A 53,064-nucleotide genomic window follows, 5' to 3' on the forward strand; every position below is an offset into this window, starting at 1 on the left:
ATTCTTTATACTTTCTGTTACATCCGACAACTTACGCTGTTCCCAAGTTATTAAATTATTATATATTATAAAATACTTACGCTGATGAAGGGTGATAAGGTGGTCAAGAGACTCCAAATAGTCTCCTATTTTTCTCTGTTCTTCTATTGATGTATACGGAATTTCAATAGTCTTCATTCCAGCAATATCTATACTTCTTCCATCTCTTATCCCATATACATGTGGTACTAATTTATGCTTTATAAATTCATGAGAACGAAAGTATGGATAATAGAATCTTGAATCTGCTACATCACTATGAAATGTATGATATGCAGGGCTTATAATGCCATCTAACAATGATTTTTCAAGTCCTCCTTCAAAGGAACGAAGATGCACTATGAAGTCATCTTTCCGCACCATTTTATAATTAGACAAATTAGATTCATCATACATTAAATTCCGGTCAGATTCTTCTCTTTTAACTGTTCCTCCACCCTGAATAATAGTAAGAGCCGGCAGCTCCGTATGGTTCTTTTCAGAGTATTCTTTAAACACTTCTCCTAACTTACGCTGTTCCCAAGTATTACATATAAAAAAAAGAGAATATAATGGTGTAATTTAATAAAAAACAAAATGAAAAAGATTCTATTTTATAGTTCGATAAAGTAAAAAATAACGGAATCGAGTCCTGAAAAAGGGACAGTGAATATGAGAAAATAAAAGCATAAAAGGAAAAAGAAAAAAATTGCAGCTATAAAGGAGGCAAATTATGGGATTTTGGAACGGAAAAGCGGATGGACCTTTAGATAAGATGTTTGACTTTAACAGAGACGGAAAATTAAATGCTTGGGAAAGAGCAATGGAACTGGGGCTATTAATGGATGATGAAGATGACTACCAGGATGAGGATGATGAATTTGATGAGGATATGGATAGTGAATTTGATGATGACGACGATGAAGAAGATGATGAAAGTGAAGAGCTGATGGAAGAAGATTGGGATTCGGATTACGATGAAAGTGATGAGTGGTAGAAGTAATTATAAAAATAAATTGACATAACGTTATATATATATAATAAGATTGAGTTAATAATTTCTACTAATATGTAGATTAAGGACGACCACATATACCACATTTGGTTTGAATGATTTATAATTTCTACTAAAATATGGTAGATAGAACCTTGTAGTTTCGAATAAATATAAAAATTGGTTGCAAAAGTAACTGCTAGTTTGCAAAAGTAGTAGCATGGAAAAACTAGCAGTTTAAATTGCAATTAAATTTCAATACTTTTCTGCCATAAGTCCCATTTATAGGACAATCTATTTGCTAGAATGAGAGTAAAGGAACCAAGGTAAAAAAAATTAAGATTTAGTTCTTAAGGAACGGAAAGGTGGTACTTATGGGATTATTCGGAGACAAAGATGCAATTGTTGGAGCAGCTTTAGGAGCAGGCAATGCTTTTAACAAAAATAAGAAAACAAACAGAGCAGCAATATACGGAAGTGCAATGGGAGAATGTATTGGCTCGGGAAAGAAATGGACAGTGGAAGATTCTATAAAGTTAGAAGGAACAATAAGAGCATTGGATAGAAGAAAAAACAGATAAAAATAAATAAACATATCTTAAAGAGAATAATAGAAGCGAGGAGGTATAGTGATGAGAAATTGGATGGATTTAAATGGTGATGGTGAAATAGATGGTACAGAAATGATGTTTGCACAAGAGATGATTTGTTCCAGCAGGGAAGAACATGAGGCATTATTTGGAGATGCTGGAGACTTTGAAGATGACGCAAATGATGATTTTAAGACTGATGCCATGCTGGCAGGACTTGATGCTGATGAGTTAGAGTTTATGGATTCTGATGAAAGAGCAGAGGCATTGGAAGAAGCTGGGTTAGAAGCAGACGATTATGATTTTGACTAGAATTAACTTTGTCCTAGAGTGAATAACAAGGAAAAAACAACTACAACAAAACAGGGAAAATTCCCCAGCAAGAATGTAAATTCACACATTTCTAGCGGCACATCTTAACTTTTACATTCTAAACTACATTGGGTTATGAGGTTTTATTATGATTGGAACAAACAGTTTTTTTTACATAATGGACTACAGTGGTAATTATTATCGAACAAATAAATCGGACCAGCTTGTCGTTGCATCAGGACGGGAAGAGGCAGAGATATTTACTTTGAAAGATGCTAATTCAAGAACCTCAGTAGGAAGGAAATCTCATTTTTATTTAATTTCACCGGTAGAAGAGACAGAAGAAGCAACCTCAAATGAACAAATGAATTTAGTAGAAGAGATAACAGATGTAACTCCGAATGAACAAATGAATTCAGCGGAAGATACAGCAGAACCAACTCTCTTACATGAATCTGCAGACCAGATAGCAGATGAAACAGATTACATAGAGGATAGTAAATATAACGTGACAGAGGGCTATAAAGTATACAAGGATTTAAGAAATCTTAAGCAGCTGCAGAAGCAGAAAGAACACGAGCTGGATTTACTTTACAATATGACAATGTACATTGATTGTCAGAACATGGCAGATATTTGTAAGGAAAATTTAGAAGAAATGGAAAAAATAGATTTAACTGAAACAATGAAAATTTCAGCATAGAAGCCAATTAGTTACTTATGAAAAACTCAATTTCAGGAGGTACCGTTATGAAGAAAATGAACAAGTATATGAAAACAACTATAATAACTGTTATTATCCTTGCATTATTCACTATTGCTCAAAGAGATAAAATTATAGGATATTTTGAACCAAAATGTATTGAAGAAGGATGTACCGAAAAGGTAGTTGAAGGAACAAATTATTGCAGATGGCATTTGATTAGTGATGACAATGATTATAGTGATACATATCACTCAGGAACAGTCACAACCACAACTAGTGCGTATTCAGATAACACAGATGGATCCCATAGTAACAATGATTACAACAATTACAACAACTACAACAACTACAATAGTGATGACAATGAGTATGACGATGATTCAGACTATACTCAGGAAACTACCAGCGACAACAAGGTTTACAAATACCATAAACGTATACAATATGATTCAAGTGAAGATGCCTATGATGATGGCTATGATGATATTTATGATGATGGAGACTATGATTACGACCGATATGACAATGATGAGGATTATGCTGAAGGTGTAGATGATGCCATGGCGGAAATCGATTGGTAAAAATATACAAATCAGGCAAGTCCAAGATTATTTCAAACAAAGCTGGTAAGAAGAAAATTTCTATTAAGTTTAAGAAAGTAACTGGAGCAAAAGTGTACGGCTCATATTCAGCTAAAGTAAAAAAGTTAAATAAGAACTTAAATGAATAAAAACTTAAGTTGATAAAAAGTTAAATAAAAACTCTACGGGAGATTTGAAAAAATTTCCTGTAGAGTTTTTTGTGTAATGGAAAATTGTTTATTATATAAAAATGTTCCACAACAATGCACTTTCGCACAAAAGAAATTTATAAAGTTCAATTACTAAATGAAGGTTATTGAAGAATTATCTGAGTACATACTATTTCTTGAAATTATCTTCTTAAAGTATATAATAGATGAAGGAAATTATAAAAAAGTAAAAGATATAAATAAATTATAAAAAAGCAAAATATAAAATTACACTTTTATAAAAAAGAAAGTATGATATTTAAAGCATAAAAACAAAGTACAATAACAAATAAAAATAAAGTATAAAAATATTAAAACTGAGGTGATTACAAAATGATAAAGGCAAAACAAATATCAGAATCCATTGAGTTAGGAGCATTGCTCGCAATTTCAGGTGGTATGATGGATGCTTACTCATATATTGAAAGAGGAGAAGTCTTTGCAAATGCCCAAACAGGAAATATGCTTCTGTTTGGTGTAAACCTTTCTGTGGGAAATTTTCATAAGGCAATATATTATTTCTGCCCAATTTTAGCTTTTACAATAGGCATAATGTTGGCTGACGTTGTAAGAATGAAAACAACAAGGAAACTTCATTGGAGACAGTGGTCGGTATTGTATGAGGCAATAATTTTAATAGGGGTATCATTTGTACCATTATCATTAAATCTTTTAGCAAACAGTTTAACATCCCTTGCCTGCGGAATACAGGTTGAAAGCTTCAGAAAAATTCATGGTAAAGGCATCGCCACAACAATGTGTATCGGTAATTTAAGAAGCGCTACCCAGAATATGTGCGACTTCACCAAGTCAAAAGACAGACAAAAATTGCTAAATGGAATTTTATATTTTGGAATTATAGGCTGCTTTATAGTAGGCGCAATAATTAGTAACGGCTTTATTGAGATTCTTGGCAAGAGGGCAATCCTTGTAAGTGCCATATTATTAATTTTAGCATTTCTTGTTATGTTTATAGATAGGGAAGAAAGTCTACTTAAAAAAAACAAAATAAAGTAAATACAAAAAACTAAATGCAAAATTTATTAAAGATTCGCTAATACAAAAATTAAATGTAAGATTAAAAAATTAACTAGTAGAAAAAGTTTATGGAGTTTAGTATCATAAAAAATAAAGACGCGACAAAAGGAGAAGAAATGAGTAACAAAAGAGAAAAGAAAAAATGGTCTACTAAAAAGAAAGTGGTTGCAACCCTTGTAAGCATAGTGGCACTTTTTCTGATAATTGTTTTAGGCTACGTGGCATATGTTTTCGGAACTTACCACAGAATACCGGACAAGCAGAAATTATCAATTAACAAACCAGCGTCATCTCAGAATGCAAATAGTAGTGAGACCGGTGAAAGCAAAAATGTCAAAACGTTAGACACAAGCAAACTGACAAAAAATAAAGAATACAAAATAGGAACATATAATGTTGGATTTGGAGCTTACACTCCAACTTACAGTTTCTTTATGGATGGCGGAAAATATTCAAGATGTTTTAGCAAACAGTCAGGCATTGACGCAATTAACGGTGCGGCAGATTATGCTATGGAAGAAAAGCCTGATTTTATGATTTTTCAGGAAGTAGACAGAAAATCTACCAGAAGCTATCACGTTAATCAGGAAAATTTAATAACAGAAAAATTCGCAAATTATTACGAAGACTTTGCCGTAAATTACGATTCAGCATATTTATTTTATCCATTTAATGAACCTATCGGAAAGTCATATTCAGGAATTGCCTTTTACTCAAAATATTTGATTACATCAGCAGTAAGAAGAAGCTTTCCAATTTCAACTTCTTTTTCAAAAATATTGGATTTGGACAGATGCTATAGTGTAAGCCGTATTCCTGCAGACGGTGGAAAGGAACTTGTAGTGTACAGTGTTCATATGTCTGCTTACGGAAATAGCGACGAAATCCGAGAAGGTCAGACTTCAATGCTTTTTAACGATATGAAGGAAGAACGCCAAAAAGGCAATTACGTTATATGTGGTGGCGACTTTAATCACAACTTAAAACTGGACGAAAACGATAATGCAGAACACGAAGGCTGGGCATATCCATTTCCACGAAGTAAAATGCCAAAGGAATTAAGCTTTGCAATGGACCAACTGTCAAAAGGCAAATACGATAGCCTTGCACCATCCAACAGAAATACGGATATGGAATACATCAAAGGAAAGACTTTTACATGTATATTAGACGGGTTCATCATATCCGACAACGTTCAAATGACAGATTACACAATCAAAGACAATGGCTTCAAATACTCAGACCACCAGCCCGTATTTATGAGCTTTAAATTAAAATAAAAAGAAAGATAAAACAGACAGAATACAAGTAAGTAAACACAGTAACAGAAGAGATGAACAAACTATGCATAAACAAGAGAAGCTAAATAAACAAATTATACATAGTAATAATCAAAAAATAAATAAGATAAAATAAGGAAACAAGACAGAGCAAAAAACATTGCCCCGCCTTGTTTTCTTTTATTTAATAAGAAACGTTTCACTATGGATGCACTATGGTACAAGAAGAAAATAGTTGAAAAACAAGTTGACTTATGACACCCTGTCATATACAATACCATATGACAACATATCATACAACAAACATTATACTCCCCATGCGAATATGCAATTCCAAGGCGAACATATACATATTAAGACATTATACTCCCCATACGAATTTGTATATCCCAGTGAGAAAATATATGTATTAAAGAAAGTGCTCTGAAGCCGTCGGTTAATAAAGGCAGCAAAGTCGGCTTTATATAACCGCTACGAGCTGAAGGCAGCGGGAGCGTGCTTTCGTAATACATATATTTTCCCACTGGGAATAACCCAATTTTATGTGGATGCATACTTTTAATGTACATTTCCCACCGGAATAACCCAATTTTATGTGAATGCATATTTTTAATGTACATTTTCCACTGGGGATAACTCAATTTTATAGGAGCAGAAAGGAAAACACATGACTAAGTTTTTTGTAAAAAAACCATACTTCGTTCTAGTGGCCGTAATCATAATCCTAATCATAGGTGGCGTAAGCCTCGGCAACATGAACACAGACTTGATGCCCAACATGGAAGTACCATATCTTATGGTCATTACTACAGAACCCGGTGCATCACCAAACAAGGTAGAAAGTGATATAACAGAACCAATGGAAAGTACATTGGGAACTGTTAGTGGCGTTGAAAAAGTAATTAGCAACTCAGCAAACAACTACAGCATGATTATGCTTCAGTTTGCAGATGGAACAGATATGGACTCAACATTAGTAAGAGTTTCCCAAAAAATCGAGACAATTAATTTGCCTGATGGCTGTGGCAAACCTAACTTAATGGAAGTAAGCATGGATATGATGGCAACTATGTATGCAGGTATTGACTACAAAGGAAAAGACATCAAGGAGTTGTCTGATTTTACAACCAATACTTTACAACCTTACCTTGAAAGACAGGAGGGCGTTGCAAGTATAACACCAATGGGACTTACAACAGACTCCATAGAGGTAAAATTAAATCAGAATAAAATTGACAAGATTAACGATAAGATTCTTGGAAAAACAAATGACAAACTAACTGATGCAGGCAAAGAAATTGAAAAAGCAGAAAAGCAAATCAAAGATGGAGAAAGTCAGTTAGCTACTCAGAAGAACAAGTTAAACAGCACACAGAAAAGTACAAATAAACAGTTGGCTGATGCACAGGTAAAACTATCACAGGCACAGGCAACCAAAGTGGCATACCAGGCAAATCTTAATAGTTTAAAAGCAAGCAAAAGCGCATTAGAAGCTGAAAAGAAAGCATACACTGACGCAAAATTAGAAGATGCCTACACTAAGATAGATACAATGTTTGCAACTTTTAATACTCAATTAGAACAGCCGGCAAAAATGGCAGGAATCACTATTCCGAAAAATCTTGAAGATGCTGTAAACAACAAGTCAGAATTTAATAAGTTTATAAAATGGCTTGCAAATTTAGGCTACAAGAATCAGGTTAAAGACCTTTCATATAAGCAGATAAAACAGGTTTACAATGTAGTAAAAGTCAGACTTCCTCAAATAGACACAGAACTTGCTAATTTAAAAACTGAAATAACAGCCATGAAAATGGCAATTAAGCAAATAGATAAGCAAATGCAAGGCATGGATAAGAAACAGTCCACAGCTATTTCAGGTGGCTATTCTGCAGCAGCAGGATTTGGCGCCGGTCAGGCAAAGATTTCCTCAGCAGAAACTGAATTAAAAAACGCAAAGGAAAAATTACAGGAATCAAAAGACAAGTTAAATGATTCCAGAGAAGCTGCTATTGAGAATTCAAACATTGATGCCTTACTTAGCATTGACACATTATCACAGTTAATCACTGCGCAAAACTTCTCAATGCCTGCAGGTTACATTGACGACAAATCAGACAACCAGTGGCTTGTAGATGTTGGTGATAACTATGAGAACAAAAAACAGTTAAAATCAATGGTTCTTACAAAAGTTGCAGGCATTGGAGAAATTAAATTATCTGATGTTGCAGACATAACTGTTGTTGACAATTCAGGCGAGAGTTATTCAAAAATCAACGGCAGAGCAGCAGTTCTTCTTGCAATTTATAAGTCAAGTACAGCTAACACAAGTGAAGTGGCAGGAAATATTAAATCAGCTTTTAAGACAATGGAAGGCAAATACAAAGGCTTATCATGTACATCTTTAATGGACCAAAGTGAGTATATAAGCGTTATCGTAAACACAGTTTTACAAAGCATGTTATTAGGAGCAATCCTTGCAATTATAGTCCTTGCTTTATTCTTAAAAGATGTTAAGCCAACGGTAATAGTTGCCTTTAGTATTCCGTTTAGTGTTGTCTGCGCAATTATTGTAATGTATTTTACAGGAATAACATTGAACGTAATGTCACTTGCAGGACTTTGCATAGGTATTGGTATGTTGGTAGATAACTCCATTGTTGTAATGGAAAATGTTTACCGATTAAGAAACAGAGGTCTGTCAGCCCCAAGAGCGGCAGTTCAGGGAGCAAAGCAGGTTGCAGCCCCAATTGTATCTTCTACACTTACAACAATTTGTGTATTCTTGCCAATGATTTATGTAAAAGGAACTGTGGGTCAGTTATTAATGCCTTTTGCATTTACAATGACATACGCATTAGTAGCCTCATTAATTGTAGCTTTAACTGTAGTTCCAACAATTAGTGCCACAGTTTTAAAGAAAACCAAAAAACAAAACCACAAGTGGTTTGATAAATTCCAGAATGCTTATGGTAGACTTTTGGATAAGTGTTTAAACCACAAGTTAATACCTTTAGCATTAGCAATTATTTTATTAGCAATCTGTGTTGTCCAAGTATTTAACACAGGGCTTGTAATGATGGATGATATGGAAAGCAATCAGATTTCCGTAAGTTTATCTTTAGACAAAGATGTAGACAAGAACACTGCATACAAGACAGCTAATGAAGTAACCAACGCAATTCTTAAAGTTAAGGGAATTAATAAAGTTGGGGCAATGGATGGAAATGCCACTGCAACTTCAGGCTTAACAGGTGGTAGCACTGACAACTACAGTAATTTTACATTCCAGATTATTACTGACGATGACATAACATCAACCAGTCAGTTTAGAAAAATAATCAAGAAAATAGAAAACAACACAAAGAACATAAAATGTGAGAATTTAACTGTTTCTTCATCAGCCATGGGAAGTATGTCACAGATGATGAATCAGGGAATCGAAGTTCGTATTTATGGTGATGACCAGCAGAAGTTATTAAAGACAAGTAATCAGATAATGAAGTTAATAACATCTGTAAAAGGAACTGAAAATGTTGATAACGGTGTAACAGCTCAGGATAAGCAGTTACATTTGAAAATAAATAAAAACAAGGCAGCAGATGACGGCTTGACAGTAGCTCAGATTTATCAGCAGCTGGCAGAAAAAATCACAACAGAAAAAACTTCAATTACAATTACCCAGGGGGGAAAAGATTATGAGGTAAATGTTGTAAATGAAAACAATAAACCTAACTACGAAAATATTTTAAAAACAACAATTAAGTCAACAACAAAAGACAGTGAAGGCAATGATGTTATTAACAAATATAAACTTTCACGTTACGCAACAGTAGTTGAACAGGAGGCATTAAACACAATAAAACGTGAAAACCAGAGAACTTATATTTCAGTAACTGCTGATGTAAAAGACGGCTATAATGCCACATTACTTTCAAGAAAGATACAAAGCAAACTTGATAATTACAAGGCACCAACCGGTTATACAGTGGAAATTCAGGGTGAGTCAGAACAGGTAATGGAAATGGTTAAACAGTTATTGTTAGCTATTTTATTAGGATTCATTTTAGTATACCTTGTAATGGTTGCCCAGTTCCAAAGCCTGCTTTCACCATTCATTATTATATTTACAGTGCCATTAGCATTTACAGGAGGTATGATTGGTTTAATGATTTTCGGAAAACAGATTTCCGCAATGGCATTAATGGGCTTTATGATATTAATGGGTACAGTTGTAAACAACGGTATTGTGTTTGTTGATTATGCAAATCAGTTAAGAATACAGGGAGTAGACAAGAGAACAGCGTTAATTGCAACAGGCAAAACACGTATGCGCCCAATTCTTATGACTGCAATTACAACAATTCTTTCAATGAGTGTTATGGTATTTTCACAGGATGCAGGTAATGCAATGCAAAAGAGCATGGCAATTGTTGTAAGTTTCGGTTTGCTTTATGCAACAATTATGACATTGTTTATTGTTCCGATTTTATATGACTTGTTGTATAGAAAACAGCCTAAAACAGTTGATTTAGGAGATGAAAATCTGGACGATGTACCTGATGAGGCAGCGGAGTTAATTGAGGAAATGACGCAGCAGTCAGGCAATGGAGATAAATCACAGGAGGAAGAGTAAATGCCTAAAGATACATTTTTTAGGCTTCCTGATGATAAGAGAAATCGTATATTAAAGGGAGCAAAGAAAGAATTTTATAATTGTACTTTTAGCGAAGCATCAATTAATAGAATTATCAAGGACGCAGAAATACCACGAGGCAGTTTTTATCAGTATTTCGAAGACAAAAAAGATTTATATTTGTACGTTATTGAAGAAAATATAAAAAGTGTAATTTCTAATTTTGGAAATAAACTTGAACAGTCTGGGGGAGATATTTTTCTATGCGTAGATAATTTTATTAGTGAGCTTCTTGATGAAACAACGAAAAAAGCAAAGCAAATCAAAATGATTTTTTCTGAAAGCTGGGTGTTCGAGGCGGTCTGGACAAGGTCACTTGAGAAATGCAAAGGCGGCCAGGAAGACCTTCATGGGGACATGATTTCAAGAATTGACAAAACAAAACTTCTAGTTGAAAGTGATGAAGAATTTGAATATGTAATGGAAATCATAGGAGCCATAATCAAGGATACTTTAGACAAAATGTATTTGCATAGGAACTTGGTAAATGAAGACACGCTCAAAAAATCCTTTCATGGAAAAATTGAAAGTTTAAGAAAACATTATTGCATAGTGGCAAATAAACAGTAGAAAAAATGCATATATTGTTATACAATAAACCTTGAGTGTAAAAACAGAAAGGATAGAGACATGTTTTATTTTATTGAAATATTAAAGGTAATTTTCCTTGGAATTGTTGAGGGTATTACGGAGTGGCTTCCAATTAGTAGCACAGGTCATATGCTATTAGTTGATGAATTCATCAAGTTAAATGTAAGCGATAATTTCAAAGAAATGTTTATGTTTGTAATTCAGCTTGGAGCAATTCTTGCTGTAGTTGTTTTATTTTGGAACAAAATGTGGCCATTTAAGAGTGCTAACAAAAGTGACGGAATTAACCCAAAAGGTTCAATTCTTAGAAAAGATGTCTGGTCAATGTGGTTTAAGGTAGTAGTTGCCTGTATACCAGGGGCAGTTGTGACAATTGCTTTTGACGATTTTATTGAAGCACATCTTCACACACCTGTTGTAATTGCAATTACATTAATTTTCTATGGTGTGGCATTTATTATTATTGAAAGATGGAACAAAACAAGAAGACCGAAGATTAGAAGCTTGTCAGATATTACATACAAGACAGCGTTCATTATTGGTTTATTCCAGATTTTATCAATTATACCGGGTACATCAAGATCAGGCTCCACAATCATAGGTGCTTTATTAATTGGTGTATCAAGAGTGGCTGCGGCAGAATTTACATTCTTCCTGGCGGTGCCTGTAATGTTTGGAATGAGTGCCTTAAAAATGATAAAATTAGGTTTTGCAATGTCAGGCTATGAGGCATTTGTTTTAATCTTGGGTATGGTGGTAGCTTTTGTAGTATCACTTCTTGTTATAAAATTCTTAATGGGCTATATTAAGAAACATGACTTCCAGGTATTTGGCTGGTATAGAATTATACTTGGTATTTTAGTTTTATTATATTTCTTTTAATATAAACAAAGCAATATATTTGATGAATAATTAGGTTTTTAACAATCAAAAATCAATATCATAAAAAGTAGATTAATATGTAATTACATGATTAAGGACATATTAATCTACTTTTTTTTATAACAATAAGATGGGCTTATAAAGTGAGCTATGTTAATAAATAGAAAAAAATGTTAAGATTTGTTAAAAATTTTCTTAATATTTATGGCTTAGTGAATAATTCAGGTTTTATTATGATATACTGTAGCCATGTAGAAATAAGCTTAAAAGTATAATAAGTATAAAATAAAAGAAGGAAAAGAATTACAAAAATAAAATTAATAAGTTTGCAAAAGAAAAATAATATTGTGTCACGTAAGATTATTTTAGAAAAATAGGAGACAATATTAGGAAAGAGGCGTGTATGACTAGTAACAAAAAGAAAGAAACAGCAGATATGGAAAACAAGATTAGCAACCCAAATGTTAAAGAACTTGAGCAAACAAGAACCAAGAAGGATGACGAAAGAGCAAAAAGAAAACGAAGAGCAGTAAGTATTATTGGCTTGTTAATTTTCCTTGCCTTGTCAGCAGCAATAGCAATACCATTTATTAAATTCTTTAGTGAAGCAGAACTTTTTAGAGAATGGGTTAAGAGTTTTGGTATGTGGAGCTGGCTTGTGTGCATTGGGGCAATGGCACTTCAGATTATTATTGCAATTATCCCCGGCGGTGCAATGGAAATCGGAGCAGGATACGCCTTTGGCGTAGTTGAGGCAACAATACTTTGTACAATAGGTTCAATTATTGGTTGTGCAATTGTATTTTGGCTTGCAAGAAAGTTTGGTGTTAAATTCATAGAAGCATTTTTTCCAATTGAAAAGATTCAGAATTTAAAATTTTTACATGACGAAAGGAAAAGAGATATATTATCATTTATCATTTTTCTGATTCCCGGAATGCCAAAGGATTTAATATCTTATTTTATGGGAGTAACTGATATTAAACTTTCAAGATGGCTTGTTATTTCCACAATAGCAAGAATTCCGGCAATTATTGTATCAGCAATGGGTGGTCAGGCGTTAGGTAAGGGACAGTACATTGTGGCGATTATTGTACTATTGGTAATTTTAGGAATAAGTGCCATAGGTGGATTTGCATATAAAGTTATATGTAATAAAAACAATAAATAACAAGTTGCATAAAATTATAGTGCTTAACATTATTTTAACTTGTAATATTCTGTCTTCATTGTTATATTAGGAGAGATGAAAAATATATTTTAGTGTAGAAATTTGGAATTTCTATTTATTTTACGACTGAGAAGTAAGTTATACTAATAGTAATGGGAAAGGAGAGGTAAATATATTCAATATATTTACATGACAGAACATGAGAAAGACTAAAATTGTATGTACAATGGGACCATCAACAGACAGTGATGAAATTTTGGAAGGGTTAATTAAAAGTGGAATGAATGTTGCAAGATGCAATTTTTCACATGGTTCACATGAAGAGCACAAAGGAAGAATGGACAGAATTAAGAGACTAAGAGAGAAGTGCGACAGACCAATTGCAATTCTTTTAGATACAAAAGGTCCTGAAATTAGAACAGGCAATTTTGAAAACGACGTTGTAAACGTTGTAACAGGACAGACTTTTACATTAGTTGCAGATAAAAATATTTTAGGAAATAACGAAAGAGTAGGTATTACTTATCCTGATTTATATAAGGATGTTAAAGAAGGAACAGTTATCTTAATTGATGATGGTTTAGTAAAAATGGAAGTTGTGAAGATTGACGGAACAGACATTGTCTGCGAAGTAAAGAACGACGGAAAAATTGCTAACCACAAAGGTGTAAATGTTCCTGATGTACACATTAACATGGAATATATGAGTGAGCAGGATAAGAGCGATATTATTTTTGGTATTAGTCAGGATATTGACTTTGTTGCAGCATCATTTGTAAGAACAGCTGATGATGTTAAGGAAGTTAGAAAAGTTCTTGACGACAATGGTGGAGAAAAAGTCAACATCATTGCAAAAATAGAAAACAGTGAAGGAATTATTAATATTGACTCAATTATAGATGAAGCTGATGCTATTATGGTAGCACGTGGTGACATGGGTGTTGAATTACCTGAGGAAGAAGTTCCAATTATTCAGAAGATGATTATTAAGAAAGTTTATGAAGCAGGTAAGCAGGTTATTACAGCAACACAGATGCTTGATTCAATGATGAACAACCCAAGACCAACAAGAGCAGAAACAACAGACGTTGCCAATGCTATTTATGATGGTACAAGTGCCATTATGTTATCAGGAGAAACAGCAGCAGGTAAATATCCAATTGAAGCAGTTCAGACAATGTCAAGAATTGCTGAGAGAACAGAAATGGATATTAACTATAAGAGAAGATTTTTAGAACATCATAGAAAGAGCAGAACAGATATTACAGAAGCTGTTTGTCATGCTACATGTATGACAGCGTACGATTTGGAATCAAACTGTATTCTAACAGTTACTAAATCAGGACGTTCTGCAAGAATGATTTCAAGATTCAGACCTGACTGTATGATAGTTGCAGGCAGCACTGAAGAAAAAGTTGTAAGACAGCTTAATATGTCATGGGGAGTTACTCCTGTTTTAATTAAGGAGAAGGAACACGTTCTTGAGCTTTTTGATTACGCAGTGGAAGTTGCAAAGAAAAAAGGCTTAGTTAAGAAAGATGATGTAGTAGTAATTACATCTGGTGTACCCCTTGGAAAATCAGGTACAACTAACATGATTAAGGTTCACACAGTTGATTAATATGCAATGAAATTGTTAAATTGGGGTAAAATCGGTTGACATTTTGTTGCAACAAATGATAGAGTAATTATTGAGGGCTTATGGTTCTGCCATAAGCCTTTACTTTTGCGAGTGAAGGTTTTTTCACTTTGCAATTTAAGGAATTTTTAATACAAATAATAGTATTGTTTTAAAGAAATTATTTACAATATATATTGTTTAGAGATTTGATATTTTTTAAGGAAGGAGAACAGAATGGATAATTGTGACAGTAGTGGGCGAAGTTTTACTGATAAATACAATATAGACGATACTGATGCATATCATCCGTTTCGTTCTTAGTGTTTATAGATAACTTCCCTCATATACGCAATTGTATTTATTAAAAATAGGTGAGAGTCCTAGAATTTAATTAAATGGAGGTATATGAAGGTGGAAGAAAAATTCGAAGAAGAATTAGAAAATAACGAAGAATCTAATGAAAAATTAGATCAGGAAGAGTATGAAATTCCTGAAAAAGCAAACTACGAAGAAGAACTTATTAAAATTATTAGAAGTGACGATCCAACACCTGTTAAGCTTGACAAGTTAGACGATTATCACGAAAACGATATAGCTTCAGCGCTGGAATATTTAGACAGCGAAGAAAGAAAGAAATTATATTCTATTTTGGGAGTAGACAGAGTATCTGATATATTCTCATATATAGATGATCCAGCAGAATTCATAGAGGAATTAGATCCAAAGGTTGCAGCTAGAATCCTTGGTAGCATGGAGGCTGATGATGCTGTTGATATTTTGGATGAATTGGAAGATGACACAAGTAATGAACTTATAGAATTAATCGATGAAGATGCAAAGAAAGACATTGACCTGATTCAGTCTTATGATGAAGACGAGATTGGTAGCAAAATGACTACTAATTATGTAACTCTTACATTAGACCTAACTATTAAGCAGGCAATGAAAAGATTGGTTGAACAGGCTGCTGAAAATGATAATATTACAACTCTTTATGTAAAAAAAGAAGACGGAACATTTTATGGTGCCATCGATTTAACAGACTTAATTGTTGCCAGAGAGTATGTAGAGTTAGAGTCTTTGGTAACTACATCGTATCCGTATGTACATGACCACGAAACAGTAGATGACTGTATTGAAGAATTGAAAGATTACTCAGAAGATTCAATACCGGTTTTAGATAAAGACATGCATATTTTAGGTGTAATCACTTCACAGGACTTGGTAGAAGTAGTCGATGAAGAGATGGGTGAAGATTATGCTAAGTTAGCCGGTTTGTCTGCAGAAGAAGAACTGGAGGAGCCTTTAGGACAAAGTCTGAAGAAGAGAGTTCCATGGCTTTTAATTTTATTAATGCTTGGTATGATTGTTTCATCAGTTATCAATATGTTTGAAACGGTAATTGTAGGACTACCGATTATTGTAACTTTCCAGTCAGTTATCCTTGGTATGTCAGGTAATGTTGGAACACAGTCACTAGCCGTTACAATTCGAGTTTTAATGGATGAAGAGCTATCTTTCAAAGAAATGGTAGGTTTTGTGTTTAAGGAAATCAGAGTTGGTTTGTGTAACGGATTAATTGTAGGCGCTATTGCAGTTGTATTTACAGGTATGTTTATTTGGATTGCAAGAGGTCAGGCAATTGGAAGTGCATTTGCAATTTCAGGTTGTATAGGTGGTGCATTGGCACTAGCCATGTTAATCTCAAGTTTTGTAGGAACAATTATTCCTATTATCTTAGACAAAATTGGATTTGATCCTGCCGTAGCGTCAGGACCACTTATCTCAACAATAAACGACTTGGTAGCCGCAGTAACTTATTATGGCTTAGCATGGTTACTATTGATTAACGTATTAGGATTATAGAAAGTAAGAAAATAGTATAAAAAGTTTTAACTAACAGGAGCTACATTGCATAAGCAATGTGGCTCTTATTAGTTATGTTAAAAAACATCAAACCATAAATTAGAATATAGAATTGGAAAAATTATTTTTAAAATATTAAAAATTAAAAAATCAATAGAAAAAAACATTAAAAGTTACAATAACACTGTAAATTATTACATTTATATTGAAAAAAATAAATATATGTTATTATCTCCTAAACTAAAAAATTAGATTAACAAAAGGAAAGAGGGGTAATTGAAAATGGTTAAACGAAACAAGATATTAAAAAAGGTCAAATTAGTAACAAGTGTTGTGAACATCATGCAATAAATATAAAATTTTTAACGTTATATTGTTATAACAGTATTAAATCAAATAGGAGGCGATGAATATGAGAAAATTATTAAGAAACATGTGTACAATGCTGATGGCATCTGTATTATTAGTAACAGGTTCGTGTGGGGGTACAACCTGGGTAAGTGGAGTAGAAAACACTAATACACTAATTGAAAAATTAACAAATATGGAGGAAATTAAGGATCCTGAGAAATATACACAAATTTATTTGGATGAAAATTATTTAGGTCCGGTTCCGGATATGTGGGAATTTGAAAATCTAAATAATATAGAAGTTTCAGAAAAAAACACTAAATACAAAATTGTTGATGGTGCATTACTTTCTAAAGATGGTTCAAAATTATATGCATTTCCACCACAAAAAGAATGTAAAATATATGCAGTTCCTAAAACAGTAAAGGTTATCTGTGCAGATGCTTTTTACAGAAGTAAAATAGAAAAAGTTACTTTTACCGATAATCTTAGGAAGATTGGAGAATCTGCTTTTACTGCTTGTAATAATCTAACAAGCATAGATTTAATGAATGTAAAAACTGTAGAACGCTGGGCTTTTGGATCGTGTACTAATTTAACTCAGTTAAATCTTGGCAAAGTTAAAAACATAGGAGAAAGAGCTTTCTGGGGAATAGGAGTAAAAAACATTACGCTAAACAAAAAATACAATTTAGGTGTGGCTGCATTTGATACGAAGATAAAAATTAATTACGGAAAGAAGTTTAAAGATATTAAACCATATCTTCTAAGCTACAAAAGATGGAATGAAGTTAAAGGAGCCAAGGGCTATGAAGTTGTAGTAAGGGTATATAATCTTGATAATGTAAAAGATAAAGTTTATTTAAAAACTACAGTAAAGAAACCAAAACTTTCAAAGAAATTTCGTAAGAAAATTGCAAGAATGAATGAAAGATTAAATGGTGAGATATCATCTTTAGGCGTAAAAATTAGAGCATACAGATACAAGAACAAAAAGAAAGTTTATACAAAATGGAGTGATATTAGAAAAAGAACAATTTATTTAGGCTAGGGAGGTAAGATTATGAGAAAAAATTTAAAAAGAAAAATATTATTAACTATGTTATTAGCGTTACTTGCATTTCCACAGATTGTAAAGGCTGATCCTTATGAGGGTCCTTATGTGGGAAAAGAAACAAATATTAGAATAATAAGAGCTAGTGAGGAGCACGACACATTATACTCAAAAATATACTTTGATAAAGATTATACAGTGGATGTTGAAGGTCTAGGTGGCTTGTCTTCATATGATAGACAGTTTGAGTATTTAGAAAACATAAATGTGTCGCCAGATAATCCGGTGTATAAATCAATTGATGGAGTGTTATTTTCAAAAGATGGAAAGAAATTAATATGGTATCCTCCAACAAAGAATGAAGGGAAAAGTTATACAGTACCCAATAGTGTGAAAACAATAGCAAGTAGAGCTTTTTATCAGGCAAAAATAACAGAAATTAAACTAAATAACAATATCGAAAAAATTGATGAAAGGGCATTTTCATTAAGTGAACTAAAGGAAGTGAGTATGCCGTCTAAAATCAAGAAGGTAAGCGAAGATGCTTTCTATGAATGTACAAATTTACAAAAGGTAAACTTAAATAATGTAACAAACGTTGGACCTTCTGCCTTTTCTCGTTGTAATAATTTAAAGACAGTAAAAGGTAACAAAATAAAAAAAATAGGCAATAATGCATTTTATCAGGATGGAAAGTTAAAGACGATTCAATTAGGCAAAGTTACAAAAATTGAAAGCGAAGCTTTTAATGAGTGCACAAGTTTAAAGAAAGTTAATTTATCAAAAGTTAAAGAGTTTGGTGAAGAGGCTTTTATGTATACGGGAATTAAACAGTTTACATTAAAGCCGGGAGTTAAACTTGCTGAACAATCGTTAGATCCAAGAACTAAAATCAAATATAGTGTGCCATTTTCGAAAATTAAACCATATATAGGTGATGGTAAATGTTGGAATAAAGTTATCGGTGCAAAAGGGTATCAACTTAAATTAACATACAAGGTCAAAAAGAAAAATAAAACCATTGTTTGCACCCAGAAAGCAGACTATATTGGCAGATTTAGTAAATTAGGAAAGAAACTTAAACAGGCAGATTACGAAATATTTGTAAAAATCAGAGCTTATAAGTATAAAAACAAAAAGAAGGTTTATACAAAATGGAGCAAGAGTACCGGATTTTTCTTTTAAAAAATCTAAAAAGATTTTTTTAGCACTTTTTTTAGCTGGAATATTTTGAACGTTATCTACGTTTAGAATGTAAGAAAGAGCTGTCACTTTGACGATTACAAAACGTTAAAGTGACAGTTTTCTTTGTTTTTAATTAAATTAATAAACCACAAAAGTAATAACAAACAATAGATAATAATAACAATGTATGAGCTTTTTATAAGGGAATTGTTATTACTTCAAAAACTTCTTTGCAAAGGGTTGACTTCAAAAAAAATAAGAGTAGAGTGACTTTGGTACGTAAATAGACATGTCAAATTGTACTTATGAAAAAATGAAAAACGAAATGGAGGAGAAAAATGAAAAAGTTAAAGAAAGCATTAGTTTATGCTTGTACAGTTACAACGCTCTTAGGAACAACTACAGCAGTTTATGCAGGAGCATCTAAGGTGCTAAATGGTGGTGGAGCAAAATGGACTGGTGGAGAAACTTCAAATGGTATTTTGTATTCTAACTTATATGATATGGAAGTAGATGGAATACAATACAAAGTTACAGTATGGGTAGATCCAGATTGGAGTACAAAAAAAGAAAAATCAGGTACAACAGATGGAAAAGGAAAGAAAGGAAGAGTACATGTTGGAAAGGCTTCTACTCACAAAAATCCTTTTGTACCTGAAAAGTGTGGATATAAAGATTTTAAAGCAATAGCTATAAAAAAATAAGGTATTGTGTTTAGTAGAGAACCTTGATAGTAAAGTGTCAAGGTTCTTTTAATGTATTATGTTCATAAATGAAAAACTATAAAGGAGGAGAGCAATGAAAAAAATATTCACGCTTATAGGCATAATGACTGTAATCTTCTCAGTTTATTTTATGCTATTAGTAGTAGATAAGTCTAATTATATAGATGAAAGTAGGATTTCAGATTTTTCCCTTAGTAAACAAATTAATTTAGAAACACTTGAAGAATGTGCTAAGGAAAGTAATGTTTGTGTACAAATTAGAACATTTAATAATTATTCCTTTGGTAATACTGATTGCAAAGTTGAAGTAATTAATCCAGCAAAGAATGTTAAATATGGTGCTGTGAGAAGCTTATTCCCTAACAGGCACATGAAAATAATTAAAGCACAAAAAATAGAAAATAGAAAAGTAAGATATTTTACAGTTCAGGAAAATAATTCGACAAGAGTTTCTAAATTTAAAAAGAAGCTGGAAAAATCAGGCTTTGAAGCGATGGTTACATGCAAGGAATCTGTTGAATTTAATTTAGGCATGCTATTTAGTCCTTTAAATATTGGATTTTTTATATCAGTATTTTGTCTGGCTCTATTTTGCACATCAATTTATTATATATCCCGTTTGAAAGAAATTGGAATATTAAAATTAAATGGCTGGTCTGAAAATCGAATTTCACTAAGACTGTATAAAGATATAATTAAGAATACAGCATACGGTTTTGTTAGCGGTGTTATATTATTTTGCATTTATATAATTATTATGGATGTAAGTCAGTTATATTCATATTTACTGATGGTGTTATTTTTAATGCTATCTTTGAATTTGGTATATATTTGTGTAGCTGCAATTGCAGTAGTTTTTATAAAAAATGCAGGTTATATTGATTCAATAAAAAACAAAAAGAATAACAAAATAATATTTATTATGACAATGGCATTTAAGGTAGTGTTGACAGTAGTCGCGTTTATTATAGCCACTCAATTAATAGAAAATGCAATAAGGTTAAATGAAGGCACTAAAAAGGCAGAAGAAATTGAGGCACGCAATTGGTATATTTGCACACAGCATATATCACCTAATGAAAAAGAAGAGAAAGAGTTAAATGCTTTTGTGGAGCAATATGACGATAAGGAAATATTTAATTATTGTCCATCAGATACTTTATTATCCAAGTATGAGAACACAAAAATATACAAAGATTTAGATAGTATTGAAAGTAATATGATTATTGCTTCTTATAATTTACTGCCGTATTTAGGAATAAAAGATAAAAATGGAGAATTACTGAAATTAGATAGTGAGAAAGAATATTTGCTTGTACCGAAAAACTTATGGAAGAAGCGCAAAAAAATAGCAAAATATGAGGAGATGGGAGATATTGAACCTGTATGCATTGCCAGCAAACAATGGATTATGGATTTTGAAACTCCCGGAAAATATTCGTATAATTCAGTTATTCAAATTTCTAAATTGGAAAAAAAGGCTACTATAAGTTATGGTGATGTTTTTATGACAGAAAAGGTAGCAAAACAATTGGAAAAGAAATTGTTGACAATGGGATATGAAAAATCAGACATAGAAATGGAAGCGTTAAGTACAGAATTGCGTACGCATATATCTACTTATCAAACGGAATTATTCGAAAGCGTTATGTATTTTGTCATAGTATTTTTGACATACATATTAGTAGATATAAGTTTGTTTTCTATTTATTATGAATTCAAGAAAAAGAAAATGGCAGTTTATAGCCTGCTTGGTAAAAAAGCAACTAATGACATTTCAAAGTTTTTAATATACAACGCCACGATTGTTATTGTTGTAGATATTGTTGTAAATAAAAAATTTGTTTGTTTAGTTATCCCGGAAACGATAATATTTTATGCTATGTTAAAAAGAAAATCGTTTGAAAGTATTGGAACAGTAATAAAAGGAAGGTAAAGATTATGTATGCAATTGAATTAGAAAATATAACAAAAAAGTATGAAAACCACACAATTTTTGACAATTATAATTTGAAGATAAATAAAGGAACGTTTCTAGGCATAAAAGGCCCCAGTGGTAAAGGTAAAACAACATTATTAAATATAATGGGGTTATTAGAAGATTACGAAGGACATTTATCTATAATGGGTGAAGAGATAGCCTATAAGAATAAAAAGAAGAGAAGAATGATGTTGAAAAACACAATAGGCTATTTGTTTCAAAATTATGCACTTATAGATGATTTGAATGTATATGAAAATCTGAAAATTGTCATTAATAAAAAGTCTGGAAAAAATGAAAAACAGCTGATGACAGAGGCGCTGGAAAAAGTTGGTTTTGGAGAGGAGTTCTTAAACAAGAAGATATATACCTGTTCAGGTGGCGAACAGCAGAGAATAGCCATTGCAAGATTAGTGCTTAAAGATTGTGATATTGTTTTGGCTGATGAACCAACCGGTAGTCTTGATGAGAAAAACACAGAGATTGTTATGAAATTATTAACCGGCTTAAATGAAGAGGGAAAGACAGTTGTGATGGTTTCACACGACGATGATGCACTTTCGTATTGTAAAGAAATAGTACAGATTTAATAAAGACAAAAATTAATTAAAAAATCCCATTTGACAGATACCGAAATTTTCGGAAATGCCAAATGGAATTTTTTTTTAATGCAATCTTTTTACTGCAATTCTGACTACCGGCCAGATAATGCAGGCTGCTGCTGTTCCCAGCAAAGCAGCATAAAGTTGAGTTGTAGAATATGTTACACCTGCAATTCTTGTCATTTTAGGTGACAAGTGACTTCCGAATGTAGGAATAACCCATTTTACAATTAAAAGGTTCATAACAGCCCATTTTGCAAAAGAACCGGCAACAAGGCTAAGTGGAAGTAAATTAAGTTCCAACTTCTTGCCACGAACAAACCAGGCAAAAAGGACGATTACAATATTACCAAGCATAATAAATGGTAATATCATTGGTACAGTAGAAATTATTGCAGACTGTGTAATAATGAAAGAAGTAACAGGTGCTACAACTGAAACTATTACACCGCTAAGTAATCCACAATAAAGTGTATCAATAATTAAAATTAGGTTAATTAAGCCTCCGGTAATAGGTAAAGTACCGGGGGTTTTTAATAACTGTACAACAACACAAAGAGCAATCATTATGGCTGTTACAGTTATTGTTTTAGTTTTCATTTTCATTGTTGTAGAAATCCTCCTTAGTAATCAGGTGAAGATATTTAAGGTAATCTGAACGTGAAGGCTTTTCAAAAGTTGAAGTTTTCTTCTGTTGCTCAAGTCCCATTGTGGCTTTTCTAACATCAGCAAGAACTCCGGCACCACCCATGCATCCACCGGGACATGCCATACCTTCTAAAAGATAGCCATCATACATACCGGCTTTTGCCTTAGCAAGCATTGTCTTACATTCTTTTAAACCTTCAGCTTTAACAGTCTTAACTTCTCTTTCTGGTTCAAGACAGTTAATTGCATTAACAACGGCTGCGGCAACACCACCACTGGCAGCGAAACCTTTACCAAGAGAGCTTGATGTATTTAATGGCTCTTCAACTTCTAATTTATCAAATTCAATGTTTTTAGCATCAAAAATACCCATCATTTCTTCAAAAGTTAAAACAAAGTCAATATCACTTCTAACTGATTTTCTACTAGCTTCTAATTTCTTAGCAGCACAAGGTCCGATAAATACAACCTTGCAGTCAGGATGTTGTTTCTTTGTCATACGACCTGTTAAAACCATAGGTGTAAGTGCCATTGAAATGCAGTCAGCGTATTCAGGATAAGTTTTCTTAGCCATAACTGACCAGGCAGGACAACATGAAGTACCAAGCCAAGGATGTTCATTAGGAACTTCCTTCATAAAGTCGGCAGCTTCCTGCACCGCACATAAATCGGCACCAATGGCAACCTCAACCATATCTTCAAAACCAACAGCCTTAAGTGCGGCTCTAACCTGTTCAGGTGTAACCTTATCACCAAACTGTTTAACAAATGAAGGGGCAATGGCAGCGTATATAGGTGTATCGCTCTTTAATGCAAGCACCGTCTGGAAAATCTGACTTTTATCAACGATGGCACTAAATGGACAGCTTACCAAACACATACCGCAGGATACACACTGGTCGTAATCAATATCAGCTCGTCCATATTCGTCTGACTTAATGGCATTCATACCACAGGCAGCAGCACAAGGACGTTCCTGTTTAATAATTGCGTTGTAAGGACATGCATTTACACACTTACCACATTTAATACATTTTTCCTGGTCAATAACAGAACGACCATTTTCCATATGAATTGCGTTCTTTGGACAAACCTCAATACAAGGATGTTCAATACAACCCTGACAGCCGTTAGTAATTAAAACACGTTTCTCAGGGCAGGCATGGCACGCAAACTTTATTATATTAATAAGGGGAGGATCATAATATTTTTCGTCTATGGCACTGGCATCAATTCCATCAGATAATGGTGCATGCTCAGACATATTTCTTACAGGCAAACCAAGAGTTGCTCTTAATCGTTCCCCGATAATGGCACGTTCAAGAAAAATATTGTCATAATATTTTCCAATTTCGCCGGGAATAATTTCAAAAGGAAGATCCTCTATATGTGATAAAGGATAATCTTCGTAAGCCATTCTGGCTATTTCAGTAAAAACCTTATGACGAATTTCAGTTTTATTTGAATAAATACCTCTCATAATTTTCTCCATTCTGTATGATAATAGTAGGCAAAGCCCAATTTGCCTAAATTATAACATAATAAAAGTGAATGATAAAGAGAATTGGTTAAAAATTTAACAAAGCTTTAACATAACTAAAAGAACTTAATAAAATAAGAAAATACCCGTAAAAACCTAAACAAATTTATTAAATAATTTCTAATTATAATTACAGGAGAATAAATAAGGGAAATAAAACTATTGAATTACATTTAATTTAAAAACAGAGTAATAATGAATAATAAAAAATAATAATATTTTTGAAAATAAATGTTGAAAAAACATACAATACAGTTGTATTATAGAGTTTAGCTGTCTGGCAAAAAAAGAAGAAATAGGGAGGAAAACAATGACACAGGAAATAGCTAATCCTTTAGGAACACAACCAATAGGAAAATTATTAAAAAAATTTGCAGTGCCAAGTATTATATCAATGATAGTAATGTCCCTATATAATATAGTAGACCAAATTTTTATAGGACAAACAGTAGGAGAGTTAGGAAATGCGGCAACTAATGTGGCTTTTCCGCTTACAACTTTATGCCTTGCTACAGCTCTTACATTAGGTATAGGTTCGGCATCAGGCTTTAATTTAAACATGGGGGCAGGTGATACAAAGAAAGCACCATATTACATAGGTAATGCAACAACACTTATGCTTATTATAGGTGTGATTATAGGAGTTATCGGTATAGTTTTCGTGAAGCCAATGCTTTTATTTTTTGGCTCAACAGACAAGGTGCTTCCTTTGGCAATGGAATATACAAGCGTTATTGCATTAGGATTTCCGGCAGCCATTGTATCAGCAGGTGGAGCACATTTAGTAAGGGCAGATGGTAATCCTAACTTTTCAATGGCGTGCAATCTGACAGGGGCGGTTATTAATGTTGTACTTGATTATATTTTTGTAATTCTCTTTGGTTGGGGAATGTCAGGTGCTGCAATTGCTACAATTATCGGTCAGTACGTTGCTACATTAATGGTTATTTGGTATTTAATACATTTTAAAACAGTTAAATTAAAGAAAGAGCATTTTGTGCCAAATGCAAAAATATGTTTAAGAGCAAGTCACCTTGGTATGGCTCAAGGACTAAATCAGTTGGCAATTATGTTTGTTCAGATTGTAATGAACAAGACACTAACATATTACGGGGCGTTAAGTTCATACGGAGCAAATATACCCCTTGCAGTATGCGGAATTGTAATGAAGGTAAATCAGGTTTACTTCTCAGTTTGTATTGGGGTAGCCCAGGGCATGCAGCCAATTGTAAGTTTTAACAGAGGAGCAGGAAAGTTTGACAGAGTTAAGAGAACCTACAAGATGGCACTTACATGCAACGTTGTAATTTCATGTATTGCATTTGTTGTATTTCAGTTGTTCCCTGAACAGCTTTTAAGCATATTTGGTTCAGGAAGCAAAGAATACATACAGTTTGGAGTCAAATTCTTTAGAGTATTTTTATTTATGACATTTTTAAATGGAATACAGCCAATAACATCAACATTTTGTACAGTTATCGGTGAACCTAACAAGGGAACATTTTTATCTCTTACAAGACAGGTGATTTGTTTTATTCCTTTAATGTTGGTTCTTCCAATTATTTTTACAACAATAGGTGGAAAGGCTATGGGAATTGAAGGCGTAATGTACGTTGCACCGATTTCAGATTTTCTTGCAGCAGCACTGTCACTTATAGTCGTAAGAAAAGTATTTAAAACATTGCAGTAACTTAACAAAATTATATATTTTAAACACAGATTATATAAAAGGTAACTTATTGAAAAATAATAAAAAAATTTTTGAAAAAAAGAAAAATATGCACTATACAAAATAGAATATGTTGTGCTATAATACGTTAGGCGGACACAATATCTTGTGTTCGCTTAAAAAACGGACAAAATATAGGAATCACCCCATAAATAGGGGAGTTCAGGCAGAATAAAGGGATTTTTTGGAGATAAGATTAACAATATTTAGAACAATATTTAGGAAAATATACAAGAAATTGCAAAGGAGATAGGTATTAATATGGAGTCAAAGATTAGAAGAGTTATTAAGAGAAATGGAGAGGAAGTTTCTTTTGATGTAAATAAAATCCTAAATGCCATAAGAGCTGCAAATAACGAAGTAGAGCCAATACATAAGTTAAACGAATATCAGATTGCAGCAGTAGGAAATATTTTAGAAAAAGAAATTATGTCTACACAGCATGCTACATCAGTTGAAGATATTCAGGATATGGTTGAACGTGGAATTATGGAAATGCGTGGCTATGAAGTTGCACAGAAGTATGTAAGATACCGTTATGTACGTGAACTTGCACGTAAATCTAATACAACAGATGAGGGAATTCTTGCACTTATTGAACAGTTAAACGAAGAAGTTAAGCAGGAAAATTCAAATAAGAATCCTACAATTAACTCAACTCAGAGAGATTATATGGCAGGCGAGGTAAGTAAGGATTTAACAAAACGTATATTATTACCAGAAGAAATTGTTGAAGCACATGAACAGGGAATTATTCATTTCCATGATTCAGACTATTTTGCTCAGAAAGAGCATAACTGTGACTTAATTAATTTAGAGGATATGTTACAGAACGGAACATGCATTTCAGAAACAAAGATTGACAAACCACATAGTTTCTACACAGCATGTAACGTTACTACACAGATTGTTGCTCAGGTTGCAAGTAATCAGTACGGTGGACAGTCTTTTTCATTAGGACATTTAGCACCATTTGTACAGGTTAGTAGAGAGAAAATTACAAAAGAAGTTTTAGCTGAAAGAGAGCAGATTGGACTTAATTACAGCGATGAACAGGTAAAGAAAATTGTTGAGAGAAGATTAAAAGACGAAATCAACAGAGGTATACAGACTATTCAGTATCAGCTTATTACACTTATGACATGTAATGGACAGGCTCCTTTTGTAACAATGTTTATGTACCTTGATGAAGTGCCTGAAGGTCAGACAAGAGATGACTTGGCTACACTTATTGAGGAAGTATTAAAGCAGCGTATTCAGGGCGTAAAAAATGAAAAAGGTGTTTGGATTACACCGGCATTCCCTAAGATTATATATGTTTTAGACGAAGACAATGTAACACCTGATTCAAAATATTGGGCATTAACAGAACTTGCAGCAAAATGTACTGCAAAGCGTATGGTACCTGATTATATTTCAGCTAAAGTAATGAAGGAAATGAAACAGGGTTGTGTTTACCCATGTATGGGATGTCGTTCATTCCTTACTGTAGAAGACAGTCAGAGAAATGCAGACGGAAGCCATAAGTTCTACGGACGTTTCAATCAGGGTGTTGTAACTATTAACTTAGTTGATGTTGCATGTTCATCTAACGGCGACATGGATTTATTCTGGAAGATTTTAGATGAAAGATTAGAGCTTTGCCATAGAGCATTAAGATGCAGACATGAAAGATTACTTGGAACACCTTCAGATGTAGCACCAATTCTTTGGCAAAATGGAGCATTGGCACGTCTTAAAAAAGGTGAGACAATTGATAAACTGTTGTTTGGTGGATATTCAACGATTTCACTTGGTTACGCCGGACTTTATGAAATGTGTGTAAGAATGACAGGTAAATCACATACAGATCCTGAGGCTAGACCATTTGCTCTTAAAGTAATGCAGAGGCTTAATGATAAGTGTGCAGAATGGAAAGCAGCAGAGAACATTAGTTATTCGGTATATGGTACACCAATGGAATCTACAACATATAAGTTCGCAAAATGTTTACAGAAGAGATTTGGAGTTATTAAAGGCGTTACAGACAAGAATTACATTACAAACAGTTATCACGTACATGTTACAGAAAAAATAGACGCTTTCAGTAAACTTAAATTCGAATCAGATTTCCAGAAATTATCACCGGGTGGAGCTATCAGTTATGTAGAAGTTCCAAACCTACAGGATAATATAGAAGCAGTAATCGAAGTAATGAAGTTTATTTATGACAACATTATGTATGCTGAATTAAATACAAAATCAGATTATTGCGAATGTTGTGGATATAACGGCGAAATTCAAATTATAAATGATGAAAAAACAGGCAAACTTGTTTGGGAATGTCCAAACTGTGGAAACAGAAACCAGGACAAAATGAGTGTTGCTAGAAGAACTTGCGGTTACATCGGAACACAGTTCTGGAACCAGGGAAGAACACAGGAAATAAAGGACAGAGTCCTTCATCTATAAAAACATAAACAACCGGAAAAAATTTCGGATATAATTAAAAAATGAACTTTAAGAACAAGAACAGCATTGACAATTGTCGATGCTGTTTTTGTGGTTTATTTCTTTTTTGTGATTTTTGCAATAGACATTCTATTTAATTATAAGCAAACAAAACAATGATTCAAAAATTATAAAGTATAATATGGATTTAGAAAAAATCGAAACAGAGTATAATATTAATTCATGTGCTATACAGTATGATGTTGTAGGAAATAAATTATATATTGTAAACTTTGATGATGAAATAGTTGAATACACAATGGAAAAAGATAAATTAACAGAAAAAAACAGAACAGAAGTAGAAGTAGACGATAATGAATATATATCGGCTATGTATGCAAAATAAATATTAATTATTAAATAAGCTGCACACTAAACAATTAGCGTGCAGCTTATTTAATATGGCAAAAATCAGTTGGGAATAATGTGTTTTCAAGTCATACAAACACTAAAAAATTATGTTTTAACCAGTGATTGCAAAATTGAGTAGTGGCTATTCAGGATTAAATATTGTTAAAAAATCGTTTCATATTTTACTCCTAAATGGTATAATTATAACAAGTTTGCAGGTCGGATAAAATTGAATAATAAAAATTAACCCTAGTTAAATGATAACTCTGGTTGAATAGTAAATATATTTATATAAATAGCTTACACCCAAAGAGATTATATATAAATGGAACAGGAGAAAAATATGATTGTAGAACATTTAAAGGATCATTTTTTTAATGAACTAACAAAGGAAGAACATCTAGAGAAAATAAAAGAGGGTACATTGTCTTATAACAGACTAATGACCTATTACAGATGTGCCATTATGGAGGTGGAAACTAAGTTTAAGGTGCTAAACGAACAGTTTTCACTACGTTATGACGAGAACCCTATTGAGGCAATTAAGTCAAGACTTAAGTCTCCGGATAGTATAATGAAAAAAATGCGAAAGAAAAATATTCCAATGACAACAGAAGGAATTGAGGAAAATATTTTTGATATTGCAGGAATTAGAATAATTTGTTCTTTTAAGGAAGATATTTATAAAATGGCAGATTTATTGTTACAGCAGGATGACATAACATTAATCGAAAAGAAGGATTATATTAAACATCCTAAAGAAAGTGGCTACAGGAGTCTTCATTTGATTGTTGAAGTACCAATATTTTTGGAAAACGAAAAAAGAGCTATGAAAGTAGAAGTTCAGCTTAGAACAATTGCTATGGATTTTTGGGCAAGTCTTGAGCACAAATTAAGATACAAGAAAGATTTAGATGAGGATATCCTTGAAAAATTGTCAAAAGAATTAACAGAGTGTGCCCTAAAGTGTGCCGATTTAGACCAAAAAATGGAAAACATTAAGAAAAGTATTGAAAAGAACGCACTTGCAAAAGGAATCAAATAGATATTTTAATATAAAAATAAACAGTAAAAAAGGAGACAGATTATGATTTTTGAATTTAGTAAGATGGAAGATACGGTAATTCCTAATTTCTATGGTGGAGAAAAGCACATTAGTGCTAAGATGCATGTGGACGATAATTTAAAATTAATGAAGGGTACTTTAATTCCGGGAGCTTCCATAGGTGTTCACACTCACGAAAATAACAGCGAAGTGGTTTTTGCACTTTCAGGGGAAGCGGAAGTAACAATGGACGGGAAGACAGAAATTTTAAAACCCGGTACAGTTCACTATTGTCCAATGGGACATAGTCATGGAATGGTAAATAAAGGTACAGAGGATTTTGTAATGTATGCAGTTGTACCTAATCATAAATTATAAAAAGGAATCGGTATAGCGTATGAATGGAGTGTCGTTTTATAAGGAAAAACTAACGGATGGTAAAGCTGTGTATTTTACACAGGACAATTTTAATATTAAAAATGATGGAACAGAAGATGTAAGTGTGCAGTTACAGGAAGCAATTCACGCTGTTGTAAAACAGGATGGATATGGAGTGCTATTTGTGCCTGAAGGTAAGTACCTTCTTAGTAGAACAATCTATGTTCCAAAAGCAGTACGAATTATAGGTTATGGCAAGAACAGACCAGAATTTATTTTGCAGGATAATGCGGATGGTTTTAATGAACCACATCCTGAACAAAAAGGTGGTTTTAAATATCTGTTTTGGTTTACTAACAAAATGGAAGAGGACGAAAGTCGTATTCAGGATGCTAATCCGGGAACTTTTTACAGTGCAATGTCTAACGTAAATGTAAGTCTGGGCAGGGGCAATTCTCAGGCAGTGGCTTTTAGAACTCATTACGCACAGCATTGTTTCATTAATCATATCGATATTAATGTTGAGTCAGGAATGGCAGGCATTTACGATGTTGGAAACGAAATGGAAGATATTTTCATTAATGGTGGAAAATATGGCATCGTTACTACAAAGTGTTCTCCGGGCTGGCCTTTTGTTATGGTTGATGTAAGGTTTAACGGTCAGACTGCAGCAGCCATTAGAACCCACGAAGCAGGTCTTAATATAATAAGAGCTTACAGCACTAACACATCCAAGTTCATTGATGTTGATGAAGGTTATTTTGAAAAATTAATTATAGAAGACTCAATATTTGAGGACATGAATACATTTTTGGACATTGCTCAGGAGAAAAATCAGCTTACACAGATTAATGTAAAAAACTGTTATCTGAGGGCAGTGGAAAATATTGTTTCTTTTAAAGACACAGGAAGAAAAATAAACAGCGAAGATTACCAGTGCAGATTGAAAAAGTATACCCATGGAATTGTGGCAAGTGACATTAATCCTGACAAACAGTTCCACGATGAAATTTACCGCTATGCAAGAGAAGTGGATTATTCTATTTTAAAAACAGACCTGCCGATACTTCAGGAGATGGACTTGTGGGCAAATGCTAAAGATCTAGGCTTGAAAGGTGATGGCGTTACAGATGATACAGAAGCCTTAAAGAATGCAGTTGAAAAGTATCAGACAATATATTTCCCACAGGGAGAATACATTTTAACAGACACAATTACTTTAAAAGAGGATACTTCTTTTGTTGGTATGAATCCGGTTTCAACAAGATTAGTATTAAAAGAAAATGCAGAGAAATTTACAGGTTTTGGAAAGGTAAAACCTTTCATAAAGACATCAACCGGAAAGAATATTCTCTTTGGATTAGGCGTATACACAGGTGGTCGAAATCCTAGAGCATGTGGTGTGTTCTGGTGTGCCAACGGCGATTCATATATGAACGACGTGAAATTCTTTGGTGGTCATGGTAATTTGGTCAAAGGCACAGGCGACTTTGAAATGCCATACGACAGAGGAAGAGCAAGAGACGCTGACCTTAAGAAAATATGGGACTATCAATATCCAAGTTTGTTAATCAGAAATGGTGGAGGTATTTTTAAAGACGTTTGGTCAGCCAGCCCTTATGTTACAGCAGGTGTTCAAATTGAGAAAAACAGTTCTCCAATTAGAATTTACTGTTTGTCCTTAGAACATCATCAAAGATGCGAAATTAGAATGATAAAGGCAAAAGACGTAACAATTTATGGTTTCCAAAGTGAAGAGGAAAAAGCAGAGGGCGAATTTGCACAGCCAATAGAATTACATAATTGTAAGGATATTACTTTTTCATCAACCTACTGTTTCAGAACTGTATTTGTAAACAAGCCTTATCCATATTGTGTCAAAACCTGGGATTGTGAAAACATTAAATTCCTTAATGTACACAATTATTCTCAGATGAAATATACAATAGACAATTTCCTATTAGATGTTAATACAGGCATTGAGGTAAGACCTTGGCAGGCGGCAAGAATTGAAGTTATTGGAAAAGAAACAAGTCACGTAACAAGAAATACGGTAGTTGAATTTTCAATGGATTCCAAAAATAAATATAGTAATGAATTATTATACAGTGGATTTAGATTTGCTGATGGTGGCTGTTGTGACGGCAGAGGTAACTTCTATTTCCTTGATAGCTTAGACAAGAAGATTTATCGAATAGATGGCAAAACCTTGAAGATGACAATGTATTTTGAATCACCGTTTAAGATTAATTCTATTGGTTTTGACACAAGAGACAATATTGTTGTAGTTGGTGAATATTCAATTCCAAGAGAAGCTACTTTAAATGGCAAGGAAATAATAAACAACTTACCACCTGACAGTTATGGCACATCTTATGGCTTCTGGTATGACAGCAGAGCGATTGTTGTGGCATTTACAATTGACAAAAATGGTGACATTGAGAAATTGCACAAAGTCAATATAGGCGATATTAAACCGGAAAGAGTTTTATATCCGGGAAACCGTTGGAGAGATGGAAATGACTTTGAACAGGTTGTTACCTACAATCCAAAGAAGGCATTTTTGGCAAAAGACGGAAAGACAATTATCCCATGCCACTATGATTTAATGAGAGCAAATAATTTATCAAGATCAAAGCCGGGAAGAAAGTTATATTCAGTAGACGAATTGTACAAGCGCGTATGGCAGTGTGATATTACAGAAGACGGTTTACTGGAGAACCCGGTTCCGATTATAGAAGAGGGCGATTATAAAGTAAGAAAGTTTAACAATAAGATTTACGTGGCAGATGACAATATTAAAATATATGAAGATTTCAAATTGTCAGACACAATTAAGTTGCCACAAAGACCTACAACTTTTGATTTTGGAGGGGAGAAGAGAAACAATCTTATTGTGACAACGAGACATGCAGTATATTTAGTAAAGGATTATTAAAATTATGAGAAAAGGATTAATTATGGCATTAGCTACGTTGCTGGCTTTTACCATGGTAGGTTGCGGTGGCAGCAAAAATAATAGCAAAAGCGACACTAATAAGGTAAAGGAGTCTAAAGAAAAAATAACATGCGTTTCAAAAGGAAATCCTGTAACTGACAACAAGATTTTCGGAGATAATGTTTATGTTTTTGACAGCAAAGACAAAATAGAAGATGTACAGAACAAAATAGATTCGGTGTACAAAAAACAGGAGTCAAATCAGTTTGGTGATGAGCGATATGCACTTTTGTTTAAATCCGGTAAGTATGATAAATCATTATCTGTAAAAGTAGGATTTTATACTCAGGTTTCAGGTTTAGGAATTGAACCTACAGATACTAATATTAATCAATTATGGGTCGATGCAAAGTGGATGGGCACAAATGCAACATGTAATTTCTGGAGAAGTGCAGAAAACTTTTCCATTAATAAATATTGTATGTGGGCTAATTCTCAGGCAGTTTCATTACGACGAGTTAATTCAAGTGATGGGATTGTTTTAAGTGATGGAGAAGGCTGGTCAAGTGGCGGTTTTATTGCAGACAGCAAATTTGCCGGGACAGTTTCTTCAGGTTCACAGCAGCAGTATTTATGTAGAAATAATCAGTGGAACAACTGGGAAAACGGTGTTTGGAACATGGTTTTTGTAGGAGAGGAAACTTACAGTAATCCTTCAGGAGAGTGGCCATACGCTCCATATACAGTAGTGGAAGAGTCACCGGTAGTACAGGAGAAGCCATATATTTGCTACGATAATGACAAAGGCTATGGCGTTATGGTTCCAAAACTTCGCAAAAATGCACAAGGCATTTCATGGGAAAATGGTGTAACAGGCACATTTTACAGCCTAAACACTTTTTACATTGCAAATCCTGACAAAGACAATAGCAAAACATTAAACAAGGCTTTAGCTGACGGAAAGAATATTTTATTTACACCGGGCATCTACAATATAGAAGAAACTCTAAAAGTAACAAAGAAAGATACAATTATTTACGGTATGGGACTGGCTACACTTGAAGCTTCAAAAGGAAATGTTGTCATGAATGTTTCAGATGAAGACGGTATAAAGGTATGCGGACTTTTATTTGATGCAGGTGAAAAAGAATCAACAACTTTGTTGCAGGTTGGAGATAAGAAAACAAAAGTATCTCATGCAAACAATCCCCTTTCTTTTAGTGATGTGTACTTTAGAGTTGGTGGTGGAAAGTACGCAGGCAAGGTTAAAAACTGCGTAACAATTAACAGCAACAACGTAATAGGCGACAATTTCTGGGTATGGCGAGCTGACCATAGCACAAATGTAGGTTGGGACGTTAACACAGCAACTAACGGAATTATCATTAACGGTGATAATGTAACAATGTATGGTTTGTTTGTGGAACACTTTAAGGAATATCAGACTATCTGGAATGGCGAAAATGGTAAATTATTCTTTTATCAAAGCGAATTGCCATACGATGTGCCAAAGCAGAAAGCGTACATAAGTCACAATGGAAAAGTCAATGGCTATGCTTCCATTAAAGTGGCAGACAGTGTTAAAAAATTCGAAAGCTACGGTATAGGTGTTTACTGTTATAACAGAGACAGCGATATAGACATTGCATCAGCAGTGGAAGTTCCTGACAGAAAAGGCGTTAAGTTACATAATACATGTACAGTTAAATTAAACGGACAGGGACAGATTTCCCACATTATAAATAAAAGTGGAACAGCAACTGAAAATTTAGGTAATGCATGTAGAATAAGAGAATACGAAAACGGAATTGTTATTCAATAAAAAATATATAAAAGGAGAGTTGAAATGATACTTAAAGAAACTTACACATTGAGAAACGGTGTAAAGGTACCAAAGATAGGATTAGGTACATGGCAGATACCTGATGGAGAAGATACTTATAATTCAGTAACTTTTGCATTAAACAATGGTTATAGACACATTGATACAGCAAAAGCTTACGGAAATGAAAAAAGTGTTGGAAAAGCAATTATAGATTCGGGAATTCCAAGAGAAGAGATTTTTGTTACAACAAAGTTACCAGCAGAATGTAAAGGCTACGACATTACAAAGAAATGCTTTGAAGAATCTTTGGCTGATTTAGGCTTAGATTATATTGACTTATATTTAATTCATGCACCATGGCCATGGGAAAAAATGGGTATGGATTGCACAGAAGGCAATATTGAATGTTGGAAAGCAATAGAAGAAATATATGAAAGTGGCAAGGCGAAAGCAATTGGTGTTTCAAACTTTGCTCCTGAACATATGCAGCCTATATTAGACAATTGTAAAATTGTGCCTATGGTTGATCAGGTAAGTTTCCATATTGGAAACAGACAGGAAGCAGTAGTTACTATGTGTAAGGAACATGACATTCAGTTAATGGCATATTCACCACTTGCAACAGGTGGCTTGGTAAATGATGAATATGTTGCAAAAATTGCTGAAAAATACAACGCAACAATTCCACAGATTTGTGTTAGATATTGTATTCAAAAAGGTGCAATAGCTATTCCAAAATCAACTAAGGAAGAAAGAATTATTTCTAACGTACAGGTTGATTTTGAAATAAGCGATGAAGATATGGAATATCTTGATAAAAAATAATTAACTTGTCATCACGTTCACAAGAAATAATTAATCTTTTACTTTATAGCAAGGAATAGTCTTGTGAATATAGCGGAAAGGACAATTAACTTGTCCAACCGCCGTCTAGAGTAATAATTTGCCCGGTTAGATAAGAACCAGCTTCACTTATGGAATATACAGTTTTGGCTACATCCTCAGGTGTGCCCAGTCTGCCAACAGGTATTTCTTCTATTATAGAAGCAATATCTTCAGAATCTAAATGTGAATTCATTTTGGTATCAATGATACCGCACGCAATTCCATTAACTTGAATATTAGAAGGTGCCAGCTCTTTTGCTAAAGCTTTAGTGAAAGTGTTAATGGCACCTTTTGTTGTAGAATAGGCAACTTCACAGGAAGCACCACAATTACCCCAAACAGATGATATATTAATAATCTGACCATAACCCTGCTTCAAAAATAAAGGTATTAATGCCTGACTAACAGAAATAGCAGAAGTAACATTTGTATTCCATATTTTGTTCCATAAATCCTCATTTAAGTCCTGCAATAATCCAATTATAGAAATCCCCGCATTATTAATAAGAAGATTCACATTAAGATTATTTTCACTAATATAGTCTGAAATTTCCTTGCCACAGGAAAAAGAAGACAAATCACATTTAAGAGTATGCAAATTATCTCCATAAATATCAATTAATTCGTCTAAAGCTTCATTATTATTAAAATAAATACCTACAACAGTATAATTTTTTTCTAAAAGAAATCTTGCAATTTCTTTTCCAATATCTCCTGATGCTCCGGTAACAATAGCAGTTTTTTTCATGTTTTCCCTTCCTTTCATCTCGCAAGCAGCCTGCCTATATATTCAGCCATGCAGCTCGATTTCACTTCGTTTCATCTCGCAAGCAGCCTGCCTACATATTCAGCCATGCAGCTCGATTTCGCTTTGCTTCATCTCGCAAGCAGCCTGCCTACATATTCAGCCATGCAGCTCGATTTCACTTCGTTTCATCTCGCTGATTTGGATTCTCCAAATACATAAAAACAGTAATACTTAAAAGAATGCAAGCATTCTTTTTTTGTCTTCCTGTTTTTATGTGCATGGCTGAATTGTTATACACATACAATACCACATTCCGGTATGGGTTGACAGATTTTTTTTACAATGTTATTATTGTAATACTATTGTAACATTTTATGTTAAAATATATTTTATGGAGGCGTATAATAATGAAGCACAATTGTGCAAAGAAAATTGCAGGAGGATGTTTTGCATTAGCTATGACATTTGCCCTTGCACAACCAATGCTTGCTGATGACTTAAATACGGAAATGGCAAGTGCAGGAGCAGCAGTTGATATTGAGAATTACATATCAAGCACAGGAAGTGAAGACGGTTTGTCATCATATCTTCCGGCACCTGAGAAGACAGAAAACAAAACAACAAAGGTTGAAAGCAAAAAGACAACAAACGAAAACAAATTATTTTCCAATATTGCCATCGCAAAGGTTGAAGGTGGTAGCGAAGGTTATGTAAATGTTAGAAGAAGACCTTCAGCAAAAGGGAAAAGAGTTGGTAAGATTTATAATAACTGTGGAGCCACAATTATTGAAGAGACAAGCAATGGCTGGTACAAGATAAAGTCTGGTAATTGTACAGGATACATTAAGGCTGAATATTTTGTAACAGGTAACAAGGCACAGTCAAGAGCATTAGATAATGGTTATGTTTTTGCTAATGTAACAGCAACAGGTGTTCACGTTAGAGAAAAGTCATCTACCAAGTCAGATATTGTTACAAACGTATATCGTAACGAAGATTATTCAATTAGAAAATACAGCGCTGATGGCAAATGGGTGAAGATTAAGATTGCCAATGGCGTTAGTGGTTGGGTTTCAGCAGATTTTGTAAAAGTTAGTGTTGATATGGACACAGCAGTTACAATGAAGGAAGAAAAGGCTATTAAGAAAGCACAGAGACAAAAAGAGAAAGCTGCAAGAAAAGCAGCTCAGGCAGCAGCCAAGGCTAAGGCTCAGGCACAGCAGAGAGCTTCTGAGGAAGAAGAAATAGGTGAAGCACAGCCAAGACAGAATACAAATACTAACAGTAACAGTAATACATATACAGCACCAAAAACAACAAGACAGCAGACAACACAGGCACCACAGAATAATGATACTCAGACATCATCAGGTGGGGCATCAGCAGTAGTTGCTTATGCAAAGCAGTTTTTAGGTAATCCGTATGTATATGGCGGTTCAAGTTTAACAAACGGAACAGACTGTTCAGGATTTACAATGTCAGTATATGCACACTTTGGATACTCACTTAACAGATCATCATATACTCAGGTATACAACGGAAGAGCTGTCTCATTAGGTTCATTACAGCCGGGGGATTTATTATTCTACAAATATAATAGTTCAACAATTTCTCACGTTGCAATGTACATTGGCGGTGGTCAGATAATACATGCATCAACAGAAGAAACAGGAATTATAATAAGTGGTATGGGTTCACCTTGTGCAGCAAGAAGAATCATAAACTAATTTAATAAAAAAGCATTATTACCTACAACATATAGGACTTATGTTACTATATGTTGTAGGTCTTTTTTTATCTCTAAAAAAAGCCTGTTTTATAAAACTAAAGTCACCACATTTGTCAAGGATATATGTGAAAAATGCACAATTTCATGACTTCCACACAAAACATCTGTTCTTTTATAATTCGACAAAGATTTACATAAAATCTGTGTGAAAAAAGTTAATAATGTTAATAAGTCGGTTAATAACCCATAAAATCTAAAAAAATTCTATGTTAATACATGTTAATAACTAGAAAATGGTAAAATTATGTTAAATGTAATCGAATGTACGAAAAAACGCAAAAATTGTATAAAATGCACAAAAAGATAGTTAAAAATATAACTAATGAAAAATGTGTGATTTTCGTTGTTAAAAGTAGGTGGTTTATGGTATAATCTAGTTACTAGATAACGAAAGGAAGTGGTACCATGAAAATTAAAATTTTCGGAAAAAATATTGAGGTGACAGAGGGCATCAAAGGCGCTGTAGAAGAGAAGCTTGGTAAGCTTGACAAATACTTCGCAGAAGAGACAAAAGCAGATGTTACTCTTAGTGTTAACCGAAACGACCAAAAAGTGGAGGTAACAATTCCAGTAAAGGGCGGCATTATTAGAGCAGAAGAAGTTAGTGAGGATATGTATGCTTCTATTGACATGGTAGAGGAGACAATAGAACGTCAGTTAGTTAAATATAAGAATAAGTTAGTTGACAAGAAAAAATCATATCGCGACAATTTCACAAATGATTACATTGAAGCTGATTATGAAGATGAGGACGAAGATGTAGTTAAGATTGTAAGAACAAAGAGCTTTGGCATTAAACCTATGGATGCTGAAGAAGCTTGTATTCAGATGGAATTATTAGGACATAACTTTTTTGTATTCCTTAATGCAGAAACAGATGAAGTGAACGTGGTTTATAAGAGAAAGGGTGGTACATTCGGATTAATCGAACCAAACTTCGACTAGAATATTGCGTGATATTTAAGTAAGCGGAATCGCTGTTGACATATTAGTGTATGTTAACAGCGATTTCTTTGTTTTTAACGGAAAGTTTACAAAATTTACAATAAAATAAAATCTAATATGTTGAATTAATAACGGTAAAATGTTAATATATTCGATAGTGTGTGAAATACTTTGGCAATGGGAATTGATTGAAAACAGCAATTGATACCACGTTGCAGATCAGAATAAATTTAAAGAGGAGATTGCAATGGGTGTAATTAACAAAATTATTGGCACGCATAGTGAGCGTGAATTAAAAAGACATAAGCATACATTAGACAAGGTTTTAGCTCTTAAACCTGAAATGGAAAAATTAACAGATGATGAAATGAGAGCAAAAACAGAAGAATTCAAGAAAAGATATGCAGAGGGGGAAACATTAGACGATTTACTTCCTGAAGCTTTCGCTTTAGTAAGAGAAGCAACAAGAAGAACTCTTGGAACAGAACATTATCCTTGTCAGATAATGGGTGGTATTATTCTTCACCAGGGACGTATAGCAGAAATGAAAACAGGTGAAGGTAAGACACAGACATGTTTACTTCCGGCATATTTAAATGCATTAACAGGAAAGGGAGTTCATATCGTAACAGTTAATGAATACCTTGCTACTCGAGATGCTGAATGGATGGGACAGGTTCATAGATTTTTAGGACTTACAGTTGGTTGTGTCCTTTCAGACATGGAACATGAAGACAAGAAAGCAGCTTATGACTGCGACATAACATATATTACAAATAACGAACTTGGATTTGATTACCTTAGAGATAACATGGTTGTATACAAGGAACAGTTAGTTCAGCGTGGATTAGCTTACTGTATTATCGATGAGGTTGACTCTGTTCTTATTGATGAAGCAAGAACACCACTTATCATTTCAGGTCAGAGTGGTAAGTCTACAAAGCTTTATGAAATGTGCGATATTTTAGCAAGACAGATGGAAAGAGGAACGGCAAGTCCTGAATTGAGCAAGATGGATGCCCTTATGGGTGTTGATATCGAAGAAGATGGTGATTTCTTAGTAAATGAAAAGGATAAGATTATTAACCTTACAGCACAGGGTATTGCAAAGGTTGAAAAATTCTTCCACATAGATAACTATGCAGATGCTGAAAACTTAGAATTACAGCATAATGTTATTTTAGCTTTAAGAGCACATAACTTAATGAATAGAGATCAGGATTACGTTGTAAAAGACGACGAAGTATTAATCGTTGATGAATTTACAGGTCGTATAATGCCTGGTCGTAGATATTCTGATGGACTACATCAGGCTATTGAAGCAAAAGAACATGTAAAAGTTAACAGAGAAAGTAAGACACTTGCTACAATTACATTCCAGAACTTCTTTAACAAGTATGAAAAGAAGGCTGGTATGACAGGTACAGCCCTTACTGAAGAAAAAGAATTTAGAGATATTTATAGCATGGACGTTGTTGAAATACCAACAAACAGACCAATTGCCCGTATTGACCACGAAGATGCAGTATTTAAGACAAAGCGTGGTAAATTAAAAGCAGTAGCTGATGATATCGAACAGTCACATGCAAAAGGACAGCCTGTTTTGGTTGGTACAATTAACATTGATGCTTCAGAAGAGATTAGTGATATCTTAAAGAAACGTGGTATACCACATCAGGTATTGAATGCTAAATATCATGAAAAAGAAGCAGAAATTGTAGCACAGGCAGGACAACATGGAGCAGTAACTATCGCTACTAACATGGCTGGTCGTGGTACTGATATTAAACTTGATGATGCAGCAAGAGAAGCAGGCGGACTTAAGATTATTGGTACAGAGCGTCATGAATCACGACGTATCGATAATCAGTTAAGAGGTCGTTCAGGTCGTCAGGGAGATGTTGGTGAATCTAAGTTCTACATCTCACTTGAAGATGACATTATGAGACTTTTTGCTTCAGAAAAATTAATGTCAGTATTTAATGCATTAGGGGTACCTGAAGACGAAGAGTTACATCACAAGGCGCTCACAAGTACAATTGAAAGAGCCCAGAAGAAGATTGAAGGAAATAACTTTGGTATAAGAAAGAACCTTATGGAATACGATAAGGTTAATAATGACCAGAGAGAAATCATATACGCTGAAAGAGCAAGAGTTCTTAACGGTGAAAACATGAGAGATGCAATAATCAAGATGATTAACGAAATTATTGAATCTCAGGTTGATATGTTCGCAGGCGATGATCAGTCACCAAAAGATTGGGATATTGCAGGTTTAGTTCAGTCATTATTTGAAATTATTCCATTTAAGTTAAAGAGCAAACCAGAAGAACTTGCAAAATATACAAAGTCTGAATTCAAACAGAAATTAAAGGAAGAAGCTTTGAAATTATATGAAGCAAAAGAAGCAGAATTCCCAGAACCTGAACATATTAGAGAACTTGAAAGAATTGTCCTTCTTAAAGTAATCGACCAGAAATGGATGGATCACTTAGATGATATGGAACAGTTGAAACAGGGGATTGGTCTTATGGCTTACGGTCAGAAAGATCCGGCTGTTGAATACAAGATTCAAGGTTTCGAAATGTTTGGCTATATGATTGAAAATATTAAGATTGATACTGTAAAGACTTTATATCATATTCAGGTTGAGCAGAACGTTGAACGTGAAGAGGTAGCAGAAGTTACAGGAACAAACAAAGATGACTCAGATGGAGTTAAGAAGCCAAAGCAGAGAGTTGAAGCTAAGGTTTATCCAAATGATCCATGTCCTTGTGGAAGTGGAAAGAAATATAAGAACTGTTGTGGACGTAAAGCATAAGTTCATATAATAAAAATTACGAGAAGGCGGGGATTACCCGCCTTTTCTTGAAATTATAAAACAACAAGTGAGGGAATATTGTGGTTGAATTTGAACAATACAAATATGAGTGGAACCAGTACAAAGATAAAGTAAAAGAACTTGCAGCTTCTTTTGATATTGAAACAAAAGAAAACAGAATACGCGAAATTGAAGAAGCAATGGAACAACAGGAGTTTTGGGATGATGTTGAAAAATCGCAGAAGCTGATGAAGAAATTGAAAAATCTTAAATCTCAAATAGACACAATTTCAAAAATCCAAAGGGATTATGAAGATATTGGAATTTTGATAGATATGGGCAATGAAGAGGAAGATGCGTCTATCGTTGAAGATGTAAAAGAACAGTTAAATGAATTTATAGAAAATTTTGAAAAAACAAAAATAGACACTCTTTTATCAGGAGAATATGACAAATGTAACGCAATTCTTAAATTAAATGCAGGAGCCGGTGGAACAGAATCCTGCGATTGGGCAAGTATGCTTTATAGAATGTTTACAAGATGGGCAGAGTCAAAAGGTTATAAGACTGAAGTTTTAGATTTTTTAGATGGTGACGAAGCAGGAATAAAGTCAATAACTTTTCAGGTTAATGGAGAAAATGCCTATGGTTATTTGAAATCTGAAAAAGGTGTTCACAGGCTTGTTAGAATATCACCGTTTAACGCAGCAGGCAAAAGACAGACTTCATTTGTATCTTTAGATGTAATGCCGGATATTGAGGAAGATTTAGATGTGGAAATTAATGATGACGATATAAGAATTGATACATATAGATCAAGTGGCGCAGGTGGACAGCATATTAACAAAACATCATCTGCTGTTAGAATCACTCATTTGCCAACAGGAATAGTTGTTCAATGCCAGAATGAAAGGTCACAGCTTCAGAACAAAGACAAGGCAATGAAAATGTTAAAGGCAAAATTATACATGCTAAAAAAACAGGAAGAGGAAGAAAAGCGCTCAGGAATCAGAGGTGAAGTAAAAGAGATTGGTTGGGGCAACCAAATAAGGTCTTATGTAATGCAACCGTATACTATGGTAAAAGACCATAGAACTAACGTTGAAGTTACTGACGTTAACAAGGTTTTAGATGGCTACATTGATCCTTTTATTAATGGATATTTGAAATGGATTAATACAGGTAATGAGGAAAGTTAACATCACAAACCACTTTAACACTTTACCGAACTACCACAATATTGCATAAAAATCCATGCGATTTATTAAAAAAATTAATAAATATGTAATAATTTGTTATGAAAACAAAGTAAACAGCTTAAAATTAGTTGATAAAAATATTTAACCATGCTAAAATTTACGAAGAATTTGCACCCTAAAGGGCTAGAACACAATTAAGGAGGAAATATGATAAAGGTAGCAATCTTAGGATACGGAACAGTAGGTTCAGGTGTATTCGAAATTATAAATGAAAATAAAGAGCTTATTACTGCAAATGCAGGTGAAGAAATTGACGTAAAATATGTATTAGATTTAAGAGAATTTCCTGGAGATTCATGTGAAAGCGTTTTAGTACATGATTACAATATTATTTTAAACGATCCTGAAGTAGAAGTAGTAATTGAAGTAATGGGTGGGTTAAAACCAGCTTATGATTTTGTAAAGTCAGCATTATTAGCAAAGAAGAGTGTATGTACATCTAACAAAGAGTTAGTTGCAAAATATGGTGCTGAGCTTATTAAGATTGCTCAGTCAAATAATAGAAACTTCTTATTTGAAGCTGCTGTAGGTGGCGGAATTCCTATTATCCGTCCAATGAACATGCATATTACAGCGGATAAGATTTGTGAAATTACAGGAATATTAAACGGAACAACAAACTATATTCTTACAAAGATGGATAAAGAAGGTGCTGATTTTGACAGCACTTTAAAGAAAGCACAGGAATTAGGTTATGCAGAACGTAATCCTGAAGCTGATATTGAAGGCTATGATGCGGTTAGAAAGATTGCAATTTTAGCTTCATTAGCAAATGGAAAGACAGTTAATTTTGAAGAAATCTACACAGAAGGTATATCAAAAATTACTGCTGAGGACTTTAAGTATGCAAAGAAAATGGGCCGTTCAATTAAGTTATTAGGAAAGTGCAAGAACGAAGATACAGGTATTGTATGTTCAGTAGCACCAAGACTTTTAGCACCTGACCATCCATTATACAACGTTAGTGGTGTAACTAACGGTATTTTAGTACGTGGAAACATGGTAGGTGACCTTGTATTTATCGGCAGTGGTGCAGGCAAACTCCCTACAGCAAGTGCGGTAGTATCTGACGTAGTTGATAGCGTTAGACATTTGAATGTTTCTACAACTGTAATGTGGAAAGAAGAAAAGCTTGAAGTTGAAGATTTTTCAAAATCAAAGAAGAAGTTCTTTGTTAGAACAACAAAGTCAAAAGAAGAAGTTGAGGCTGTATTTGGAAATGTAGAATACATTGATGCAGGAATTTCAGGAGAAATCGGTTTTGCTACAGAAAAATTAAGCGAACAGGATTTTGATGCAAAAGCTGAAAAATTAGGAAATGTAATCTCTAGAATTAGAATTGAAGGATAATAAAAGAAAAATTAGGAGGCAGGTTATGAAAGAAACAAAGGTTGTAAAGTTTGGTGGTAGTTCGCTAGCTGATGCAAACCAGTTTAGAAAAGTTGCAGATATTATTTTAGCAGATCCAACAAGACGTTTTGTTGTTGCATCAGCACCGGGTAAACGTTTTGTAGAAGATATTAAAGTTACAGATATGCTTTATAACTGTTATGAATTAGCTTCAGAAGGTGAAGAATTTGAAGAACAGTTTAATCTTATTAAGGAAAGATATAATGGAATTATTGAAGGCTTAGGCATTCAGGATTTTTCGTTGGACGAAGATTTTGACATTATAAAGGGTGCATTCTCTCATATGGCAGGTAGAGATTATGCAGCCAGTCGTGGTGAATTCTTAAACAGTAAAGTATTAGCCAAATTTTTAGGCTTTGATTTTATTGATGCTGCAAAATATATTTTCTTCAATGAAAGAGGAGAATTTGATTGGGATAAAACATCAGAAAAGTTAGCTCCAAAGCTTGCAAAATCTGAATATGCAGTGATTCCGGGATTTTACGGTTCTATGCCTAACGGAACTATTAAGACATTTTCAAGAGGTGGTTCAGACGTAACAGGTTCAATTGTTGCCAGAGCAGTAGACGCAATGATTTATGAAAACTGGACAGACGTTAGTGGATTTTTAATTTGCGATCCAAGAATTGTAAATAATCCAAGTCCAATTAACACAATCACATACGCAGAACTTAGAGAATTAGCATACATGGGAGCTACTGTTTTACACGAAGATGCTATCTTCCCTGTTAGAGCAGCAGGTATCCCTGTAAATATCAAAAACACAAACTGCCCACAGGATAGAGGAACTATGATTGTTTCAGAAACTGCTGAGCCATGTGAACATATTATTACAGGTATTGCCGGCAAGAAGGGTATGTCAGTAATTAATATTGAAAAGGACAAAATGAACAGCGAAGTAGGCTTTGGTAGAAATGTACTTCGTGCATTGGAAAAGAGCAATGTAAGTTTTGAACATATGCCATCAGGTGTAGACACAATGAGTGTTGTTATTCAGACAGATGCATTAGCAGGAAAGGAAACAGCTATTCTTGACGAAATCCGTTCAAGAGTACATCCTGACCAGTTATTTATTGAAAGTAACCTTGCCCTTATTGCAGTAGTAGGTCGTGGAATGAAGAGTGCCAGAGGTACAGCTGCAATCTTATTCACAGCCTTAGCAGAGGCAAGAGTTAATATTAAAATGATTGACCAGGGATCTTCAGAACTTAACATCATTATCGGTGTAGCAGAAGAAGATTTTGAAGTTGCATTACGTGCAATTTACAATGCATTCATTAAAGTAAAAAAATAAATAAGTAAAAAAGTAAATTTTATTAACGTTAGTATTTTGTGAAGAATAAGTTATTAACAAACTTGACAACATAATAACAAAGTATTAACATTAACATGAAAATTAAATAAAGTTCTTCGGGGTAAGGTGCAATTCCTAACCGGCTGTGATTGCTTAAGCATAAGTCAGCGAGCCTATTGGCATGATATGGTGAGAATCCATAACCGACAGTAAAGTCTGGATGAGAGAAGATAGAATATAATTACTGTTACATGCAGTAGTAAAAACAGCAACCGAAGAAATTTTGGTTGCTGTTTTTTTGGCTCTTTGTCAAGCTTGGGGGTAATCACTCACGTAAAGTTGTGTGTGATTTCTTATTAAATAAAAAACGTTCCGCTAGGGATGTCCACCCCAGCGAAAAGAAAAAAGTTACTAAAGTAACCTGCGCTTGGTGTGTAAAATTTCGCAAGGGACATTCTTTGTTACATTAATGTTATAAATTGGAGGTAATATAAATGAAAAAAACATTTACAACAAAAAACATAGTTTTAATAGCGATGTTTTCAGCATTGGCTTTAGTTTTACACTTATTTGATTTTTCGATTCCTGTAATTGCGCCGGAATTCTATAAATTAGATTTAAGTGAAATTCCTGTACTAATTGGTTCATTTATAATGGGGCCATTGGCAGGCGTGTTTATTGAAGCAATAAAAATATTATTAAAATTATTAGTAAAAGGAACATCAACAGCCTACGTTGGAGATTTGGCAAACTTCATAATTGGTTGTGCATTTGTTGTTCCTGCAAGTTTAATATACAAGTATAAGAAAACAAAAATGGGCGCGTTCATTGGAATGGCAGTAGGTACACTTGTAATGGCAGTTGCTGGAATTGCCATTAACTATTGGGTTTTAATTCCTTTTTATGTAAAAGCTTTCGGCATGCCATTAGATGCAATTATTGGAATGGGAGCAAAAATCAACGGAGCTATTTCTAACAAATTTACATTCGTCCTTATTTGTGTAGGACCGTTTAATATTTTAAAAGCTGTAATCGACAGTTTAATCACAGCCGTTGTCTACAAAAGAATCAGTTCATTTATAAAAGAGATTGGTTCAAAAAAATAAAAATATTGACTCTAAAAAAATAAGTATATGGCTAAATCAAAACACAATCGTCAAATTAAAACATAGAAAAATTTGAAAAACACAGAAATATTGTTTATACTAATCAGTATGGCATATTTCTGTGCTTTTTAATGTAATAGAAATTTCAAAGAATAATATGTCACAAAAAGCATTACGCTAGGATGTATCCTAGTATGAAAACAAAGTTAACCTAAATATATTGGAGGATAGATGATATACGAAACAAATTCCGAAAAGGAAACTTTTGAATTAGGAAAAAATCTGGGTGAGCAAGCAAAGGCTGGTCAGATTTTTTGCCTAAATGGAGATTTAGGAGTTGGAAAAACTGTGTTTACTCAGGGATTTGCAAAGGGACTTGGCATTGAAGAAAACGTCAACAGTCCAACATTTACAATTATACAGGTATACGAGGAGGGGAGAATTCCTTTATATCATTTTGATGTATATAGAATTGGTAATCCTGAAGAAATGTATGAAATCGGATACGAGGAATACTTTTTCGGAGAAGGCGTATGCCTCATAGAATGGTCAAAATTAATAGAAGAATTAATACCTGAGGAAGCAATAAATATTGAAATAGATAAAAATCTTGAAAAAGGTTTAGACTATAGAAAGATTACAGTGGAGGGACTATGAGAATATTAGCAATAGACAGCTCTGCAATGGTAGCAACAGTTGCCGTAACAACAGATGGAGTTTTAAATGCAGAATATACAATTAATCACAAAAAAACACATTCTCAAACATTGCTACCAATGATAGATGAAATGTGTAAAACAATTGAACTTGATATGAAAACAGTAGATGCTATAGCAATATCAGGAGGTCCCGGTTCTTACACAGGACTTAGAATAGGTAGTGCCACAGCAAAAGGCTTCGGCTTGGCGCTTGGTATTCCAATCATAAATGTTCCAACAATGGATGCTTTGGCGTACAATATGTTTTCGTCACAGTATATTGTTTGTCCAATTATGGATGCTAGACGAGGACAGGTTTATACAGGAATTTATCAATTTGAAGGCACAGAAATGCAAACAATAAAAGAACAGTGCATTATGATGCTTGAGGACTTAATTGAAGAATTAGATAAAACAGGTAAAGCTGTGATTTTCCTTGGCGATGGTGTTGAAAAAGGAAAAGAAATTATTGACGCCCAAATGAAGTCAGAGCATTACTATGCACCTGCATCTATGAATGGACAGAAAGCTTCAAGTGTGGCAGCCCTTGGTGAAATCTATTATGCTCAGGGAAAAATTGAAAAAGCGGCAGACCATAAACCTGAATATTTAAGATTATCTCAGGCAGAGAGAGAACTTAAAGAAAAATTAGCCAAAGAAAAAGCGCAGGCAGAAAAATAAATCTGTGTGAAAAGAAATAAAACAAAAAATTAATTAAAATACAACAGAGATTAATAATGAAAAAAGATAAAAATTTTAATTAAAATTAAGCAGAACAAAATTTCGTAGTGAAAATACAAAAAGTAAGAATTAGGCTGAAGTATAAAATATAATATAAAGAGTAGGACTAAAATATGGAACAGGAAAAAATAACAATTAGAAAAATGAACATAGAGGATATTCCTGCTGTTTTTGAAATTGAACAAAGCATATTTTCTATTCCCTGGTCTGAAAAATCATTTAAAGATTCTCTGGAAAGTGAAAATACCAATTTTGTAGTAGCTTTGTGCAATGATGAAATTGTAGGCTACATTGGTATGTATGTATTTGGAGAAGAGGCTGATATATCAAATGTTGCAGTCTCTCTTAAACACAGAAGAAAGCATATTGCCCAGAATATGCTTGACTATATCTTTGATTGGTCACAAAATAAAAAAATAAAAAATCTCACTTTAGAAGTAAGAGAAACTAATGTGCCCGCAATAAAACTATATGAAAAGAATGGTTTTAAGGAGGCCGGCATTAGAAAAGATTATTACGAAAAACCAAAAGAAAATGCAGTTATAATGTGGAAACAAAATCTATAAAATACATTACTTTCCACTATTATTTTACCTGTGAAACCTATAAAATAAAAAATATTTATTTTAGGAGGAAGTTATGAGAAGATACGAAGATGAAAAATTAGTGGAAGTGACTTGCAATAAATGTGGGAAGAAATTAATCGTAGAAAATGAAATTATAAAAGAAGGCAATTTTACTGTAGAATATAAATGGAACTATTTTTCAAACAAAGATGGAAGAGAACATTTTTTTGATTTGTGTGAAGAATGTTACGACAAAATAACGGGAGAATTTTTAATCCCTGTAGACGACAGGGAATATAAAGAATTGTTATAGAAATTCTGATTTCAGATAGCAACAAAGAATATAAAGCGTTATTGTGAAAATTCTAATTTCTGAGAATGACAGGAAAAATAAAGAACTTATTTGGAATTCCTGTAGGTAGTAAAAATAAAAAGTAACTGTAGAATTGCAGAAAAGAAAGAGGAAGAGAATGTTAGACGTATGTTTGTTAGGTACAGGAGGAATGATGCCAATTCCCAGAAGATGGCTGACATCTTTAATGTGCAGATATAATGGAAGTAACATATTAATTGATTGTGGGGAGGGTACACAGGTTGCAGTGAAACAAAAGGGATGGACCTTTAAACCAATTGATGTAATATGCATAACACACTATCATGCTGATCACATAAGTGGACTTCCAGGCCTACTGCTTACAATGGGAAATGCTGAAAGAAAAGAGCCACTTACAATGATTGGACCAAAAGGCTTAGAAAGAGTAGTAAGGGCACTTAGAACAATTGCACCTGAACTTCCTTTTGATATAAAGTTTATTGAATTATCAGAAGATTTGGAGACAATCCAGTTTGAAGAATATAAAATAAAAGCTTTTAAGGTAAAACATAGCATAACATGTTACGGATATTCAATTGAAGTGGACAGAAGCGGAAAGTTTGATGCCACAAAAGCAAAAGAACTGGATATACCAATAAAAAAATGGAGTCTTTTACAAAAAGGTGAAACAGTTGAGGCAGACGGCCGGGTTTTCACACCTGATATGGTAATGGGACCCCCACGAAAAGGTTTAAAAGTAACATATGCAACTGACACAAGACCTGTTGCAAACATTGCTAAAGCTGCAAAAGATGCAGATTTATTTGTGTGCGAAGGAATGTATGGAGAACCTGATAAAGAAGAAAAAGCGAAAGAACACAAACATATGACTTTTGTGGAAGCTGCAAACATCGCAAAAGAAGCCAATCCAAAAGAAATGTGGCTGACACACTACAGCCCATCTCTTGTAAAACCATGGCTTTATTTAGATACGGTTACAGACATTTTCCCAAATGCAAAGACAGGAAAAGATGGGATGTCTGTTGATTTAATGTTTGAAGATTAGAAAAGTAGAGGTATTGTTTTGAAAGATATAAAAATATTAGCAATTGAAAGTTCGTGTGACGAAACAGCAGCAGCAGTTGTTGTTAATGGAAGAGAAGCGCTATCTAACGTCATATCTTCACAAATAGATTTACATACATTATATGGAGGCGTAGTACCTGAAATAGCTTCAAGAAAACATATTGAAAACATTAACTATGTTATCGAGAAGGCTTTATCAGATGCTAAAACAACATTAGATGAAATTGATGCAATAGGAGTTACATACGGACCAGGGTTAGTAGGCGCACTTTTAGTGGGAGTAGCGGAAGCGAAAGCTATATGTTTTGCTAAAGATATTCCTTTAGTTGGAGTACATCATATTGAAGGACATATTTGCGCCAATTATGTGGAAAACAAAGAGTTAGAACCACCATTTGTATGTCTTGTTGTATCGGGTGGACATACTCACCTTGTTGTGGTAGAAGATTATGGCAAGTATAAGATTCTTGGAAAAACAAGAGACGATGCCGCAGGAGAAGCCTTTGACAAAGTGGCAAGAGCAATAGGCTTAGGATATCCAGGTGGTCCTAAAATAGATAAAATTTCAAAGGATGGAAATCCACATGCATACGAATTTCCTAGGGCAAAAATAACTGACAGTGTATATGACTTTAGTTTCAGCGGTTTGAAATCTGCTGTACTAAATCAGCTTAACTTGTCAAAAATGAAAGGCGAAGAAATTAATCATGCAGACGTGGCTGCATCATTCCAAAATTGCGTGGTGGATACCTTGGTAACACGTGCAATGCATGCACTTGAAGAAACAGGCATGAAAAAGTTTGCAATAGCAGGTGGGGTGGCTTCAAATACAGCCATTAGAAAAGCCTTTAAGGAAGAATGTGAAAAACGTAATGTAGAATTTTATCATCCATCACCTATTTTATGTACAGACAATGCTGTTATGATTGGCTCTGCAGCATATTATGAATATATTAATGGAGTTCGTTCCGGTTGGGACTTAAATGCAATACCAAATTTAAAATTAGGAGAAAGATAATGAAAATATCAGCTATTGTACTTGCAGCAGGAAGTGGCAGTAGAATGCAAAGCAGTAAAAAGAAACAGTTTATGGAAATAAAAGGGAAGCCTCTTGTATGGTATTCCCTTTTTGCGTTTGAAAAATATGGAGTAGATGAAATCATACTTGTAACAGGTTTGGAAGATATAGACTTTTGCAAAAAAGAAATAGTAGAAAAATATAATTTTACAAAAGTAAAAGACATTGTAGCCGGCGGAAAAGAAAGATACGAATCAGTGTATAACGGTTTAAAACATATATCAGGAGACATTGTACTTATTCACGATGGCGCCAGACCTGTATTAACAAATGAAATAATAGAAAGAGGCATTAATGGCGCAATAAAAGATAATGCCTGTGTTGTTGGTGTACCTGTTAAAGATACAATAAAAATAGTAAATGAAAATAATGAAGTGGTAGACACACCAAACAGAAACACGTTGTGGATAACTCAAACTCCGCAATGTTTTAAGACAACTATGATAAAGGAAGCCTATCAAAAAATGATGGCATTAAATGCTGAAAATATTACTGATGATGCAATGGTAATGGAACAGTTTGGACATGCAAAAGTAAAATTTGTAGAGGGAGATTATAAAAATATAAAAGTAACAACTCCCGAAGACATATCTGTAGTAGAAAATTTCTTACAAGATTAAGAAAATGAAAACACTATAGCAATCTATTTGGCATTTAAATAACAAACAGGCTCCAAATTTTCCCTTGCATGTAGGATAGAGTGATAAACGAAAAGTCATTTATACGAATTGCTCCGCACATAAGTGCTCCCCCAATTCGTCATCTCACTGGCATATCGCTCTCCATTAGAGAGCTTATAGGCTCGTGGGAAGGCGTGTAAAAAGTACAAATGACAAAAAAAGTGTTGACAGATAAAGAAGCATTTGATATTATAGTCAAGCACGTTGAAAAACGGGCGTACGGAGAGGTGTCCGAGTGGTTTATGGTG

45 protein-coding genes and 1 riboswitch are annotated in these 53,064 nt (G+C 33.7%); of the genes, 41 read left to right on the forward strand and 4 right to left on the reverse strand.

What is annotated here, in order from left to right:
• On the reverse strand, positions 1–600 hold a 600-nt coding region (locus DW006_RS11315), incomplete at its 3' end, for a restriction endonuclease subunit S (protein WP_347475141.1).
• 151 nt (positions 601–751) lie between these two features.
• Here DW006_RS11315 and DW006_RS11320 point away from each other — a divergent pair.
• The 19 genes from DW006_RS11320 (at position 752) to DW006_RS11405 (ending at position 22,441) form a co-directional block, all read left to right on the forward strand.
• Positions 752–1,015 carry a hypothetical protein gene (locus DW006_RS11320; protein ID WP_118000697.1) on the forward strand — a complete coding sequence of 88 codons (264 nt, stop codon included), beginning with the start codon at positions 752–754 and terminating at the stop codon, positions 1,013–1,015.
• 371 nt (positions 1,016–1,386) lie between these two features.
• Entirely contained in the window at positions 1,387–1,593 is a 207-nt protein-coding gene (locus DW006_RS11325; RefSeq protein WP_118000699.1) for a hypothetical protein, read from the forward strand.
• A 51-nt stretch (positions 1,594–1,644) separates the two neighbouring features.
• On the forward strand, positions 1,645–1,914 hold the full coding sequence (locus tag DW006_RS12185; protein WP_199521914.1) for a uroporphyrin-III methyltransferase: 270 nt from the start codon (positions 1,645–1,647) through the stop codon (positions 1,912–1,914).
• Between the two features lie 148 nt (positions 1,915–2,062).
• Positions 2,063–2,617 (forward strand): hypothetical protein, encoded by a 555-nt coding sequence (locus tag DW006_RS11335; RefSeq protein ID WP_118000701.1) that lies wholly within the window; start codon positions 2,063–2,065, stop codon positions 2,615–2,617.
• Positions 2,618–2,664: 47 nt separating this feature from the next.
• Positions 2,665–3,201: a hypothetical protein gene (locus tag DW006_RS11340; RefSeq protein WP_118000703.1), complete on the forward strand. Its 537-nt coding sequence runs from the start codon at positions 2,665–2,667 to the stop codon at positions 3,199–3,201.
• Positions 3,195–3,350 carry a hypothetical protein gene (locus DW006_RS12115; protein WP_158561133.1) on the forward strand — a complete coding sequence of 52 codons (156 nt, stop codon included), beginning with the start codon at positions 3,195–3,197 and terminating at the stop codon, positions 3,348–3,350. Before DW006_RS11340 ends, DW006_RS12115 begins: the two co-directional genes overlap by 7 nt.
• Before the next feature lie 393 nt (positions 3,351–3,743).
• A complete protein-coding gene (locus DW006_RS11345; protein WP_118000705.1) occupies positions 3,744–4,427 on the forward strand; it encodes a YoaK family protein in 684 nt (227 codons plus the stop codon).
• Positions 4,428–4,564: 137 nt separating this feature from the next.
• Positions 4,565–5,728: an endonuclease/exonuclease/phosphatase family protein gene (locus DW006_RS11350; protein ID WP_118000707.1), complete on the forward strand. Its 1,164-nt coding sequence runs from the start codon at positions 4,565–4,567 to the stop codon at positions 5,726–5,728.
• A gap of 667 nt (positions 5,729–6,395) precedes the next feature.
• Positions 6,396–10,364: an efflux RND transporter permease subunit gene (locus DW006_RS11355; protein ID WP_118000709.1), complete on the forward strand. Its 3,969-nt coding sequence runs from the start codon at positions 6,396–6,398 to the stop codon at positions 10,362–10,364.
• Positions 10,365–10,994, forward strand: coding sequence for a TetR family transcriptional regulator (locus DW006_RS11360; protein ID WP_118000711.1), 630 nt, complete (start codon positions 10,365–10,367; stop codon positions 10,992–10,994). It begins immediately after the preceding gene.
• Between the two features lie 60 nt (positions 10,995–11,054).
• The gene (locus DW006_RS11365) at positions 11,055–11,897 is read left to right on the forward strand and encodes an undecaprenyl-diphosphate phosphatase (protein ID WP_118000713.1); all 843 of its coding nucleotides are present in this window, start codon (positions 11,055–11,057) and stop codon (positions 11,895–11,897) included.
• A 403-nt stretch (positions 11,898–12,300) separates the two neighbouring features.
• Complete coding sequence (locus DW006_RS11370) at positions 12,301–13,068, forward strand: TVP38/TMEM64 family protein (protein ID WP_118000715.1); 768 nt, start codon at positions 12,301–12,303, stop codon at positions 13,066–13,068.
• Between the two features lie 199 nt (positions 13,069–13,267).
• A complete protein-coding gene (gene pyk, locus DW006_RS11375) occupies positions 13,268–14,689 on the forward strand; it encodes a pyruvate kinase (RefSeq protein ID WP_118000717.1) in 1,422 nt (473 codons plus the stop codon).
• Between the two features lie 411 nt (positions 14,690–15,100).
• Positions 15,101–16,555, forward strand: coding sequence for a magnesium transporter (mgtE, locus tag DW006_RS11380; RefSeq protein ID WP_347475139.1), 1,455 nt, complete (start codon positions 15,101–15,103; stop codon positions 16,553–16,555).
• 412 nt (positions 16,556–16,967) lie between these two features.
• Positions 16,968–17,957: a leucine-rich repeat domain-containing protein gene (locus tag DW006_RS11385; protein ID WP_158561134.1), complete on the forward strand. Its 990-nt coding sequence runs from the start codon at positions 16,968–16,970 to the stop codon at positions 17,955–17,957.
• Between the two features lie 12 nt (positions 17,958–17,969).
• Positions 17,970–19,145, forward strand: coding sequence for a leucine-rich repeat domain-containing protein (locus DW006_RS11390; RefSeq protein ID WP_118000723.1), 1,176 nt, complete (start codon positions 17,970–17,972; stop codon positions 19,143–19,145).
• A gap of 338 nt (positions 19,146–19,483) precedes the next feature.
• Entirely contained in the window at positions 19,484–19,849 is a 366-nt protein-coding gene (locus DW006_RS11395; RefSeq protein ID WP_118000725.1) for a hypothetical protein, read from the forward strand.
• 94 nt (positions 19,850–19,943) lie between these two features.
• Positions 19,944–21,806 carry a hypothetical protein gene (locus DW006_RS11400; RefSeq protein WP_118000727.1) on the forward strand — a complete coding sequence of 621 codons (1,863 nt, stop codon included), beginning with the start codon at positions 19,944–19,946 and terminating at the stop codon, positions 21,804–21,806.
• A 5-nt stretch (positions 21,807–21,811) separates the two neighbouring features.
• Positions 21,812–22,441 carry an ABC transporter ATP-binding protein gene (locus DW006_RS11405; protein WP_199521915.1) on the forward strand — a complete coding sequence of 210 codons (630 nt, stop codon included), beginning with the start codon at positions 21,812–21,814 and terminating at the stop codon, positions 22,439–22,441.
• Between the two features lie 75 nt (positions 22,442–22,516).
• Here the strand turns inward: DW006_RS11405 and DW006_RS11410 are convergent, their stop codons facing one another.
• Both DW006_RS11410 and DW006_RS11415 read right to left on the reverse strand, forming a co-directional pair.
• Positions 22,517–23,059 carry an ECF transporter S component gene (locus DW006_RS11410; RefSeq protein WP_022165223.1) on the reverse strand — a complete coding sequence of 181 codons (543 nt, stop codon included), beginning with the start codon at positions 23,057–23,059 and terminating at the stop codon, positions 22,517–22,519.
• A complete protein-coding gene (locus DW006_RS11415) occupies positions 23,043–24,581 on the reverse strand; it encodes a 4Fe-4S dicluster domain-containing protein (RefSeq protein ID WP_022165222.1) in 1,539 nt (512 codons plus the stop codon). Before DW006_RS11415 ends, DW006_RS11410 begins: the two co-directional genes overlap by 17 nt.
• Before the next feature lie 370 nt (positions 24,582–24,951).
• On the opposite strand from DW006_RS11415, the gene DW006_RS11420 reads away from it, so the two are divergent.
• The 8 genes from DW006_RS11420 (at position 24,952) to DW006_RS11455 (ending at position 36,222) form a co-directional block, all read left to right on the forward strand.
• Entirely contained in the window at positions 24,952–26,331 is a 1,380-nt protein-coding gene (locus tag DW006_RS11420; protein WP_118000731.1) for an MATE family efflux transporter, read from the forward strand.
• Between the two features lie 300 nt (positions 26,332–26,631).
• The gene (gene nrdD / locus DW006_RS11425; protein ID WP_118000733.1) at positions 26,632–28,821 is read left to right on the forward strand and encodes an anaerobic ribonucleoside-triphosphate reductase; all 2,190 of its coding nucleotides are present in this window, start codon (positions 26,632–26,634) and stop codon (positions 28,819–28,821) included.
• 181 nt (positions 28,822–29,002) lie between these two features.
• Positions 29,003–29,206 (forward strand): hypothetical protein, encoded by a 204-nt coding sequence (locus DW006_RS11430; RefSeq protein WP_118000735.1) that lies wholly within the window; start codon positions 29,003–29,005, stop codon positions 29,204–29,206.
• Positions 29,207–29,554: 348 nt separating this feature from the next.
• Positions 29,555–30,256, forward strand: a complete 702-nt coding sequence (locus DW006_RS11435; RefSeq protein ID WP_118000737.1) for a GTP pyrophosphokinase family protein — start codon at positions 29,555–29,557, stop codon at positions 30,254–30,256.
• Positions 30,257–30,298: 42 nt separating this feature from the next.
• Positions 30,299–30,634, forward strand: coding sequence for a cupin domain-containing protein (locus DW006_RS11440; RefSeq protein ID WP_118000739.1), 336 nt, complete (start codon positions 30,299–30,301; stop codon positions 30,632–30,634).
• A gap of 19 nt (positions 30,635–30,653) precedes the next feature.
• Positions 30,654–33,572 (forward strand): glycosyl hydrolase family 28-related protein, encoded by a 2,919-nt coding sequence (locus tag DW006_RS11445; RefSeq protein WP_118000741.1) that lies wholly within the window; start codon positions 30,654–30,656, stop codon positions 33,570–33,572.
• A gap of 4 nt (positions 33,573–33,576) precedes the next feature.
• The gene (locus tag DW006_RS11450; protein WP_118000744.1) at positions 33,577–35,394 is read left to right on the forward strand and encodes a hypothetical protein; all 1,818 of its coding nucleotides are present in this window, start codon (positions 33,577–33,579) and stop codon (positions 35,392–35,394) included.
• A gap of 24 nt (positions 35,395–35,418) precedes the next feature.
• On the forward strand, positions 35,419–36,222 hold the full coding sequence (locus DW006_RS11455; RefSeq protein ID WP_118000746.1) for an aldo/keto reductase: 804 nt from the start codon (positions 35,419–35,421) through the stop codon (positions 36,220–36,222).
• Between the two features lie 85 nt (positions 36,223–36,307).
• On the opposite strand, the gene DW006_RS11460 is transcribed toward DW006_RS11455, so the two are convergent.
• Entirely contained in the window at positions 36,308–37,030 is a 723-nt protein-coding gene (locus tag DW006_RS11460) for an SDR family NAD(P)-dependent oxidoreductase (protein ID WP_118000748.1), read from the reverse strand.
• 407 nt (positions 37,031–37,437) lie between these two features.
• Here DW006_RS11460 and DW006_RS11465 point away from each other — a divergent pair, with 407 nt between their 5' ends.
• From DW006_RS11465 to ispD, 14 genes are all read left to right on the forward strand, one after another.
• Positions 37,438–38,757: a C40 family peptidase gene (locus DW006_RS11465; protein ID WP_158561135.1), complete on the forward strand. Its 1,320-nt coding sequence runs from the start codon at positions 37,438–37,440 to the stop codon at positions 38,755–38,757.
• 467 nt (positions 38,758–39,224) lie between these two features.
• A complete protein-coding gene (gene raiA, locus DW006_RS11470) occupies positions 39,225–39,764 on the forward strand; it encodes a ribosome-associated translation inhibitor RaiA (protein WP_118000752.1) in 540 nt (179 codons plus the stop codon).
• 247 nt (positions 39,765–40,011) lie between these two features.
• Positions 40,012–42,585: a preprotein translocase subunit SecA gene (gene secA, locus DW006_RS11475; RefSeq protein ID WP_118000754.1), complete on the forward strand. Its 2,574-nt coding sequence runs from the start codon at positions 40,012–40,014 to the stop codon at positions 42,583–42,585.
• An 80-nt stretch (positions 42,586–42,665) separates the two neighbouring features.
• Positions 42,666–43,784, forward strand: coding sequence for a peptide chain release factor 2 (gene prfB, locus DW006_RS11480; protein WP_118000756.1), 1,119 nt, complete (start codon positions 42,666–42,668; stop codon positions 43,782–43,784).
• Between the two features lie 207 nt (positions 43,785–43,991).
• Positions 43,992–45,194 carry a homoserine dehydrogenase gene (locus tag DW006_RS11485; RefSeq protein ID WP_118000758.1) on the forward strand — a complete coding sequence of 401 codons (1,203 nt, stop codon included), beginning with the start codon at positions 43,992–43,994 and terminating at the stop codon, positions 45,192–45,194.
• A 25-nt stretch (positions 45,195–45,219) separates the two neighbouring features.
• A complete protein-coding gene (locus tag DW006_RS11490) occupies positions 45,220–46,548 on the forward strand; it encodes an aspartate kinase (protein ID WP_118000760.1) in 1,329 nt (442 codons plus the stop codon).
• Between the two features lie 108 nt (positions 46,549–46,656).
• A riboswitch (FMN riboswitch) is annotated at positions 46,657–46,784 on the forward strand.
• 258 nt (positions 46,785–47,042) lie between these two features.
• Positions 47,043–47,654 (forward strand): ECF transporter S component, encoded by a 612-nt coding sequence (locus DW006_RS11495; RefSeq protein ID WP_118000762.1) that lies wholly within the window; start codon positions 47,043–47,045, stop codon positions 47,652–47,654.
• A 231-nt stretch (positions 47,655–47,885) separates the two neighbouring features.
• Positions 47,886–48,311 (forward strand): tRNA (adenosine(37)-N6)-threonylcarbamoyltransferase complex ATPase subunit type 1 TsaE, encoded by a 426-nt coding sequence (gene tsaE, locus DW006_RS11500; RefSeq protein WP_118000765.1) that lies wholly within the window; start codon positions 47,886–47,888, stop codon positions 48,309–48,311.
• Complete coding sequence (tsaB, locus tag DW006_RS11505) at positions 48,308–49,033, forward strand: tRNA (adenosine(37)-N6)-threonylcarbamoyltransferase complex dimerization subunit type 1 TsaB (protein WP_118000767.1); 726 nt, start codon at positions 48,308–48,310, stop codon at positions 49,031–49,033. The genes tsaE and tsaB overlap by 4 nt, the downstream gene beginning before the upstream one ends.
• 173 nt (positions 49,034–49,206) lie before the next feature.
• Positions 49,207–49,659 (forward strand): ribosomal protein S18-alanine N-acetyltransferase, encoded by a 453-nt coding sequence (gene rimI, locus DW006_RS11510; RefSeq protein WP_022164508.1) that lies wholly within the window; start codon positions 49,207–49,209, stop codon positions 49,657–49,659.
• A gap of 73 nt (positions 49,660–49,732) precedes the next feature.
• Positions 49,733–49,972 (forward strand): hypothetical protein, encoded by a 240-nt coding sequence (locus tag DW006_RS11515; protein WP_118000769.1) that lies wholly within the window; start codon positions 49,733–49,735, stop codon positions 49,970–49,972.
• Positions 49,973–50,129: 157 nt separating this feature from the next.
• The gene (locus tag DW006_RS11520; protein ID WP_118000771.1) at positions 50,130–51,038 is read left to right on the forward strand and encodes a ribonuclease Z; all 909 of its coding nucleotides are present in this window, start codon (positions 50,130–50,132) and stop codon (positions 51,036–51,038) included.
• Positions 51,039–51,056: 18 nt separating this feature from the next.
• Positions 51,057–52,076, forward strand: a complete 1,020-nt coding sequence (gene tsaD / locus DW006_RS11525) for a tRNA (adenosine(37)-N6)-threonylcarbamoyltransferase complex transferase subunit TsaD (protein WP_347475140.1) — start codon at positions 51,057–51,059, stop codon at positions 52,074–52,076.
• Complete coding sequence (ispD, locus tag DW006_RS11530) at positions 52,073–52,756, forward strand: 2-C-methyl-D-erythritol 4-phosphate cytidylyltransferase (RefSeq protein ID WP_347475142.1); 684 nt, start codon at positions 52,073–52,075, stop codon at positions 52,754–52,756. The genes tsaD and ispD overlap by 4 nt, the downstream gene beginning before the upstream one ends.
• The last annotated feature ends 308 nt before the right edge of the window (positions 52,757–53,064 follow it).

This window comes from Eubacterium sp. AF36-5BH, from assembly GCF_003460505.1.
GTDB lineage: Bacteria > Bacillota > Clostridia > Lachnospirales > Lachnospiraceae > Eubacterium_G.

What these genes read in the sequence shown, in the direction of transcription:
- DW006_RS11320 (WP_118000697.1), top strand. Translation starts at nt 752, where the DNA reads ATGGGATTTTGGAACGGAAAAGCGGATGGACCTTTAGATAAGATGTTT.
- DW006_RS11325 (WP_118000699.1), top strand. Translation starts at nt 1,387, where the DNA reads ATGGGATTATTCGGAGACAAAGATGCAATTGTTGGAGCAGCTTTAGGA.
- DW006_RS12185 (WP_199521914.1), top strand. Translation starts at nt 1,645, where the DNA reads ATGAGAAATTGGATGGATTTAAATGGTGATGGTGAAATAGATGGTACA.
- DW006_RS11335 (WP_118000701.1), top strand. Translation starts at nt 2,063, where the DNA reads ATGATTGGAACAAACAGTTTTTTTTACATAATGGACTACAGTGGTAAT.
- DW006_RS11340 (WP_118000703.1), top strand. Translation starts at nt 2,665, where the DNA reads ATGAAGAAAATGAACAAGTATATGAAAACAACTATAATAACTGTTATT.
- DW006_RS11345 (WP_118000705.1), top strand. Translation starts at nt 3,744, where the DNA reads ATGATAAAGGCAAAACAAATATCAGAATCCATTGAGTTAGGAGCATTG.
- DW006_RS11350 (WP_118000707.1), top strand. Translation starts at nt 4,565, where the DNA reads ATGAGTAACAAAAGAGAAAAGAAAAAATGGTCTACTAAAAAGAAAGTG.
- DW006_RS11355 (WP_118000709.1), top strand. Translation starts at nt 6,396, where the DNA reads ATGACTAAGTTTTTTGTAAAAAAACCATACTTCGTTCTAGTGGCCGTA.
- DW006_RS11360 (WP_118000711.1), top strand. Translation starts at nt 10,365, where the DNA reads ATGCCTAAAGATACATTTTTTAGGCTTCCTGATGATAAGAGAAATCGT.
- DW006_RS11365 (WP_118000713.1), top strand. Translation starts at nt 11,055, where the DNA reads ATGTTTTATTTTATTGAAATATTAAAGGTAATTTTCCTTGGAATTGTT.
- DW006_RS11370 (WP_118000715.1), top strand. Translation starts at nt 12,301, where the DNA reads ATGACTAGTAACAAAAAGAAAGAAACAGCAGATATGGAAAACAAGATT.
- pyk (WP_118000717.1), top strand. Translation starts at nt 13,268, where the DNA reads ATGAGAAAGACTAAAATTGTATGTACAATGGGACCATCAACAGACAGT.
- DW006_RS11385 (WP_158561134.1), top strand. Translation starts at nt 16,968, where the DNA reads ATGAGAAAATTATTAAGAAACATGTGTACAATGCTGATGGCATCTGTA.
- DW006_RS11390 (WP_118000723.1), top strand. Translation starts at nt 17,970, where the DNA reads ATGAGAAAAAATTTAAAAAGAAAAATATTATTAACTATGTTATTAGCG.
- DW006_RS11395 (WP_118000725.1), top strand. Translation starts at nt 19,484, where the DNA reads ATGAAAAAGTTAAAGAAAGCATTAGTTTATGCTTGTACAGTTACAACG.
- DW006_RS11400 (WP_118000727.1), top strand. Translation starts at nt 19,944, where the DNA reads ATGAAAAAAATATTCACGCTTATAGGCATAATGACTGTAATCTTCTCA.
- DW006_RS11405 (WP_199521915.1), top strand. Translation starts at nt 21,812, where the DNA reads ATGTATGCAATTGAATTAGAAAATATAACAAAAAAGTATGAAAACCAC.
- DW006_RS11410 (WP_022165223.1), bottom strand. Translation starts at nt 23,059, where the DNA reads ATGAAAATGAAAACTAAAACAATAACTGTAACAGCCATAATGATTGCT.
- DW006_RS11415 (WP_022165222.1), bottom strand. Translation starts at nt 24,581, where the DNA reads ATGAGAGGTATTTATTCAAATAAAACTGAAATTCGTCATAAGGTTTTT.
- DW006_RS11420 (WP_118000731.1), top strand. Translation starts at nt 24,952, where the DNA reads ATGACACAGGAAATAGCTAATCCTTTAGGAACACAACCAATAGGAAAA.
- nrdD (WP_118000733.1), top strand. Translation starts at nt 26,632, where the DNA reads ATGGAGTCAAAGATTAGAAGAGTTATTAAGAGAAATGGAGAGGAAGTT.
- DW006_RS11430 (WP_118000735.1), top strand. Translation starts at nt 29,003, where the DNA reads ATGGATTTAGAAAAAATCGAAACAGAGTATAATATTAATTCATGTGCT.
- DW006_RS11435 (WP_118000737.1), top strand. Translation starts at nt 29,555, where the DNA reads ATGATTGTAGAACATTTAAAGGATCATTTTTTTAATGAACTAACAAAG.
- DW006_RS11440 (WP_118000739.1), top strand. Translation starts at nt 30,299, where the DNA reads ATGATTTTTGAATTTAGTAAGATGGAAGATACGGTAATTCCTAATTTC.
- DW006_RS11445 (WP_118000741.1), top strand. Translation starts at nt 30,654, where the DNA reads ATGAATGGAGTGTCGTTTTATAAGGAAAAACTAACGGATGGTAAAGCT.
- DW006_RS11450 (WP_118000744.1), top strand. Translation starts at nt 33,577, where the DNA reads ATGAGAAAAGGATTAATTATGGCATTAGCTACGTTGCTGGCTTTTACC.
- DW006_RS11455 (WP_118000746.1), top strand. Translation starts at nt 35,419, where the DNA reads ATGATACTTAAAGAAACTTACACATTGAGAAACGGTGTAAAGGTACCA.
- DW006_RS11460 (WP_118000748.1), bottom strand. Translation starts at nt 37,030, where the DNA reads ATGAAAAAAACTGCTATTGTTACCGGAGCATCAGGAGATATTGGAAAA.
- DW006_RS11465 (WP_158561135.1), top strand. Translation starts at nt 37,438, where the DNA reads ATGAAGCACAATTGTGCAAAGAAAATTGCAGGAGGATGTTTTGCATTA.
- raiA (WP_118000752.1), top strand. Translation starts at nt 39,225, where the DNA reads ATGAAAATTAAAATTTTCGGAAAAAATATTGAGGTGACAGAGGGCATC.
- secA (WP_118000754.1), top strand. Translation starts at nt 40,012, where the DNA reads ATGGGTGTAATTAACAAAATTATTGGCACGCATAGTGAGCGTGAATTA.
- DW006_RS11485 (WP_118000758.1), top strand. Translation starts at nt 43,992, where the DNA reads ATGATAAAGGTAGCAATCTTAGGATACGGAACAGTAGGTTCAGGTGTA.
- DW006_RS11490 (WP_118000760.1), top strand. Translation starts at nt 45,220, where the DNA reads ATGAAAGAAACAAAGGTTGTAAAGTTTGGTGGTAGTTCGCTAGCTGAT.
- DW006_RS11495 (WP_118000762.1), top strand. Translation starts at nt 47,043, where the DNA reads ATGAAAAAAACATTTACAACAAAAAACATAGTTTTAATAGCGATGTTT.
- tsaE (WP_118000765.1), top strand. Translation starts at nt 47,886, where the DNA reads ATGATATACGAAACAAATTCCGAAAAGGAAACTTTTGAATTAGGAAAA.
- tsaB (WP_118000767.1), top strand. Translation starts at nt 48,308, where the DNA reads ATGAGAATATTAGCAATAGACAGCTCTGCAATGGTAGCAACAGTTGCC.
- rimI (WP_022164508.1), top strand. Translation starts at nt 49,207, where the DNA reads ATGGAACAGGAAAAAATAACAATTAGAAAAATGAACATAGAGGATATT.
- DW006_RS11515 (WP_118000769.1), top strand. Translation starts at nt 49,733, where the DNA reads ATGAGAAGATACGAAGATGAAAAATTAGTGGAAGTGACTTGCAATAAA.
- DW006_RS11520 (WP_118000771.1), top strand. Translation starts at nt 50,130, where the DNA reads ATGTTAGACGTATGTTTGTTAGGTACAGGAGGAATGATGCCAATTCCC.